The organism is Pseudomonas sp. C321 (assembly GCF_055407105.1).
On sequence record NZ_JBUZRB010000001.1, the window covers coordinates 173014 to 228646 of the forward strand.

Below are 55633 nucleotides of genomic sequence, written 5' to 3' on the forward strand. Positions count from 1 at the left end.
TTGCACCATGGTGGCAGTTCGTCCGGGCGCGCGCCCAGTGGTCATCGCCCTGGCGCCCTGAGCGAAACCGCATTGCGCATGCGCTATGAGCTGCGTCGCAGTCGCTATCGCCTGTACCGCAAACACCGTTCGACAGGAGAGGTGCTGGTTCTGAAGCTGCTGACCGATACGGTCATGTTGCTGGCCAGCGTTCGAGCCTTGCTGGTCGGTTTACTGCGACCTGGACGGCGCGACGAGGCCTTGGCGCTGCTGCGGGCCAACGTGCGTGTCATCTCGATCAATCCGTTTCGCATCGAGGTGCCATTGCATGGCGTCTGAACCCTTGGCCCCATTGGAAATACATGAGCGCGTGCAGGCCCCCGGGGTGGTTTTGGCCGTTGTCCTGGGTTTGGCGGTATCGCTGCTGACGGTGTATATGCCGCTCGCCGGCATCGGCGCCGCGCTGGCAATCGGCGCCAGCCTGCTTTTGAGCAAGCAACCCAAGTTGCTGTTGCTGGCATTCGTGATCAGCCTGGCGATTCCGATCCAGAAAACCCTCGGTGGCATTCCGCTGAATGCTGCCGATGCCATCATCGTGGTCTGGTGCGTACTCTGGCTATTCATGCTGCAACGCCAGGATGGCCCGCGACTGGGGCGTATCCAGGTGCCTTTTCTGATCTGGGCGATCCTGCCTTTCGTGGTCGCGGTGTTTCTCGCCCAGCTGGGTTCGACCAACCCAGGGTCGAGCATCAAGCAATCACTGCGCGTCGTTGAATGGTTTGTGGTGCTGCCGGTGTTGCTGATGGTGTTTCGTCCGGCCGAGCACTTCTGGCGTTTCATCGCCGTGACCCTGATTTGCGTATCGAGCTTTTTTGCCATTGATGGGCTGGTGGAGGCCGCCACTAATGGCCACACCATCACCGGCATGCTTGGTATTCCGGTGCCTGGGCCCACTGGAGATGAACCGCAGATTCGCCATACCTACGACGTGTCGGGCCGTGCCGGCAGCTCATTCGGTGGCGCTCAGGGCCTGGCCATGTACCTGGTGATGATGATGAACATTGCCATTGCCCATTTGTTTTGCTCGCGCACGACTTATCTGCGCTGGCTGTCGTTGATCGGCATCGGTATCAGTATTGCCGGATTGATCGCCGCCGATTCGCGCGGCGGTCTGCTCGGGGGGGTGGGATCGTTGCTGGCGATCGGCCTGGTGCTGCGCCCAGGCCTGTGGAAACCGCTGTTGCTGATCGCCATTGTCGCGTTGGTTGCCTTGCCGCTCGGACTGGGGCTGTGGCCCAGCTGGGATGGCACGATCACCGGCCTGATTCCCGGCCGTGCGGACGCGGTGATCGATCGCTTGATCATCTGGAGCGTGGCCCTCGATGTCTGGTTCGACAACCCACTGTTCGGGGTTGGCCTGGGTAATTTCCGCGACGAGTTCTTCACCCGCGGCGTGACGCTGAATGTCGAGCTGGGCTATCAGTCGCTGCACGCCCACAACACTTACGTGGAAATCCTCGTCGACACAGGGTTGATCGGACTGCTCAGTTATCTGTCGTTCATTGTCGTTGTGTTGCGTCAGTTGCTGCGTCGCTGGCGGCGCGGCGGGCAGGAGTCGGCGGATATATTTGCCCTCGCCGCAGTCGGCACCCTGACGGCCTACTGCATGTTCGCCATGGTCGACATGCTACTGCTGCAAAACATGCATTTCACCCTGGTGTTGCTGTTAACGCTTGGCCTGACCGATTCGTCGTCACCTGCCCTGGGCCTGACCGCGCGCAATGTCGCTGAGGTGAAAGCATGAGAGTCCTTTTACTGGTGCAAGAGTTATCCATCGGCGGGCTACCCAACTATGCCCTGGACCTGGCCCGGGCGTTGATTGCTTGCGGTGACCAGGTTGTGCTGGCGCATCAAGGCGTGTCGGTGCCGGCGCATTTGGATAGTCAGGGGGTCGAGATCATCTCGCTGGCGGGTGCCGGGTCTGCGTTTGCGGCAGTGGAGCAACTACGGGCCTGGAGCCCGGATGTGATCCATGTGCATCTGTGCAGCGATGTCGCCTTGCTCGAAGCATTGGTCTCAAGCGGGCTGGCGTTGGTGCGCTCCTTTCATGACTACACCTCCATGTGCCTGCGCCGCGGTCGGCGGCGTTTTGCGGGGGACCGTTGCGCGCGTGCGCTCGGTTGGTCGTGTGCATTGTACGGCTGCGTGATAGGCCCACCGGCGGCCGGTGGGCGTGTTCCACGGCTGATGGACCTGCCAGGCAAGCTCCACGAACGTACGCTTTATCAGGGGTTCGATGCCGCGGTTGTGGGCAGTCAGCATATGCGACGAGTCTTGCTCAGCAATGGCTTTGCTGCCGAGCGTTTGTCCGTGGTGCCGTATTTCAGCCGCTTCGATCACATCGCGCAAGACGAGCCGGCCTATGGCAAGGCCCCGGGGCTGGCAACCGGAGATCGCCCGGTGCGGTTGCTGTTTACCGGCCAAGCGGTCAAGGGCAAGGGGCTCGAGGTGCTGATTCGTGCACTCGCGCGGGTGCACGGCAATTGGCGGTTGACGGCGATCTCCAGTGGTCCGCGGTTGTTGCCGGCCAAGGTGTTGGCCGATCGCCATGGCCTGAGCGAGAGAATCGAGTTCATCGAGTGGCTGACACCGCAAAAGCTGGCTACGTACTACCAGGATGCCGATCTGTTCGTTTTACCTTCCGTGTGGGACGACCCTGGTCCCTTGGTGGGTATTGAGGCCATGTCGTTCGAGACACCGGTACTGGCGTTCCCGGTAGGGGGCATTCCCGACTACGTCCAGGACGGTGAAACCGGGCTGCTGGCAGCACAGGTCAGTGCCAGGGCGCTTGCGGCAGGACTGCAGCGAGCCCTGGACAACCCGAGCGACTTGACCCGGCTCGGGCGTGCGGCACGCGCTCATGTTGTTTGTGCGCATAGCCGCGATGGCCATATCGACACACTGCGTCGCCTTTACCTGAGTTGCAGCAAGCGTGTCGCTGCGCAATCAGAGCAATTGATCACATTGCAGGAGCTTGGTTGATGAAGACATTCTTCAAAAGACGGGTGCGTCCATGAACGCCGTACTGCGGCAGTTTGCCGGCTTTTACAGCAAAGCCATCGCACGCTGGGAGGTGCAGCGTGGCGAGTTGCTCAGCGTTCAACGCCTACGCGGCTTCGCGGTACTGATGGTACTGGTCTATCACGCAGAAGACATTGCCCGCAAGCTGCCGGCGCTGGCGGACTTTCACAGTACCTATGCCTTGCGCTTCGGCTACTCGGCACCAGATCTGTTCTTCGTCATCAGTGGTTTCATCATGACCTACGTGACGGTCAATAGCCGGTTTCAGCCAAAACGCTGGTTGCTCGGCCGGTTTTTCCGAATCGTGCCGATGTATTTTCTCTTCACCAGCCTGGTCATGCTGCTCTGGTTGTACAACCCGCAGATGACCATGGGCTCGGGCAGCCATGACTGGGCGAGTGTTATCCAATCCTTGTTGATGCTGCCCCAGGCCGACCTCCCATTACTGTTCATTGGCTGGACGCTCGAGCATGAACTAGTGTTCTACACGATAGTGTTCCTGGTGGCATGTTTCCTGAAGATGGACGCGTTGTTCTGGGTGATGCTCGCACTTTCGGTGCTCGCGCTGGGTAAATGGACACTGATTCACTACACAGGGATCGAGCTTTGGGACTATCACCTGTTCTCCCTCTACATCATTCAATTCACCCTCGGTGTCTGGGTCTTTCGCATTCGCGAACGGGCCAGCAGCTGGGGCGTCATGCTGCCTGCAGTGGTCGGGTGTGCGCTGCTGCTGATCGGCGGGATGTTCGCCGAGTCGGGGCTGATCAATCAAGAGCAACCCGTGCGGGTCCTGGCCTTCGGCGGAGCCTACGCGGCGTTCCTGCTGGCGGGATTGAACTGGGAGCTGAAGAACCGCAGCGCCGGCATCGTGCCGCAACGACGCGACGCGATGGTGCTGATTGGTGACGCGTCCTATGCGATCTACCTGACCCACCCATTCGTACTGGCCAGCTACGGCAAGTTGTTCCTGATGGTCAGCGTTTCACCGCTCGCCAGTGTCGGCCTGGCGGTGTTGGCGGGTATCTCGACGATCGTAGTGGGATATGCGGTGCACGTCTTGCTGGAAAAACCTGTGATCGAGATAGGCAAGCGATTAACCCGAGCCTTTGCCTGAGCACTGAAGGAAGGACCTATTCATGAATGCAATCAGTCGTCCAATTGTGTTGATGCCGGAGATCGTAGATGCCCGGCTGACGCTCCCCATGCAGGATTTGATGGCCCGAGTGTTACGTGATGCGCAGTCGAACACCTTGACCCAATTGATGATCGTTGGTGTCACCCGCAAGGTCGGTGCGTCCTTTATCACCCAGCAGGCGGCCAGCCAGCTGTCGATGGCGTTCGGCAGTGTGCTGGTGATTGAGGTCAGCGCCACTGCAGATGAAGCGGAAATGCTCGCAGGTGATATCGGTCGGTTGCGTGTGCCGGATCATTCGGCGGTGCAGATAAATCTGTCGACCAGCAGTTGCCTGAAACTTTTCGGTCTGGGAGGGAGCACCTCTCATGGCTCGTTGAGTGAGCGCCTGCATGAACATTTCGATCTAGTGCTGTGGGACATGCCATCGCCGACTTTCGCGCCCGTCGCGATCGTCGCCGCCAAGAGCATGAACGGCATCATCCTGGTTGCGCAGGCCAACAAAACCCGGCACCAGTCAGCCAGTTATGTCAGTCAGCGTCTTCAGGAAAGCGGTGGCAAGGTACTTGGGGTTGTGCTCAACCGTACGCTCAATTTCATTCCCAGTTGGCTTTATCGCTGGCTTTGAGCAGGCAGGCACGGCATCCGCTATTCACCAGGGGAGTAATAAAAATAAATGGCGATCATGGAATGGTTGGGGACAGGCAAAAGGGTGCTCGCATCGCTGTTGGTGCTGGGTGGGTTGTTAACCGGCTGCTCGACGATTGAAACGCAACAAATGCCAAGTGCCGACGGCTTGCCGCTATTGGGCGCTGACGGGATCGTGCCAGGGTTGCAGTACCGGATTCGTCCGGGGGACGACCTGGATATCAAGTTTTACGTTGCCAAGGACTACAACGAGCAGGTGCCGGTTCGTCCGGATGGCTATATCACCATGCAGCGGGTCGATGACATCAAGGCCGCTGGGCTGACGCCCAATGAGCTGCGCGAAGAGATCAGACGTCGCTATCTGGGCCTCGTCAACGATCCCAGCGTCTCGGTGATCGTCAAATCTTTCAAGGGCTTTCGCGCCTACATCGGTGGCGAAGTGGCGGTACCGCAGGTGGTACCCATGGACGGTGGCATCACGGTCATGCAAGCCATTTATCGTGCCGGTGGTTTCCGCCCGACCGCGCACCCACAATCGATCGTACTCATTCGCAAGATGCCGGACGGGCGCCCAGTGCCTTATCACCTGGACCTGAGTGACCAGGCGATCGCGCAGGGCAAATCCGACCTGGGCGTGGCGCTCAGTCCTTACGACGTGATCTACGTGCCGCGTTCGCCGATCGCCAATGCCAACCTGTGGGTCCAGCAATACGTCACCGACCTGGTGCTGTTCAAAGGCATACAGTTTGGTTTCTCGGTCAATCGCAACTACAACAAGGGCGATTCTTCCGATGGCTCCTTCTGATCGAAGCGGGTGGCGTCAGTGCCTGGTGCTGATAGTGCTGTTGGGCGCAATGCTGGCGCAGTTGGCCCAGGCAGCCGCACCCGTGCTGGGGATCAACGCGATGTGGGGCAGTGGTGACCCGGAGCAACTGCGCGAGCGCTTCAAGAAAGCCAAAAGCCTGGGCGTCACCCACGTGCGGATCGACTGGGAGTGGCGCCTGGCAGAGCCGCAGCGCGGCACGTATCAGTGGGACAAGCTCGACAACCTGGTACGGGTAGCTTCCGAGGAAGGCATTGAGTTATTGCCCATCGTTCACTACGCCCCGGCCTGGGCTCTGGTTGACAAGACCAAGGCTGGGGATGTTTTCGAGTTGGCGCCGAGCGAGGACGCCTACCAGGACTTCGGTCGTTTCGTCAGTGCCTGTATCGAGCGCTACGGCCCACAGGGCAATGCCCCACAAGGGTTGAAGCCCATCGGCTATTGGCAGATATGGAACGAGCCCAACGTCAAACAGTTCTGGGGGCCCAAACCCGACGCCGAAGCGTTTGTGGCGATGATGCAGGTGGTCAATAAGGAAACCGAACGGCTGCGTGAGCGGGTCAAGATTGTCCATGCCGGTATCTCGCGAGCCGACATCGAGTACCTGTGGGAGCTCTGGGATAACGACAAGGATTACGGCAGGACCTTCGACATCCTTGCCGTGCATCCCTATGTCTTCGACATGACGGAAGGTGTTCGCGAGCCGGATGCCATGGACAAGAACGAGCCGAAAACTGCGGCACTGGGCTTTATCGGCAGCACCGACGATCCGGCCTTTCTCGGCAAGGTATTCAACCTGCAGTTGTTCATGAATCTCAAGGGCGCAAAGGACAAGCCGATCTGGATCACCGAAACAGGCTACGTGGTGGCCGATCATAAACTCGGCGTCACTGAAGCCGAGCAGGCCAGGCGGATGGTCGCGACCCTGGATTACATCAACCATCACCTCACTCAAGCACCCTTCGGCGAGGGCAATCAAGCGTTGCCGGCCAATGTTCAGCGGGTGTACTGGTTCTCCCTGGAAGACTACCCGTCACCCGATGGGCTGGGCAATTTCGGACTGTTCCGTGCCGACGGCAGCGAACGTCCAGCCGCTGAAATCTTTCGTCATTTGAAACAATAAGAGGCTGTGGCCATGACCATACGGGACGTGCTCAATATTCTGTTCAAACGGCGTTATGTAGTGCTCGGGTTTTTCCTGGCAGCACTGGTCGGCGGCTTTGCCGGGCTGAAACTGTTTCCGGCGACTTATGAGTCGACCGCGCGTCTGCTGGTACGCATTGGTCAGGAAGATCTCTATGTGCCGACACTGAGCAGCACCCAGTTCCGCGCCCCTATGATGTCTGTGGTGCGTGAGGAGCAGCTTCACTCCGAAGCGGGCATCCTCACCAGCGAGAACCTCTCTGAACAGGTTGTCGATGAGGTCACGCCGCAAAAACTGTTCCCTGGCATTGATGTCGAGCATCCCTGGTATACGCCCAAGGGTGTGGTCCAGGGCCTGACCCAGATGTACAGCGCGATTGAAGGCTACTTCTTTCCACAGTCGGCCGACCGCAGCCTGCGTAGCCGGGCAGTGAGCCGGATGCAGAAGGATCTCTCGGCGGAGCCGGTGAAAAGCTCCAATATCATCGAAGTGTCCTTGCGCAACAAGTCGGCAGAGGCGGCTGCGCTTGGGGTCAACACCTTGGTCAAACGCTATCTGGTGGAGCGGGTTCGCATCTACCAGCGTGAGAAAACCAGCTTTATTTCCAGCCAGCTGGATGAACTGGAGTCGCAGATCAAGACGACCGAGCGTGGCCTAAGCAGCTTGCGCAGCGAAAGGCAGGTGGTCGATGTCGATTTGCAGCGCAACATGCAAATAGACAAACTCAAGGATGCACGCAAGAACATCGATACCACCCAAGTGATGATCGACCAGACCGAGCGCCAGAACGAGGTGCTGCGCCAGCAATTGAACAATGTACCGCGCACCACCGAACTCACTGGGGCGCAGAGCTCGAACAGTTTTGCCCTGAGCGAGTTGAGCAAGCAACTCACCGACCTCAAGCGCACGGAAGCCGAGACCATTTCCCGGCTCTCGGAAAACGATCCGAAAGTTGTCCCACTGCGTCAGGAAATTGCCGTGGTCGAGCAGCAAATCAGTTCGCAGAAGGGGCAGCGCTATGCCTCTTCCGAGCGCGGCATCAACCCCCTCAACGCTCGGCTACGCGATGACCTGATGCGCAATGAGTCCGCTCTGGCCGGTTACCGTCAGGCACTGGCGACCCTGACCCAGCAGGAGAAACTGGATATCGAGCGGCTCAACGAACTCAATGGGATCGAAGCGCAATTCAAAGAGATGGAGCAGAAGCTTGGCGTGTTGCGCGCCAGTCGCAAGTTGTACCTGGAACGGTTTGAGGAGACCCGCTTTCTCAGTCAGCAAGCCGAAGCCCAGATCGGTAACGTTTCTGTGGTCAATTGGGCCTCGGTGAACAATCGCCCGGTCAGCCCCAAGCTCTGGCTGGTACTGGTCGGTGTGCTAGTGGGTGGTCTGCTCGGTGGCATTGGCCTGGCTTTCGTTTTCGAAATCCTGGATGACAGCCTTAAGTCCGAGTCCGATGTGCAGCGATATCTCGGCTTGACGGTGATCGCCAAGGTGCCGCAACTGGGTTGACACGGTTGTGCACGAACGCCCCGTTGTTCCTCGAGTCACGGGGAGTTTTGCCCGCTTGGTGTTGATGACGCCGAGAACCGTTAACGGCTTCGCTCACAAAAAATGCCCCCACTCCTAGTTTAGATGTGGGGGCATTTTTTACATAAGTGGCGTTATTCGTAACGCGCGGGCTTACTTCTGCAGCCGCTTCGGCAGCAGCACCCCGCCAGAGTTGGTCGACTCGGCCGCCTTGCCCAAATGGTACTCGGCGTATTGGTCGTTACCGTCACGGCGGTCGAACAACCCCAGCAACTGCCAGCCCTCATGCAACAGCTCTTGGGCTTGCGCTTGCGTGGTCACCATCTTCAAAACCTTAGTGTCTTCAATCGCCATCGGTGCCGCTCCTTGTTGAGTGAGCGCCCAGTGTAGGCCCGGAGCCCAGTAGCGACTTCATATTGATATGAAGGCGGGCGCGCCGGGGCGCCTTTCTGTTCGTTACGCGCTTTATTGAAAGGCTTGTAATAGCTGATAGCAAAAAAAGCCTACCAACAGAAAACCGGCAGTTAACCCGGTGAGCACCGAGGGAATTAAAAAAACCCACCACACTCGCTGTGAACGGATCTGAAACTTCTTCGTTGATGCGAGGAACATTTGGAGAAGATTAGGCCCTCTCATGCTTTCAATCATCGCGTTTGTTCTGGCCATATGAATACTGCCCCAGATCATCTTGACGATTTCCCATGAGATAAAAAGCACGAGCGAAAGCAAACCGAGGAGGCCACAAAGCGCGTACAACTTTGGTGGCAGCTTCGGTGCCAACGTGGTCCAAAATCCAAAAAATCCCGCGTAACCCGCAACAAGAATGAGGTTCGTATAATTGGTAGCACCAGCCATCTGCTTCTCATTCAGTTGCATCAACAAATCAGCATCTTTATCTCTTTCGAGGTGAAGCTGAAATTGTTTCAACTCCTGAATCTCCTTCGCGTGCGCATTCACGACCTCGCTTGCCTGCTCGTTCCATTGCTGCTGATTCATTCTGCGCCGCTCCGTTGGAAAGTTGGTACAGCAAGATCTACTGGCGGCCTATTGCAGCCAATGCAAAGCGCAAATATGCACCGCCCCAGCCTGGTGTTAAACCACCCTCCGGTCCCATATTGGTCCCATATGGCCTTTTTTCAGACGCCAAAAACCACAAACCCCCGACTTTCTCTAGGAAAGTCAGGGGTTTGTGTTTACTTAATGTGGCGGTGAAGGAGAGATTCGAACTCTCGATACAATTTCTTGTATACACACTTTCCAGGCGTGCTCCTTAAGCCACTCGGACACTTCACCGTATCTCGTCAAACTCATTCAGTCTGTCGAGGCGCGCTAATGTAGTCGAAAGCTTTTCTGATGGCAAAGGTTTTTTTCAGAATTTTCATGCGCTTAGACGGTTATACCGTTCCAGGCGTATTAGGCGCCGTACTCACCAAGGCGATTGTGCCATTCTCAGGCACAGGCAACGCCTGCCTAGAGTCGCTGCTGCGCCCTGCCGAAGGCTGCTCGCGGGCGGGCATGGGGGAAAAGCCTGACTGGCCAGTCAGTCACAGCGCTTTACCAGGGCGAGCGCGGTGAGTAACGTCTGCTGCCTGCACTTCTATTACATGTATTACAAAGGAATCGCGTCATGAGTGAGTTGATTGCCTACCACCTCGAAGACGGTATCGCGACCCTGACCTTGAGCAACGGCAAGGTCAATGCCATTTCACCTGCAGTGGTCAGTGCCTTTAATGAAGCGCTGGATCAGGCCGAGAAAGATCGGGCAGTGGTGATCATCACGGGTCAGCCGGGGATTCTGTCGGGTGGTTACGATTTAAAAGTGATGACCGCCGGCCCCAAGGAGGCGGTCAGCCTGGTGACGTCGGGCTCGACCCTGGCTCGTCGCCTGTTGTCGCACCCTTTCCCGGTGATTGTCGCTTGCCCTGGGCACGCGGTGGCCAAGGGCGCGTTTCTGTTGTTGTCGGCGGATTATCGGATTGGTGTGGAAGGACCATTCAGCATTGGCCTGAATGAAGTGATGATCGGCATGACCATGCACCATGCCGGGATCGAGTTGGCGCGCGATCGTCTGCGCAAGTCGGCGTTTCATCGCTCGGTGATCAATGCCGAGATGTTCAACCCGCAAGACGCTTTGAGTGCCGGCTTCCTCGACAAGGTGGTGGCGCCCGAAGAACTGCAGGCGGCGGCGTTGGAAGCGGCGCGTCAGTTGAAGAAAATCAATATGAACGCCCATAAGCACACCAAGCTGAAAGTGCGCAAGGCGCTGCTGGAAGCGCTGGATAGCGCGATCATTCAAGATCAGGAGCACTTGGGTTAAGTCGACAACCCATGCATTACTAGAAGCCCGACCTTGAGTCGGGCTTTTTCTTACACTCGACTCTGAAAAGAGCCACAACCGCTCTAAACAGTGTCTGTCACCGAATGTTGAAACATGCGCTTAAACATCGCCCATCTCCTACCTCTACAGGGGTAATTGCCGAATACAGTGCACGTCCGTACACTGCGCCACCTTTTGTCCCAATGGGCCGTGTCGATGCTTTACTTTGTACGCATGTTATTGATGAGCCTGCATTTTATCGTTGCGGGCGTGCTGGGCGTGCTGCTGGGGATTTGCCGGCCGTTCAACCCGGACAATAGCCGTCTTTGTGCACGCCTTTATGCGTTGCCTGCGATGTGGATTTTGCGCTTGCGGGTCAAGGCCCAGGTTGACTCGCTGCGAGACAAACCCAACAGCTGCGTGATCATCGCCAACCATCAGTCCAACTATGATTTGTTCGTGTTCGGTAACGTGGTGCCCTACCGCACCGTGTGTATCGGCAAGAAGAGCTTGAAATGGGTGCCGCTGTTCGGGCAGTTGTTCTGGCTGGCGGGCAATGTGTTGATTGATCGGAGCAATGCCCTCAAGGCGCGGCGTTCGATGCTCACCACCACCCATACGTTGCAGCACGAAGACACCTCGATATGGGTGTTCCCGGAAGGTACGCGCAACCTCGGCGAAACCCTGCTGGCGTTCAAGAAAGGTGCGTTCCAGATGGCGATTGCCGCTGGCGTGCCCATTGTGCCGGTGTGCGTCAGTACCTATGTGAAGCAGATGAAGCTCAATCGCTGGGACAGTGGTGATGTGCTGATTCGTTCATTGCCGCCCATTCCTACGGCCGGACTGACGATAGATGACATGCCCCGGCTGATGGAGGAATGTCGGGCGCAGATGGTGGTGTGTATTGCAGCAATGGATCAACAGCTGCAAACAACCTGACCCCGCTGGCGCCCTGTTCAAGCTAAGCTGCCCGCAGCCATCCAAATAAAGAAGCGATCAGCACTATGGGTAGAGTTGTTGCCGCCGCCGTCTACAGCGCCGGGAAGAAAGTCACTAACATCACCCTCGACGAAGGCGCTGCCTGGGCCGCCAAGCCTGACCATTTTGTCTGGATTGGCCTCGAAGAGCCCAACGCTCAGGAGTTGGCCAATCTGCAACGCCAGTTCAACCTGCATGAACTGGCCATCGAAGATGCCCTGGAAAAACACAGCCGGCCCAAGCTGGAAACCTTCGGCGATGCGCTGTTTATCGTGACCTACTCGCCAGTTCGCCATGAAGGCAAGCTGGAGTTTATCGAAACCCATATCTTTGCCGGCAACGGGTACATCATCACTGCCCGCAATGGCCACTCGGCGTCCTACGGTTACGTGCGCCAACGCTGTGAGGCGCGTCCATTGTTGCTGGAGCACGGGGAAGACTTCGTACTCTACGCGCTGCTGGATTTTGTCACCGAGAACTACCAGCCAGTCAGCGAAGCAATTCATGCCGAAATCGATGAACTGGAGCGCAACGTGCTGTGCAATTCCCTGAGTGAGCGGGATGTCCAGCATCTCCACGGGCTGCGCCGCGATGTGCTGCGACTACGCCGCTATGTGGCGCCGATGGTGGAGATCAGTGAGGAACTGCAGAAGCTGAGCTTTCCGTTTATCGACAAGAACATGCGCCCGTATTTTCGCGATGTGCAGATTCACGTCACGCGGCAGATGGAAGACCTGGCGACCCTGCGGGATATCGCCAGCCAGACCATTGAGATCGGGGTGTTGCTGGAAGCGTCTCGCCAGAGCGTGGTGCAGCGCAAGTTTGCCGCCTGGGCGGCGATCCTGGCGTTCCCCACGGCGGTGGCCGGGATCTATGGGATGAACTTCCAGAACATGCCGGAGCTGCAATGGCATTACGGTTATTTTGGCGTGTTGGGGTTTATCGCGACGGGTTGCATCGGGTTGTGGGTAAGCTTCAAGCGTTCGGGGTGGTTGTAAGTCACCCCGCAGACTTATTGATCAGGCAACCTGCGGTTTGTGCGCAACAAACCGCATCATCCACTCCGCCACGGTGACGCCGTGGTGGTCATGCTCCAGGCTGGCCATACCTTTCTGATAGACCTGTTCGCCCAGGTGTAGCTGGCGGATATCCAACAGTGCCCGCGAGTAATCGTGGATAAACTCAGGATGGCCCTGGAAGCACAACACCTGGTCATTGATGTGATAGGCGGCAAACGGACAGAAATCACTGGACGCGATTACCGTGGCGTTTTCCGGTAGCGCCGTGACCTGATCCTGGTGGCTGATCAACAGTGTCAGTTCTTCCACCACCGGACTCATCCACGGAGCCTTGGCAGCCAGTTTGTAGTTGTGAATACCCACGCCCCAACCCTGGGTCGCCCGCTCGCTCTTGCCGCCCAGCAGCAGCGCCAGCAGTTGATGCCCGAAGCAGATACCCAGCAATTTGTCGCCACGTTCATAGCGCTTCAGCAGGTACGTCCTGAGGGTTTCGATCCACGGATCGGTGGCAAAAGAGTCGGCCTTGCTGCCCGTCACCAGGTACGCATCGAATACCTGATCATCGGCCGGATAATCGCCCTGCATTACGTTGTAGACGGTGAACTCAGCGGCAATCGGCTGCTGGGAGAACAGGCGCTGAAACATCTGCCCGTAACCTTGATATTGATCGACCAGTTCCGGACGCAGGATATCGGTTTCCAGAATGCAGACGCGTAGCGACATAAAAAATACCTGACACGGTGATGGGAATAATGCACACGCAAGAAGCCTGCCTTGAAATACCCCAGCAAGGCAAGCCCTAGCCTATGTCACTTTACCTCGCTGCAGTCAGAACGTCGCACCCTGCGCCGCTTTTTCCAGCAACAAGGCCGGCGGCGAAAACCGCTCGCCATATTGCTCGGCCAGGTAACGCGCCCGCGCAACAAAGTCGTTCAGGCCATATTGATTAATGAACTGCAATGCCCCGCCACTCCAGGCCGCAAAACCAATACCAAAAATCGAACCTACGTTGGCATCGGCAGTGGACATCAACACGCCCTCCTCCACACACCGCACTGTTTCGATGGCCTGGATAAACAGCAGTCGGTCCCGTACATCCTGGGGCGAAATCTGCTGGCTGGTTTTCTCAAAACGACTTTTCAGCTCCGGCCACAAATGCTTTTGCCCTCCGCTGGGGTATTCGTAGAAACCGCCGCCGGCTGCCTTGCCAGGCCGTTTGTATTCATTGAGCAACAGATCAATCACGGCGAACGCCGGATGCTGAGGCATTGCTTTACCTTCGGCCTGCAAGTCCTTGGCCGTCTGCTGACGGATATGGCTCATCAGACTGAGGGAAACTTCGTCGGAGATCGCGAGCGGGCCAATGGGCATGCCGGCCTTGCGCGCCTCAGTCTCGATCATCGGCGCGGCCACGCCTTCACCGAGCATGGTGATGCCTTCGTTGGTGAAGGTGCCAAATACACGTGAGGTAAAGAAGCCGCGACTGTCGTTGACCACGATCGGGGTTTTCTTGATCTGCAGTACGAAATCGAAACCTCGGGCCAGGGTTTCGTCGCTGGTATTGGCGCCCTTGATGATCTCCACCAGGGGCATTTTTTCCACCGGGCTGAAGAAGTGCAAACCGATGAACTTGCCCTGGTCCGGCACCGCTTTGGCCAAGCCACCGATGGGCAAGGTAGACGTATTTGAGGCGATCACCGCGTCGGCACCGACAACGCGTTGCGCGGCGGCCGAGACCTTGGCCTTGAGGTCTCGGTCTTCAAATACCGCTTCAATGACCAGGTCGCAGCCGGCAAGGTCGGCATCGAGCTCTGCAGGATGAATCCGCGCCAGCGTGCTTTCTCGCTGCTCGGCCGTCAGTTGCCCACGGCTGACCTTCTTGTCCAGCAGCGCTGCAGAATGAGCCTTGCCCTTCTCTGCTGCAGCCAGGGTGACGTCTTTAAGCACCACCTCGATCCCGGCACAAGCGCTGGCGTAGGCGATCCCCGCGCCCATCATCCCGGCGCCGAGTATGCCGACCTTGCGTGTGACGTATGGAGCGAAGCCTTGTGGTCGCGAACCGCCAGCGTTGATTTCATTGAGCTGGAACCAGAAGGTGCCGATCATGTTTTTCGCCACCTGGCCAGTGGTCAGCTCCGTGAAGTAACGGGTCTCGATCAACTGCGCGGTGTCGAAATCAACCTGGGCGCCCTCCACGGCGGCGCAGAGAATTTTCTCCGGAGCCGGGAAACAACCATTGGTTTTGCTGCGCAGAATCGATGGGGCGATGGCGAGCATTTGCGCGACTTTCGGGTTAGATGGCGTACCGCCGGGGATCTGGTAGCCGCTGACGTCCCAACGCTGTTTGGCCGTCGGGTTGGCGAGTATCCAGGCCCGAGACTTAGCCAGCAGCTCGTCGAGATCCGTCGCCAGCTCGTCGATCAATCCAGCTTGCAAGGCCTGTTGCGGCGTGACTTTTTTGCCCTCCAGCAAGTAGGGAAAAGCTTTCTCCAAGCCCAGCATGCGCACCATCCGCACCACTGCGCCACCGCCCGGCAGCAGGCCGAGGGTGACTTCCGGCAAGCCGATCTGCACCGACTTGTGGTCAAGCGCCACGCGGTGCTGGCACGCCAGACAAATTTCCCAGCCACCGCCAAGGGCCGCGCCGTTGATGGCCGCCACCACTGGTTTGCCAAGAGTCTCCAGGGTGCGCAGTTGCGCCTTCAACCCCAGGACCATGTCGTAGAAGGCCTTGGCGTGGGGCTTTTCAACCTTGATCAATTCATTGAGGTCGCCGCCGGCGAAGAAGGTCTTTTTCGCCGAGGTAATGATCACTCCGGCAATCGAATCCTTTTCCGCTTCCAGGCGCGCGACGGTGGCGGCCATGGCGTCGCGGTACACCGCATTCATGGTGTTGGCACTCTGGCCCGGCATGTCCATGGTCAGCACCACAATCTGGTCCTGGCCTTTTTCGTAACGAATGGCATCGGTCATGACAAATTCCTTAGGCTCAGAGGCGTTCGATAATGGTGGCGATACCCATGCCGCCGCCCACGCACAGGGTGGCCAGGCCATAACGCTGCTGGCGCACCTCCAGTTCGTCGAGCAGGGTGCCGAGGATCGCGCAACCCGTCGCGCCCAGAGGATGGCCCATGGCGATGGAGCCGCCGTTAACGTTGACCCGCGCGGCGTCGATGCCCATGTCCTTGATGAACTTGAGCACCACCGAGGCAAAGGCTTCGTTGACCTCAAAGAGGTCGATGTCTTCAACCCGCAAGCCGGCCTTGGCCAGGGCTTTGCGGGTGGCAGGCGCTGGGCCGGTGAGCATGATGGTCGGATCGGTGCTGGTCACCGCCGTGGCGACGATTCGCGCTCGTGGTTGTAGGCCCAATTCGCGCCCCTTGGCTTCGGAACCGATTAGCATCAACGCAGCACCGTCAACGATTCCGGAGCTGTTGCCCGGTGTGTGCACATGGTTGATGCGTTCCACATGGCTGTAGACCCGCAACGCGGTGGCGTCGAAACCCATCTGGCCCATCATTTCGAAACTGGGCTTGAGCTTGCCCAGGCCCTCCAGGGTGGAGTCGGCGCGGATGAACTCGTCCTGATCCAGCAGCACGATGCCGTTTTGGTCCTGCACCGCGATCAGCGATTTTTTGAATGACCCGTCCGAACGCGCCCTCGCCGCTTTCTGCTGGGAGTGCAAGGCAAAGCCGTCGACATCCTCGCGGCTGAAGCCTTCCAGGGTCGCTATCAGGTCAGCACCGATGCCTTGAGGCGTGAAGTGGCTGTGCAAGTTGGTTTGCGGGTCCAGCACCCAGGCGCCACCGTCGCTGCCCATGGGCACACGAGACATGGACTCAACGCCGCCGACCACCACCAGGTCTTCGAAACCGGAGCGCACTTTCATCGCCCCGAGGTTGACCGCTTCCAGGCCGGACGCACAAAAACGGTTGATCTGCACACCTGCGACGCTGACGTCCCAGTCAGCCACCAGCGCGGCGGTCTTGGCGATGTCCGCGCCCTGGTCCCCCACCGGAGTGACGCAGCCGAGGACGATGTCATCCACCTGCCGAGTGTCGAGGCCTGTGCGCTGCTGCAGCGCCGCCAGCAGCCCGGCCACCAGGTTCACCGGTTTGACGCTGTGTAAGGCGCCATCGGCCTTGCCTTTGCCCCGGGGCGTGCGTATCGCATCAAAGATCAAAGCTTGGGTCATGACGTCCTCGAACCGCTGTGCAATGAAGCTCTCAAAGACGAGAGCCGACCGTGCTCTTACCTTAGGCGCAGAAGCGCTGTATTCAATGACCGAAGCGCTCATTGACCTTGACGCGCATGCTCAGACGAACGGTAGGAGGCTAATGGAAACCCCTGATTAATCGTTTTAGCTGTCTAGCCAAGGGGCTGCCGCCGAGCTGGCAATATGCCTCATGCATTTTTTAGAGGATTTTCATATCGATTGATATTAAAGGGATCTAAGCCACGGACAACGAGGGCTCTAAGGTTGAATTTGTAGGAGCTTCAAGAGGTGGCTGCCGGGTTTTGCTGGGGCACCTGTAAAAAAAGCGACATGTTCGACCTTCATAGTGAAATGTACCGGCACGCATTTGACGCTCAGGAATAACAACAAAAGGCAGTCAGCCATGTTCAAACAATCGAAAGTACGTCAGGCGGGACTCATTCTTTTCGCCACCACTCTGATTCTGATTTTGCCCAATCTGACCAAGATCATTGGGTGACTGATTCATTCTCCACCTGTGCCAATACAGCACCAGGCATGCAGCCTTTGGCAGCACCTACCGGGAAATTGCGTACAGCTGTCCCGTCGTAGGGGCTGTCTTTTTGCGTACTGATTGTTTGTGGTTTTCCGGTATCGTTAGCCACGGTTTCGGCCTTGATAAGTCAGGCCGATTGACAGTGAGCTATCGCGGGCCAGCCCTTGAAATACATCATCGCCTTCTTGACCCTGCTGCTGGCCTTGCCTGCCTCTGCTGCGCAGTTGACCATCGAGTTGGATCACACCAGCAAAATCTGGCAAACCGCTGATTTGCTCAAACACCCGGCTGCGCAAACGGTACAGATTGTCGATGACGTTTCCTACAAGCGCACCATGACCTATCGCGCGGTTCCGCTGGCGGTTCTGCTACCGGGTATACGGCCTGAAAACCATCTGCAAGCGGTGGCCTTCGATGGCTTTGCCGCGGAGCTGACAGCGGCTCCCCTGCTTGAAAAAACCGGCAGCCGGGCCTGGCTGGCGGTGGAAGACCCGGCTCACCCGTGGCCGCCGCTGGCGACTGGCAAACCTGGCGCCGGACCGTTTTATCTGGTCTGGACTGACCCGCAAGCGGGCCATATCAGCCCCGAGCAATGGCCGTTTCAGATCGGCGGGATCAAACAGCTGAAGACGGTTGCCGAACGCTTCCCGGCGTTGTTGCCAGATCCCAAGCTGGCGGCGGATGACCCGATCAACCGAGGGTTTGCGCTGTTTCAGAAAAACTGCCTGGCCTGCCATCGGCTCAATGGTGCCGGCGATGCCCAGGTCGGGCCAGACCTGAATATCCCCTACAACCCGACCGAGTACTTCAGCGGTGATTTCCTCAAGCGCTACATTCGTGATCCACAGAGCATGAGGCATTGGCCCCAGGCGAAGATGCCGGCGTTTGCGGCCAGTGTGTTGCCAGACAGAGAGCTGGATTTACTGGTGGGGTATTTGAAGCATATGGCGGGGCGTAAGCAGCAGCCTTGAGGTGACTGGAAAGACCTAATCGCACGCATGTTAACGACAAGAACCGCCGCAGTTGTCGAGCCCCAGTGAGGCTACGTCGGCCGCACCACCGTCATCAGATCAGCCTCGCTAAAGCTCGACAGCTTCTACGAAAAATAGCGGAGCTGCACGATGTGTAAATACCTATGCTCATTGTAAGCAAGCCTGCGATAGCAGGCTAAACCCTACTGCTGCTGCACCGAAATCGCCGGCATTGGCGCCACAAACACCTTGGCATGCATCTGCTCATGGCCTCCGCCGCGCCGCATGCCGCGTACCGGGCAGGCATCCAGGTAGTCCAACCCCACCGCCAGCTTCAAATGCCGCTCCGGCCGGGCCAACTGGTTGGTCACGTCAAAGCTGTACCAGGCGCCATCCAGCCAGGCTTCGGCCCAGGCGTGACTGGCCAGGTGCTCGCTGTCTTCACTGTACAAATATCCCGACACATACCGCGCCGGAACCCTCAGGCTACGAGCGCAGGCCAGGAAAGCGTGGGTGTGGTCCTGGCAAACTCCCGCACGACCGGCGAAGGCCTGGGCGGCACAGGTGTCGACTTCGGTGGCGCCCGGCGAGTAGGTCATGTACTGGTTGAGGGCATGCATCAGGTCGATCAAAGCGCTGCGATCCCGACGCTTTTGGCACTGCTTTTCGGCAAAGCTGCGCAGCGCTTCGTCAGGTTCCGTCAAGCGGGTGCAACGCAGGAACGGAAACGCCGACTGGCTCTCATGCTCGGCCTCGCGTAACTCGTCGATATCCACCTGGCCACGGGCGCCGATGATGATGGCTTCGTGGGGCTCATCCAGGGTCAGTACATGCAGGATATTGCCGAACGGGTCCAATTGCGCCCGCACCGGGCGCGGCAGGTCCAGTTGCCAGCTGAGTACATGCTGACGCTCGCTGTCGTGGGGCGTCAGGCGCAGGTACTGGATGCTGGCGCGTACCTGGTCTTCGTAGTGGTAGGTAGTTTCGTGGCTGATGGAGAGTCTCATGCCGCCTCCAGGTAGGAACTGTGAATAGCGTTACCCAACTGGCGCACCAGCGGGATGAAGTCGGTCAGCCAGGCGTGCAGGCCTTCCTCCAGGATTTCGTCGATCGCAGTAAAGCGCAGGCGTGCGTCCATCTCGGCGGCCAAGCGCTGGGCCGGACGACCGTTGATACCCGGCAGGCTGGCGAGGACCTGATCGATCTCCTCGCTGCAAGCCCGTAGCGAACGCGGAACGTCGGCCCGCAACAGCAGCAACTCAGCCACCTGCCGGGCACCCGGCGCATCGCGGTAAATCTCGGTGTAGGCCTCGAACGACGACAAGGCCCGCAGCAGCGCACTCCACTGGTAGTAGGCGTGGGCGGTGCCATCGATGACGACTTCGGCCTGATCACCGGCCATTTCATAACGGGCGTCCAGCAAGCGCAGGGTGTTGTCAGCCCGTTCGATAAAGGTGCCCAGGCGAATAAAACGAAAAGCGTCGTTACGCATGATGGTGCCGTAGGTGGCACCGCGAAACAGGTGGGAACGCTCCTTGACCCACTCGCAGAAACGGCTCATGCCATAGCGGCTCAAGCCCTGCTGGGCAATACCGCGAATCTCCAGCCAGGTGGCGTTGATGTTTTCCCACATGTCAGCGGTGATTCGCCCACGCACGGCATGGGCGCTGGCCCGGGCGGCACCGAGGCAGCTGTAGATACTCGCCGGGTTCGCGGCATCCAGGGCAAAAAAGTGCAGCAGGCGCTCGGCATGCAGTTCGCCGTGGCGCTCGCGATAATCGTCCAGGGTGCCGGTGATCAACAGCGGCATCGCCAGTTCGTGCAGGCCATCGCCGCGCCCATCCTGGGGCATCAGCGACAGCGAATAACTGACATCAAGCATCCGCGCGAGGTTTTCCGCGCGCTCCAGATAGCGTGACATCCAATACAAATCCGAGGCAGTTCGACTCAACATGGCATCAATCCTCAACCACCCAGGTGTCTTTGGTGCCGCCGCCCTGGGACGAGTTGACTACCAGCGAGCCTTCACGCAGCGCCACACGGGTTAGGCCGCCAGGTACCACGCGGGTTTCCTTGCCAGACAGCACGAACGGACGCAGGTCGATATGCCGGGGCGCAATGCCGTTTTCGACAAAGGTCGGGCAGGTGGACAGGCACAAGGTCGGCTGGGCGATATAAGCGTGGGGTTTAGCCTTGATCCGCGCGCGGAAGGCTTCGATCTCTGCAGCGCTGGAGGTCGGGCCTACCAGCATGCCGTAGCCGCCGGAGCCTTGGGTTTCCTTGACTACCAGCTCAGGCAGGTTGGCCAGCACGTAGGACAATTCATCAGGTTTACGGCACTGGAAGGTCGGAACATTCTTCAGGATCGGCTCTTCATCCAAATAGAAACGGATCATGTCGGTAACAAAGGGGTACACCGACTTGTCATCCGCCACCCCAGTACCAATGGCGTTGGCCAGCACCACATTGCCCGAGCGGTAGGCCGCCAGCAGGCCCGGTACGCCGAGCATGGAGTCAGGGTTGAAAGCCAGGGGGTCGAGAAAGGCGTCGTCGAGACGGCGATAGATCACGTCCACGGCTTTCGGCCCGTCGGTGGTGCGCATGAAAACACGGTCATCGCGCACAAACAGATCGGCGCCTTCCACCAACTCGACGCCCATTTCCCGTGCCAGGAATGCATGTTCGAAGAACGCACTATTGAAGCGTCCCGGTGTGAGCACCACAACACTGGGGTTATCCAGCGGGCTGGAGCTTTTAAGGGTGTCGAGCAACAGGTTTGGATAATGATCTATCGGGGCAATACGCTGGGCGGCGAACAGTTCAGGGAACAGGCGCATCATCATCTTGCGGTCTTCGAGCATGTAGCTGACGCCGCTGGGGGTGCGCAGGTTGTCTTCGAGAACGTAGTAGGTGCCGTCGCCATCCCGTACCAGGTCGACCCCGGAGATGTGGGAATAGATATCACGGTGCAGGTCCAGGCCTTGCATCGCCAACTGATATTGCTCGTTGGCCAGAACTTGTTCGGCGGGAATAATCCCGGCCTTGATGATCCGTTGTTCGTGGTACAGGTCGGCGAGAAACATGTTCAGCGCCTTGACCCGCTGGATGCAGCCGCGCTCGACAATCCGCCATTCACTGGCAGGAATGCTGCGGGGAATGGTATCGAAGGGAATCAGGCGCTCGGTGCCCTGCTCGTCACCGTACAGGGTGAAGGTGATTCCGGCGCGGTGAAACAGCAGATCGGCTTCGCGCCGGCGCTGGGCCAGCAGCTCCGTCGGGGTTTCGGCCAACCAGCGGGCGAATTCGCGGTAATGAGGGCGAACCAGCCCTGCCCCGTCGTACATCTCATCATAATAAGTGCGGATCATGCCGAACTCCTTGTCACCCAGACGCAAGGGACCATCGCAAGACCCGTGCCAGCGGCATAAACACTTAAATATCAATCAGTTGGGTAGAGCTATTAGTCACGCCGCACCGTCCCGGTGCAGCAAATGATCCAGCGTCGCCCGCCGTGCCTCATTGCGAAGCGAGCTTTGCCTATCACCAGCATAGCCAGAGTTGATTTCACTGCCTGATAAACACTGGGGATAATCGCCCCCACACGCTGAACAGGACACGTCCTACAGCTTCACCCATTGCCTCGCCGGTAACTTGGTACCTCATGTACCGACCGGCTCCCCTTCATGCCCGGTCTTCCCTTTTGGCCACCCTGCCCGGGTGGCCTTTTTTTGTGCAGGATATTTCCGAGAATGGCTTGAGGGTTTTCCGGGAGCAGAAACAAAATCGGCCGACCCAAAGGTCAGCCGATACGCTGTGTTGTTCATAAGCTACATGGGCAACCCACGAACCTCCTGTTTCACGCCCCATCCTTCGATGATCCCGCCCAAGGGCTCGACCACCGCCTCAAAGTCTTGCTCAAAGTCTCCTATGCCGTCGTAGGTAGCGAACATTACTTTGCTCAGTTCCAGGTACCCGGCACCGTCATCCCGCACGCTGACCTGGGCATTGAGGGATTCCCCACGAAATCGACCCGCAGCCCTGCGCGCATGTTCCTCATCCGGGAAAATGGCGTAAAACTCGATGGGGTGGAAACGTGAAAAATCAAAGCCGCCCTCTTTCATGCGGCGCAACACGTTGGTGCTGATGTCTTCTTGATAAGCTGTGCTCATGAAACGTCCTCCTAAAACCGATGGATAGACTTTCCGTACTTCCCAAAACCCGCACTCGAATGGCGCGGGTGATACGGCAATGGTTTCACCGCTGGGAGATAAGCATGTAGCTGACAAGACCAGACCTTAGCGATTCATTCGCTGATCTCCCTTGCAGAGTAGCGCGAAGCTATCACCTCCACCAGAGGGTCGTGTGTGATGTACAGGGAATGTTCAGGCAACAGGGGTAATGCTGAGGATTTGAATACTGTTCTGGGTTTTCAGGCTTTTGACCGTTGGCTCGTTGGTGCGGCCTTCCAGGTCATTGAGATCCAGTTCAGCAGCCACCGGCAGCAATTTGGCACGGATCATCCGTGCAGCCTCTTCGGTACTGGGTTTCTGTTCGCAGTCGAACAGTTCCACGGATTGATCGCCATGATCATCAACGAAGGTAATTTGCCACTTTTGCATCAGTGCCTCCTCGATAAAACCCATGGATGGGTTTACAGACATCTGGACCTTGAGGGTTTGGCAATCGTTCCACTCAAGCAGGAGGCACCTGATCGGCCGCGCTTACTTTTCGGCGCTGTCTTTGAGGGCTTTCAAGGTGTTGAACGGCGCGTCCACCACGAACTTGTTGGCCAGCCACGACGGCACGCTGCCGCCTGGCTCGGTGTGGACCTGGTAGGTTACTTCGGTCTGGTCGGCGCCTTTAGGCACCAGCTTCCAGAAGCCTTCGACCTGGGCCACACGCACATAACCCTTCTCTACCGGGAGGTAGGTAGGCACTTCCAGCAGCTTGCGGGTCACGCTACCGTCTGCGTCCTTGGTGGTGGTGATCTGCAAGATCGAGTCACGGTCTGTCACCGGGAACGGTGCCTTGAACTGCGTGTAGGTCCAGCTCTTGTCGCCTTCCTGCTTGAGCAGTTTTTGCGACTTGCATTCATGAATCCACTTACAGGCCCCTACCGCGTCGTCCTGCAAAGCCTGCACCTTGGCCAATGGCGCCTTGATCACGGTCACACCACGATAAGCCTTGTACTTGGACCCGGCCACCTCACTCAAGGACACCTTGATACCGTCTTCATCCTTGGCAGTCTGCCAATCTTCGGCCTGGGCAGTGGCAGCAAACAAAACAGTAAAACCGCACAACACAGCCAGTCGTTTCAGCGAACCCATTGTTGTATTCCTTATTGTTGAAGTTGCGACATTGAAATGCCCACTAAGCCGCCGTCATCTGCTCCCACCAGCCAATCAGTCTGATTGCATCTTCCTGGCTGCTGCCACAGACCTCCAGATCCGCCTGAAACGCACTGCACACCGCAGGCCGCTCTGGCTGGCCGAACAATTGGCACAACTGTTCGACAGACAGATGCAGGCAGCGTTCGCCCGCAGGTTTGCCGTGGGGCATCCCCGGTAAAGGTGAGCTGATGGAGGGGGCAATGCAGCAAGCGCCACAGCCTTCACGGCATTTCATGACAAGCGGTCCTCGACGGCAAAGTGTTGATGGCCGGGCTAGAGTACGCCCTTAAACAGCCGTTTTAAAATGGTCCAACAGGGGTTTTTCGCACAAAACAAAAGTGACTGACCAGTCTGCGACAGAAGATCAGCGATTCGCGTCACCTTGGCGGGAATAGTTTATTGCTTGAACTCGAAATCCAGCGCCGCACCTTCCACGTCCCGGCGCTCTTCGTTACGCAGCTGTAGCATCATTTCATTGCTCAGCAGGCGGCCGTTGATCTGGAACGCGCTGTTGTCGACAGGTTTCTCACCAAACATCGGCGGGAGCAGCGGCACGCTTTTCGGCTGTGGCAAGGTGCCAAGGGGCTGCAGGCGCCTGACCATGTCCTGCGGCAAGCGCAAGTCCAGATGGGCTGGCGGCAGTTTAGTCTGGGCCACTTCGTGGGCCGACTTGGATTTGCTGGCGACCGGTGCACGTTTCTTCACGGCAGCAGCTTTTTTGGGCTGGACTGTTTTTTTCGCGGGCACAGGCTTTGGTTCGGCATTCGCTGCCACAACAGGCTCACTGACGGGAGCAGCCAGCACCGGCGCGGCGTTACACAGACTCAGCAGGCAGATCAACAACGCGGCAGGAAAAGTAGGATTCATATCGCCAACAGCTTTAACGGCAGAGGGCCATATGCTCGCTTGTTGAGTGCAGCATGACAAGCGTGGTGATTAACCTGTGGCCCTTTGCGCGGTTCAAAAACCGCTCGCCGCCTCCTGGCACAACTGGTTCGCCAGCATTCCCAGGGTCATCAATGCCCGTTCAGCCTCGCGATTCCACGGCGTACCGCAATTTAGGCGGATACAGTGGTTGAACTGTTCCGTATTACTGAAAATAAGCCCCGGTGCAATGCTGATGCCCTGTTGCAGCGCACGCACGTGCAGTTCCTGAGTATTGACCCGCCCAGGCAAACTGACCCACAGGATAAATCCGCCGCTCGGACGACTCATCTGCGTACCCTCGGGGAAATACTGCTGCACCGCCAGTTGAAAGGCACTGAGGTTCTTGCGGTATTCCTGACGAATGTAGCGCAGATGACGGTCGTAACCGCCGTTCTCCAGGTACGCCGCCGCGCCCATCTGGGTGACGCTGCACGCCGAATGGGTGCTGAACATTTGCAACCGTTGGATTTCCTGCTGGTACTTGCCGGCGATCATCCAGCCGATGCGTATGCCGGGGGACAGGGTCTTGGAGAAACTGGAACAGTAGATCACTCGGTCCAGGCGATCGTAGGCTTTGAGGGCCTTGGTGCGGCCCAGCTCAAACATCAACTCGCCATAGATATCGTCTTCGACAACCTGGATATCGAAGTCCGAGGCCAGGCGCAGCAACTGCTTCTGCCGCTCTTCCGGCATGGTACCGCCCAAGGGATTGCTCAGGCGCGTGGTCAGCACCAAGGCCTTGATCGACCATTGGTTGGCCGCCAGTTGCAGAGCTTCCAGGCTCATGCCGGTGGCCGGGTCGCTAGGGATCTCGATGACCTTGAGCCCCAGCAAGTCCGCCAGTTGCAGCAAGCCGTAATAGGTCGGCGACTCGGTGGCAATCAGGTCGCCGGGCCGCGTCAGCACCCGCAGGGACATCTGCAGGGCATCAACGCAGCCGTGGGTGATCACCACCTCGGAAGGATCGACCACTACGCCGGCATCACGCATACGGATCGCCACTTGTCGGCGCAACGGTTCAAAACCGGGGCTGAACATGTAGCTGAAGGCCCGCGGGCTCTGAAAGCGTGTGACCTTAGCCAGTTGCTGGTGCAGCGCCCGTACTGGCAGGTAATCGACACTTGGCACGGCCGCGCCCAACGGGAACACGCCTTCGCGACGGGACTCCACCAGCACTTGCTGGATGATGCTGCTACGGGTGACTAACCCAGGACGCTCAACCCGAGCGATGTCCGGCGTTGGCGCAGTGAGGGCCGGGGTCTGGTGCACGTAATACCCGGATTGCGGCCGTGCACGGATCAAGCCCTGGTCTTCCAGGTTGGCGTAGGCCTGCAACACGGTGGCATGGCTGACGTTGAGCTGGGAGCTCATCTTGCGTACCGACGGCACGCGCTCACCCGGTTGATAGACACCACGTCGGATATCCTCAGCAAGTTGCTGAGCGATACGTTGGTAAAGCAGGAGGTTGGTCATGACGCAGCACTCAATTTCACGGGTATTTTATTTTTGTGTGAAACATACCGGCACAGTTTAGAAGTGTACGGGGACAGTTGCGAGAATAGTCGAGCGCAGGCGCCAGTGATAGAAAAAACTGTATGGGTTGCGAACTGAATCTCAGGCATGAAAAGCCCGATCAGGGATCGGGTTTCAAGTTGCCCATCAAAACTGTAGGAGCGAGCTCGCGCCTACAACGGATCTTCAACTACGGGCAGCGCCGAGTTGGCCTTTTTCATCGGAGAAGACGATTTCAACGCGACGGTTCTGCGCACGGCCACGCTCCGAGGCGTTCACTTCGACCGGATACTGGTCGCCATAGCCTTCCACCTGGACCCGTTTTTCATCGACCCCCAGGTCTACCAGCACATCGGCCACCGCCTGGGCACGATCCCGGGACAGCTTGAGGTTTTCATGCTCGCCACCGGTACTGTCGGTGTAGCCCTCGATCCGCACCACGCGCTTGGGATTGAGTTGCAGGAACTGGACGATTTTCAGCACGGTGCGGTTCGCCGAGTTTTTCAGTTCCGCTTCACCGGTGTCGAACAGCACATCACCGAGGGTCATCACCAGCCCGCGATCGGTCTGGGTGGTGGCCAGGCTGACGATCTGCTCCTCCAGCCACTTGCCCTGCTGCTGCACGCTGAGCAGCTTGGCCTCGCGCAAGGCCAGTTGCAGGCGCTGGCGCTCCAGTTCGAGCTTGGCACCACGCTCTTCGTTGAGTACCTGCTCGGTATGTTCCCGGGCAATCGCGCTGTAGCGCTGGCTCAGGTAAGCGTAATGCACCACGTCGGCACCGCTGCCCCAATAGGTGGACAAACGGTCAGCACGGGCCAGAGACTCACCGGCACGAATCACGTCCTTGGGGGCGATGCGCAGCACGTTGGTGTCTTCCTTGACCTTCTGGAAGTCATTACCGGCCTGTTGCAGGACAACCTCACTGCTGGGATGGCTGGCACACCCACCCAGCGCCGCGCTGCCCAGCAGCAGCACACAGCAACCACGAATCATCGGGTTCATTGGGCGTCTCCCAGCTGTTTGCGCAGGCGGGTGATGCGCGTGTTGAGCACATCCAACTCCTCCTGGCTCTTCTGGGTCAGCACCTGCGCTTCTGCCAGACGGGCGTCCAACTCGGCCTGTTCAGCCTGCATGCGGGCATCCTTGAAGGATTCATCAGCCATTTCGGCCTTCGCCTGGGCGAACTTGCCCTCGGCCAGTTTCAACTCAGGCACGTCATCGGCGACGGCACCTACGGCAGTGGCTTGTTCCAGGGCTTGCTGGGTCAGACGCATTTGTTCATTCGGCGCAGGATCTGCGGCACATCCCGCCAGGGCTACAACGGCGAGGGCCGCGAAAAGAGGTCGAATATTCACTAAAAATCCCTACTTTGTTGGGGTTCCGACGGGTTGCCGCAATTGCGCCTTCCAGCGCTCAAGATTGCGCTGCAGAGCGGCCTCCGTCAGACCGGACGCGGGCAATTCTGTCATCTTTTTGGCGAGCTGTCCGCGTAACCACGGATCATTGCAGGCCGAGTTGTGGGAAATGGCGAGGAACAGACCGGGCTGATCGATGGGCGGTTCCCAGGCAACCAGGTCTTTGCTCATGCCCAGGGTCTGGGCCATGGCCATGCCGGAGTAGCGCCCCGCGATCACGTAGTCGACCTCTCCCAGCAGCAGTTTCTGAAAGGCCGGGGTCAGGGTTGGCGTGCGCTGCAGGGTCAATTGTTCACCGGCGAAGGTTTCAAAGTCGCGGGTCAGTCGCGCCTTTTCCGAGACCGCACCCTTGCGGCCGAGCAGGTCCGTCGCCTGGTTGTAGGCCTGGGGCGAACCCGCGCGAGTCCAGACCAGATAGTCGGTTTGCGCCAGCGCCGGGTGGATGTAGTCCAGGCTTTCCAGCTCGCTGACGGTCAACGGCGCATCGGCAAGGATATCCATACGCCCGCTGCGCACTTCATCCAGCGCCGCAGAGCGCTTGCCGCCATACAGCAGGTCGATTTTCACGCCCAGGTCCTTGGCCACTTGCTGCAGCACGTCGGCGGTAGCGCCGATCAAGTGCGTAGGGTCCTGGGGGTCACGCCACAGGTAGGGCGGCGCATCCGGGCTGCCGGTTACCACCAGGCGATCGCATTTGCCGGCGGCAAGGGACAGGGTCGGCACCAGCGACAGGCCCAGCAGTACAGTCCAGCGACGCAGTTCCATGGCATGGTTCTCCGATCAAAAAATCGCGCTCATAAAAAAACCCGGTCAAAAGACCGGGCTCTTTATAAGTGAAGCAGCTGGATTAGACCAGCTTCGAAAGCTCTGGTACGGCTTCGAACAAATCCGCCACCAGGCCGTAATCAGCCACCTGGAAGATCGGTGCTTCTTCGTCCTTGTTGATCGCGACGATCACTTTGGAGTCCTTCATACCGGCCAGGTGCTGGATCGCGCCGGAGATACCGACGGCAATGTACAGCTGTGGCGCAACGATCTTGCCGGTCTGGCCGACCTGCATATCGTTGGGTACGAAGCCTGCATCGACGGCAGCGCGGGAAGCGCCGACCGCAGCGCCCAGCTTGTCGGCCAGGGCGTACAGGTGCTTGAAGTTGTCACCGTTCTGCATGCCGCGACCGCCGGAAACGACGATCTTGGCAGCGGTCAGTTCCGGACGATCCGACTTGGCCAGCTCTTCGCCAACGAAGCTGGAAGTGCCAGCATCGTGGACAGCAGCAACAGCTTCAATCGCAGCCGAACCACCTTCGCCAGCAACCGGATCAAAACCGGTGGCACGCACAGTGATGACTTTTACCGATGCAGTGGACTGCACGGTGGCAATGGCGCTACCGGCATAGATCGGACGCTTGAAGGTGTCGGCGCTTTCAACCGAAATGATCTCGGAGATCTGGTCAACGTCCAGCTGCGCAGCAACACGCGGCAGGATGTTTTTGCCGTTGGAAGTAGCTGCCGCGAGAATGTGGCTGTAGCCAGTTCCCAGCTCTGCTACCAGCGGCGCAACGTTTTCCGACAGTTGGTGAGCGTAGGCAGCGTTGTCAGCTACCAGCACTTTGCTCACACCCGCGATTTTTGCAGCGGCTTCAGCGACGGCACCGACGTTCTGGCCAGCGACCAGCACGTGGATATCACCACCGATTTTCGCAGCGGCAGCCACGGTGTTCAGCGTGGCCGGAGCCAGTACTTTGCTGTCGTGTTCAGCGATTACCAAGATAGTCATTTTTAGATTACCTTCGCTTCGTTTTTCAGTTTCTCGACCAGTTCAGCCACCGACTTGACCTTGATACCCGCGCTGCGTGCAGCCGGCGCTTCGACTTTCACGGTCTTGTAGGTGGAGGCGGTGGAAACGCCCAAAGCGTCCGGAGTCAGCACTTCGAGAGGCTTCTTCTTGGCTTTCATGATGTTTGGCAGGGACGCGTAGCGCGGCTCGTTCAAACGCAGGTCGGTGGTGATGATGGCCGGCAGTTTCAGGGAAACTGTCTGCGCGCCGCCGTCGACTTCGCGAGTCACGGCAACGCTGTCGCCGCTGACTTCGACTTTCGAGGCGAAGGTGCCCTGGCCGTAACCGGTCAGTGCAGCCAGCATCTGGCCAGTCTGGTTGTTGTCGCTGTCGATGGCCTGTTTGCCAAGGATCACCAGCTGTGGCTGTTCCTTGTCGACAACGGCTTTCAACAACTTGGCAACGGCCAGGGAGGTCAGCTCTTCAGCGGACTCAACGAGGATGGCACGATCGGCACCCAGCGCGAGGGCGGTACGCAACTGCTCTTGAGCAGTGGTCGGACCGATGGAGACGACGACGATTTCAGTCACAACACCTTTCTCTTTCAGGCGTATGGCTTCTTCCACTGCAATTTCGCAGAAAGGGTTCATCGACATCTTGACGTTAGCGAGGTCGACGCCGGAGCTGTCCGCTTTGACGCGAACCTTGACGTTGTAGTCGACCACTCGTTTGACAGCTACAAGAACCTTCATGGTTTCCTCGTTACTCTCCGGTGAAAAGAAAGCCGCCCGGACAAACCTGGCGGTAGATGCTCAACGGCGCACAAGGGCACCTCTAAAAACGTAGACCGTCATGACAGGTAACGTTGCACGTTGGCAATAATAAAGACCGTTCGTCAGGGGTGACCGGCAAGTCATTCATTGTCACTGCGTGTAAACTGCGCGCCGTCAGATACCTGCGCGTCACCTTGCATGGCCTTCGCCCTATTTTTGGAGGTGGCCTTGAAACCTGCGGTCCGCCTACGGGAAGCGCAAAACCGACCGTATATTGACCGGAACGCCTATTCCGGTCAATACGGCAAAATGGTCAGTTATAAGCCGCGCTTCTTTGATTTATGTGGGTTGCGGACGATTCAAACAAACGTTTGTATTGGACGCTGGAGGTGGTGTAGATATAATGCGCCGCTTAGAGAGAGCGGTGTGTGATCCATTGTTACCTTTGCGCCGAAGATCACGAAATATGGGCCCCGGAAAACGATGGATGGGACACCCAACCTCCACATTAGAAAAAAAACTGTAGAGCCTTGAGTAGGAGATAGCCTGTGGAACGCGAATACATGGAATTCGACGTGGTCATTGTCGGCGCTGGCCCGGCAGGCCTGTCTGCCGCCTGCCGTCTGAAGCAGAAGGCCGCCGAAGCCGGTAAGGAAATCAGCGTCTGCGTGGTCGAAAAAGGCTCCGAAGTCGGCGCTCACATCCTGTCCGGTGCCGTGTTTGAACCACGGGCGCTGAACGAATTGTTCCCGGACTGGAAAGAATTGGGCGCCCCGCTCAATACCCCGGTGGTGCGCGATGACATTTATGTCCTGCGCTCCAGCGAAACCGCTACCAAGGTCCCTGACTTCTTTGTGCCCAAGACCATGCACAACGAAGGCAACTACATTATTTCCCTGGGCAACCTGTGCCGCTGGCTGGCTCAGCAAGCCGAAAACCTGGGCGTGGAAATCTACCCAGGCTTCGCCGCCCAGGAAGCGCTGTTCGACGAGAATGGCGTGGTGCGCGGGATCATCACCGGCGACCTGGGTGTCGACCGCGAAGGCAACCCGAAAGAAGGCCTCTATACCCCAGGTATGGAACTGCGTGGCAAGTACACGCTGTTCGCCGAAGGCTGCCGCGGGCATATTGGCAAGCAACTGATCCAGCGCTTCAACCTGGACAGTGACGCCGACGCCCAGCACTACGGCATCGGCCTGAAGGAAATCTGGGAAATCGACCCGGCCAAACATCAGCCAGGCCTGGTGCTACACACCGCCGGCTGGCCGCTGGATATCATGAGCAATGAGAACACCGGTGGCTCATTCCTCTATCACCTGGAAAACAACCAGGTGGTCGTCGGCCTGATCGTCGATCTTTCCTACAGCAACACCTTCCTGTCGCCGTTCGACGAGTTCCAGCGCCTCAAGCATCACCCGGTGTTCAAGCAGTACCTGGAAGGCGGCAAGCGCATCAGTTACGGCGCTCGGGCCTTGTCCAAGGGTGGCATCAATTCGTTGCCGAAGATGGTGTTCAAGGGTGGCGCGCTGATCGGCTGCGACCTGGGCACCATGAACGTGGCCAAGATAAAGGGCAGCCACACCGCCATGAAGTCCGGCATGCTCGCGGCAGATGCAGTGGCAGAGCAACTGTTTGCAGGTTCCGAAGGTGCGGACGAGCTGATCGGTTACGTCGACAGCTTCAAGAAAAGCTGGCTCTTTGATGAACTGTTCGCCACCCGTAACTTCGGCCCGGCGATGCACAAGTTCGGCCCGATCATCGGCGCCGGCTTCAACTGGTTCGACCAGAACATTCTCGGTGGCAAAATACCGTTCACCCTGCACGACACCAAGCCGGACTACGCCTGCCTCAAGCTGGCCAAAGACAGCAAACAGATCGACTACCCGAAACCCGACGGCAAGCTGAGCTTCGACAAACTCAGCTCGGTATTCATCTCCGGTACCAACCACGAAGAAGAACAGCCGTGCCACTTGAAGTTGAAAGACCCAAGCATCCCGATCGGCACCAACCTGCCGCTCTATGATGAACCGGCCCAGCGTTACTGCCCGGCGGGCGTGTATGAAGTGATCACCCAGGAAGACGGCGAGAAGCGCTTCCAGATCAACGCTCAGAACTGCGTGCACTGCAAGACCTGTGACATCAAGGACCCTTCGCAGAACATCACCTGGGTCACGCCGGAAGGTGCTGGCGGGCCGACTTACCCGAATATGTAAGCCTGCTGCTTGAACATCAAGGCTCCCGAAATGGGGGCCTTTTTTGTGGCCTCATTGTTCGTAGCGGTCGAGGTTTATGCCGCCCGCTCGTCCCCAGGGCTGCGCTCGAAGTAGCGCTTATATTCCCGGCTGAACTGCGACGTACTCTGATACCCCACACTATGGGCGGCCTGCGCCACGCCCATGCCCTCCACCAACAGCAATTGCTGGGCCTTGAGCAAGCGCAGGCGCTTGAGGTACTGCACCGGCGACAACAGCGTGCAGCGCTTGAAATGTTCGTGAAACGTCGACGCGCTCATATGCGCGTAACCGGCCAGGGTCTCGATATTGAGCGGCTCGGCGTAATGGGCATGCAGGTGATTCAGCGAGGTCGCCACCCGGGCAAACTGCCCCTGTTGTTCTACCAGCGCCCGCAGCACATCGGCCTGGGGCCCGCGCAAGGCTGTGAACAACAATTCACGCACCCGCGCCGGCCCCATAATCCGGCTCTCCAGCGGATCGTGCAGGCACTGCAACAGCCGCTCGACGCAGCCACGCATGGCGTCATCGAGCACCACCGAACTCATCGACTCAAGTGTCTGCGCTGCTGCTGGCGGCCCAGGCCTGATGCCCATGGCCATCACTAACTCCCCCAGCACCACTCGGTCAATGCCGACGGTCACCCCCAACAACGGCGCATTGGGCAGGGCAAAGGTCTCGCACTCGAAGGGCACCGGCATCGCCTGGATCAGGTAATGCCCGGAGCCATACTCCAGGGTGCGCGGGCCCAGGTACGCGACTTTGCTGCCCTGGGCGACAATCATCAGGCTCGGCTCATAAATCTGCGGCCCTCGCGCCACGTCGCAACTGGCGCGCAATACCTGCACGCCCGGCAAGTTCGTGGGGCAGAAACCGTCGCGGGGGGTCAGGGGCTCAATCAGGGCAACCAGCGCGGCATTGGCGTCGAGGTGAAGGGTCAGCATAAAAGCAGTTCTCGGAAGTTCATGGACCTGTGCAGGGCTACAAACTGCAAGTGGCAAGAGAGCGCGCAGTTTATCGCTTGCAGCTTGTAACTTGCTGCTTTTAGCTGCTCCTCCGGAGCTTTAGGCATGAGACTCGGAGCAATCGCCATGGCCGTCCCAAGGCCCGGCGCGGAAAATGGGCCACCTCACTTGTCACTGTTTTTGCGAGGTTTCTCCATGTACACCGCCATCGGTTACGCCGCCCAGTCGGCCACCACTCCCCTCGCCCCGATGTCCTTCGAACGCCGCAGCCCACGCGCCGATGACGTGGCCATCGAAATCCTCTACTGCGGCGTCTGCCACTCAGACATCCACCAGGCGCGCAACGAATGGGGCATCGCCGTGTACCCGCTGATGCCGGGCCACGAGATCGTCGGCAAGGTTACCGCCGTCGGCGCCAGCGTCACCGCTCATAAAGTCGGCGACTTGGTGGGCGTTGGCTGCATGGTTGACTCGTGCCGCCATTGCGACGCCTGCAAATCGGACCTGGAGCAATACTGCCTCGAAGGCCCGACCATGACCTACGCCACCCCGGACCGCGTGGATGGCAGCAACACCATGGGCGGCTACTCCGACAGCATCGTGGTCAGCGAGCATTTTGTGGTGAAGATCCCTGCCAAGCTTGACCTGGCCAGCGCCGCGCCAATCCTCTGCGCCGGCATCACCACCTACTCGCCGCTCAAGCACTATGGCGTGAAGGCCGGTGACAAGGTCGGGATTCTCGGCATGGGCGGCCTGGGTCATATGGGCATCAAGTTCGCCAAGGCCATGGGCGCCGAAGTGACGCTGTTCACCCGCTCCGCCAGCAAGGCTGCAGAAGGCCGTCGCCAGGGCGCCGATCACGTGATCGTGTCCACCGATGCCGAACAAATGAAAGCTGCGGCCGGGCATTTCGATTTCCTGTTGGACACCATTCCGGTGCAACACGACCTCAACCCCTACCTCGATACTTTGCGCTTTGACGGCGTGCATATTCTGGTGGGACTGATCGAACCGGTAGAGCCGCCAGTCCACGCAGCCAAACTGGTGTTGGGCCGTAAGGTCCTGGCCGGCTCGTTGATCGGTGGCATTGCCGAAACCCAGGAAGTCCTGGATTTCTGCGCCGAGCACGGCATCACTTGCGACATCGAAATGCTCGACATCCGCCAGATCAACGAAGCCTACACCCGCATGATCGCCGGTGATGTGAAGTACCGCTTCGTCATCGACATGGCGACCTTGAAGGCCTGATCAGGCCTTCGCGCCCAACTCCGCGGACAGCCGAGCTGCAACCTGTTTCACCACGGGGATCAACTCGGCCATTTTTTCCAGCGGCATGTAGGGCACGGTACTGGCGATGCTGATGCCGGCGACAATTCGCCGGCTGGCATCGCGCACCGGTGCCGCGACGCAACGGATCGACGGTTCGTTGTCTTCCAGATCGAACGCATAACCGCCCACCACGTATTCCTGCATACGCTGCTCAAACTGCGCCCATGACTGTTCCGGGTGCTGCGGCCACTGCATATTCTTCCCACCCACTGGCAAGCTGACCTGATACAGGCGCTGCCACTCCTCCACACTGTCGTCCAGCAGCAAGGCCTTGCCGATTCCGGTGCGCGCCAGCGGCATGCGATGGCCAACCCGCGAGCGCATTTCCGGACCGTTGCGGCCGGGATTCTTGTGCAGGTAGAGCACGTCGTCAAATTCGCGGATCGCCAGGTGGATGGTGTCGCCGGTCAACGCCGACAACTCGTCCAGGTAGGGAATTGCCAGGGTTACCAAAGGCAGTTCTTCACGGGCCTGGAAACCCAGCTCGATCAGTTTCGGACCAAGCAGGTAGCCGACTTGCGGCACTACGCGCAGGTAGCGCTCTTCCACCAGGCAGCTGGCCAGGCGGTGGGTGGTGCTGCGGGTGGTGCCGATGCGCCGGGCGATTTCCTTGAGATCCCGCGCGCCAGCCGCCACCGCTTGCACCACGCCCAGGCCACGCAGCAGGGTCTGGGTGCCGGTGGGGGCAGCGTCTTTGACGGGAATATGGGCGTTTTCCTGCATATCGGGCCTATTGGGAAGTACGAAAACGGCGAACATTATGGGCGGTCACTATTAGTGTGGCGAGGGGGCTTGCCCACTCGCCACAAAAAGCGCTTTTGCCACAGTCTTAATCAACGCTGCTTCATCCGATCACGCCCTGGATATCACCGATAACCAGACGCGCCTGCTGAGCCTGGAAGCAGGCAACAATGGCCTCGCCAATACCTTGCGCGGCACCTGTGATCACCACCACTTTGTTCTTCAGCCGATCGCCGTAGATTGGCTCCAGCACCGCAGGTAACGACAACGGTTGTGCCTGCATCGCTTCACCTGTTTTATTTTTGGTAGTGAGTGCTGATGCAGGGGACTATAAACCCAGAACTTAAAATATCTCAATATATAAATTAACATCCCATATATTGACGAAGAATGTAAAAAACCGGCATCGATAGCCGGTTTTTTAACGACTCAGCCGTGGGCAAACTCGCGCAGTGAGTCCCCCTCCATGCGATAACGCACCCACTCCTCCTGAGGTTGGGCGCCGATGGATTTGTAGAACTGGATGGCCGGTTCGTTCCAGTCCAGCACGCTCCATTCGAAACGTCCGCAACCGTTATCACAAGCGATCTTGGCCAGATGGCGCAACAACTTCTTGCCCGCACCACCGCCGCGCTGCTCCGGGTTGATGTACAGGTCTTCCAGGTACAGGCAGTTGCTGCCCAGCCAGGTCGAGTAGCTGAAAAAGAACACGGCAAAACCAATTGGCAACCCGTCCCGCAGACAGATCAGGCCATGGGCGGTGGCGCCTTCGCTGAACAGGCTGCGTTCGATATCCACCACGCTGGCGATCACTTCGTGCCGGGCCTTTTCGTAGTCGGCAAGCTCCGTGATAAAGGCCAGTATCTGTGCGGCATCACTGGGCACGGCGGGGCGAATCTCGATGGTCATGGACAGGCCTTGTGAATGAAGAAAGAACACATACTAAGGCTGTTTTATGAAGGGTTGCAGTGCAATTTCATTCACGACTAACCTTGTATGGCAACGCATAGCCCACAATAGGAAACCCGATGCCCTTCACGCCATTGTCCGACCTCGCCGCCACCCTGCTGCCCCACGCCTTGGAACCGTCGGAAGATGGCGCCCACGACCTGTCGCATTTGCAGCGGGTGTGGCACAACGCGCGGTCGATCCAGGCCGAGGAAGGCGGCGACCTCGAAGTGCTGCTGGCGGCCGTGTTGCTGCACGACTGTGTGGCCGTGGAAAAGAACTCGCCGCTGCGCTCCAAGGCGTCGGCGCTGGCGGCGACCAAGGCTGGGAGAATCCTGCAAAACCTCGGCTGGCAGCCTGCGTGCATCGCTGCCGTGACCCATGCCATCGAGACCCACAGCTTTTCGGCGGGGTTAACGCCTGAGTCCCTGGAAGCCAAAATCGTCCAGGACGCCGATCGCCTCGATTCCCTCGGCATGATTGGCGTCGCCCGCACGTTCTACACCGCCGGGCGCATGGGCAGCGGGCTGTATGACCCGGCTGACCCGACTGCACGCCACCGCGAGTATGACGACAAACGCTTTTGCCTCGATCACTTCCAGACCAAGCTGCTGCACTTGGCCGATGGTTTTCAAACCGCCACGGGACAACGCTTGGCACAGCTTCGTCATGCCCGGTTAAAAGGGTTTATGCAGTCGTTTATTGAGGAGATTGGCGAACAATAGGCACACAAATTCTTACAAGCAACGGAGCACCGTTCGTCGCTGCCAAGGCACCAATGGCAACCGGGGGCTGACCAATATCAGGTAAGGACTTTAATGATATGGAGGCTCCACATGAATACTTCCAAATTGACTGCCCTCGCTCTCACTGGCTTGCTGTCTGCCGTTTCCCTCAGCAGCTTTGCCGCATCAAACAACTCCTCCGGCCCGACAGACCCTATCGGCAACCCTCCAAGCCCGGCAACCCAAGAGTCCAAGGACTCCATGGGCACCGGCCTTGATACCAACGGTGGCGCAATTAACAACCAGGGCAACGACCCGCGCGCCCAAGGCAACGATGGCAACCGCCAAGGCCTGGGGACCGACGTGGAGAACGGCAAAATGGGGCCAGGCAAAAATGCCACCCCACACGGCGACGACTCCAACCTTCCCGGCGCCCCCAAGCAGCCCTGAGCCATAAGCAGACGAACACTACCCAACCACTCACCCTGAAGAGGTATGCATGAACGTCGATAAAAACCTTGAGAAAGAAGTCCTCACCCGCCTGCTGCACGCCCACCCCAGCGGCCTGGGCAAAGAAGTACTGGACAACTACCGAGGTGAAAAAGTGGTGGCCAGCGCCTTGGCCGCCCTTCAGGACCGTGGGTTGATCAAGGAAGGTCATGTGACCTGTAACGACGCCGGTGAACACGCGTTGAACCTGCCGATCAAGCTCACGGCGTCCGGCGTGGAGGCAGCTCGCAAGCTGGAAGGCGAAGTAAATCAGTAACCCACGTTGTCTGGCCTGGCCCTTCCTAAAGGGCCAGAGGCGTATCGCAATGCCTCGTGCAAGCAAAGCCAAATACACCGCCGAACAGCAGCCCAAGGCCGGTTGAATCTGATCGACTAACACTACAAAACGAACGTGCTTACCCGCGACTCTTTCCTGATAAAGTCATTTTTCAGCTTTGACGACCTCATAGTCCCGCAGTTTATTGGCAATAGTGGTATGGGAAACCCCCAACCGCTTCCCCAACTGCCGGCTACTGGGGTGCTCGGAATACAACCGTTCCAACACCGCCTTTTCAAACCGCCCGACAATCTCTTCCAGCCCGCCTTCCAGGGAAAAATCCCCCAGCGGCTGGCGCACGCCGTAGTCTGGCAGGCGGATATGTTCGGCCTTGACCGTCCCGCCGTCGCACAGCGAGACCGCCTGGAACAGCACGTTCTCCAACTGCCGCACATTGCCCGGCCAGTGGTAATGGCTGAGCCGATCCATGGCCGCTGGTGCCAGCTTGGGCAGCGGGCAACCAATTTGCCGGCTGGCCTGATCGAGGAAGTGCTCAACCAGCGGCGGCAAACCATCGAGGCATTCACGCAGCGGCGGGATATGCAGCGACAACACATTCAAGCGGTGGTAGAGGTCCTGGCGAAATTCGCCACGGGCACAGAGTTCCGACAAATCCACCTGGGTTGCGCAGATCACCCGCACATCCAGGTACACCTCTTCATCACTGCCTACCCGGCGAAAGCAGCCGTCCTGCAGGAAGCGCAGCAACTTGGCCTGCAGCCGCGCGCTCATTTCCCCGACACCATCGAGAAACAACGTGCCGCCCACCGTCAGTTCCAGCAACCCCAGTTTGCCCTCGGCCCGCGCGCCTTCGAACGCGCCGGGGCCGTAGCCAAACAGTTCGGTCTCGGCCATGGACTCCGGCAAGCCGGCGCAGTTGAGGGCCATCAGCGGTGACTGCCCGCGCGGGCTGGCCAGATGGCAGGCACGCGCCAACAGTTCCTTGCCGGTGCCGGTTTCGCCTTCTATTAATAGAGGGGCGTCCAGAGGGGCCATGCGCCGGGCCTCACGGACCACGGCGGCCATGACTTTCGAGCTTTGGAAAATGCTGTCAAAGCCCCGCAGTTCCTGCTTGCGCACGTTGTAGATACGCTCACCGACCCGGTCGGCGCGGTGCAGGGTCAGCACAGCGCCGGCCATGGCTTCGCTGTCATCGTGTTCCGAGGATTGCAGCGGAGCGATATCGGCGAGGAACACATCGCCCTTGACCTTGACCCGCAAGCCATTGATCCGCGATTTGCTGGAACGCACCAGTTCGGGCAAGTCGAAGTCTTCGGCATAGCGCGACAGCGCAATGCCCGGTACTTCGTCCACCCGCACCCCGAGCAACTGCGCTGCCGCCCGGTTGGCCGCAACGATGGCGCCGCCCATGTCGATGGACAGCACCGGAAATTCCAGCGCCCCCAGCAAGGCATTGAGCTCCATATGCCGACGTTCGCTGGGCATCAGCCCTACCCGCTTGACGCCAAATACCCCGGCAATCGCTTCAAACTGCGGGCGCAGTGCCTGGAACTGCATGTTCACCAGGTTCGGGCAGTACAGGTAAATGGCATTGCCGTGTTCGCCGCCGACCTCGCCCTTGGCGACGTTGACGCCGTACTCCACCAACAGGTTGAGGATGTCCCGCAGGATGCCGATACGGTTCTGGCAATGCACTTTGATACGCATGAAAAGGCCCGAATTATTGTTGAAGGGCTGATTGAACTGCGTCTTTTTGCCGCTGGGCGCAGATAGTCGTCAAGATTATGTGACAGCTAGCGACCTTATCAAACCGTAAAATCGCAATACACAGTGCTCAACGGCAAGACCGTAACGAATACTTTACGAATATCAGTATGTTTTCTTACACGCTGCAACGGATGACGGATGGATTCCTGACCCAGGCGGAGTATCAATAGGTTTATCGCAGGACATAACAAGAACGAATGCCTAGCAGGAGAGCCGTATGAAGCAGACGCAGTACGTGGCCCGCGAGCCCGACGCGCAAGGTTTTATCCAGTACCCGCCCGAAGAACATGCGGTGTGGAACACCCTGATCACTCGCCAACTGAAAGTGATCGAAGGCCGTGCCTGCCAGGAATACCTGGACGGCATCGACAAGCTCGGCCTGCCCCACGACCGCATTCCGCAACTGGCGGACATCAACAAGGTGCTGGGGGAAACCACCGGCTGGCAAGTCGCCCGCGTGCCGGCACTGATCCCCTTCCAGACGTTCTTCGAATTGCTCGCCAACAAGCAGTTTCCGGTGGCGACTTTTATTCGTACCCGTGAAGAACTGGACTACCTGCAAGAACCGGATATTTTCCACGAGATCTTCGGACACTGCCCACTGCTGACCAACCCCTGGTTCGCCGAATTTACCCACACCTACGGCAAGCTTGGCCTGGCTGCCACCAAGGAACAGCGGGTGTACCTGGCGCGCCTGTACTGGATGACCATCGAGTTTGGCATGGTGGACACGCCTGAAGGCCGGCGCATCTACGGCGGCGGCATCCTGTCCTCGCCGAAAGAAAGCGTTTACTGCCTGTCGGATGAACCCGAGCATCAAGCCTTCGACCCGCTGGAAGCCATGCGCACGCCCTATCGCATCGACATCCTGCAGCCGCTGTACTTCGTATTGCCCAACCTCAAGCGCCTGTTTGAAGTGGCGCAGGAAGACATCATGGGCATGGTCGAGCGCGGTATGCAGTTGGGCCTACATGCGCCCCTGTTCCCTCCAAAACCGGTCCAACCCAAGCACAAGGCGGCGTGACACGTGCCTTTTGCGGCCAGGTGAGTCTGTTCCCTGGCCCCGCGTTGCTTTAGGGTGACGCCACTGACGACCGTTTTCCAAACACTCGATTTCAGGAATCCCCACATGAACACGTTGAACCAAGCCCACTGCGAAGCCTGCCGCGCCGATGCCCCGCAAGTCAGCGACGAAGAACTGCCGGTACTGATCAAGCAGATCCCCGACTGGAACATCGAAGTACGCGACGGCGTGATGCAGCTGGAAAAGGTCTTCCTGTTCAAGAATTTCAAATTCGCCCTGGCCTTCACCAACGCCGTGGGCGTGATCTCCGAGGCCGAAGGTCACCACCCCGGCCTACTCACTGAATGGGGCAAAGTCACCGTGACCTGGTGGAGCCACTCCATCAAGGGCCTGCACCGCAACGACTTCATCATGGCCGCGCGCACTGACGAAGTGGCCAAGGATGCCGAGGGCCGTAAGTAATGCACTTCACTGCCATTGGCCGAGTGCCTGGGGACCCGATCCTCGGGTTGATGGAGTCCTATGCCAAGGACCCCAGCCCGCAAAAGTTCGACCTGGGCGTGGGCGTCTACAAGGATGCTCAGGGGCTGACGCCGATTCTGCGTTCAGTGAAGCTGGCCGAACAGCGCCTGGTGGACCAGCAAACCACCAAGACCTACATCGGCGGCCATGGCGATGCAGCGTTCGGCAAGCTGATCAATAAGTTGGTGCTGGGCGCCGACTCGCCGCTGCTGCGCGAACGCCGTGCCGGCGCGACCCAGACCCCAGGCGGCACCGGCGCGCTGCGCCTGAGCGCCGACTTTATCGCCCACAGCCTGCCCGGTCGCGGCGTGTGGCTGAGCAACCCGACCTGGCCGATCCACGAAACCATCTTCGCCAAGGCCGGGCTGAAGGTCAGCCACTACCCGTACGTGGGCAGTGACAACCGCCTGGATGTTGCGGCGATGTTGGCTACCTTGGCCAGCGTGCCCAAGGGCGACGTGGTGCTGTTGCACGCCTGCTGTCACAACCCCACCGGTTTCGACCTGTCCCAGGACGACTGGCGCCAGGTGCTGGAGATCGTCCGCGAGCGCGAGCTGCTGCCGCTGATCGACTTTGCCTACCAGGGGTTTGGTGATGGCCTGGAGCAAGACGCGTGGGCCGTGCGCTTGTTCGCTGCCGAGTTACCTGAGCTGCTGATCACCAGTTCCTGCTCAAAGAATTTCGGTTTGTACAGCGACCGTGTCGGCTCGCTGATTGTCTGCGCAGGCGATGCTGAAAAGCTGCTGGATGTGCGCAGCCAACTGGCATTTATTGCCCGCAACCTGTGGTCGACGCCGCCGGATCATGGTGCAGCCGTAGTCGCCACAATCCTGGGTGATGCCGAGCTGAAAGCGCTGTGGAGCGAGGAAGTCGAAGCCATGCGCCTGCGGATCGCGCAATTGCGCTCCGGGCTGGTGGAGGCCTTGGCGCCTCATGGGTTGTCAGAGCGTTTTGCCCATATCGGCGTGCAACGCGGGATGTTTTCCTATACCGGCTTGAGCGCCGATCAGGTGAAAGAACTGCGCGAGAGGCACAGCGTGTATATGGTCAATTCGGGACGGGCGAACGTTGCCGGAATTGATGAAACGCGCCTGACACTGTTGGCCGACGCGATTGCGGATGTGTGCCACTCCTGAGAGCGGCTCGATTTAGTGTGGCGGGCTGTGTGGCGAGCAGCCAAGCCCACATCTGTTTGCGTCCGGCCATAAAACTGTGATCTACCCCGCCACCATCTCCGCCTTGAGCTGCGCCTCTTTGGCCTGGGCATCGGCCAACCGATACAGCTCGATATGCCCATCCCAGTGCTCGATCAACGCCGTGCAAGACTCCACCCAATCCCCGCAGTTGAGGTAGTCCACCTCCCCTACCTTGCGGATCTCCGCGTGGTGGATATGCCCGCACACCACACCGTGCAACTCGCGCTTGGTCACTTCATGGGCGATGGCTTCTTCGAAGTCGCTGATAAAGCTGACAGCAGTTTTCACCTTGTGCTTGAGGTAGGCCGACAGCGACCAGTAGCCATAACCGTAGCGCGCCCGCCAGTGATTCAGCCAGCGATTGAGGGTCAGGGTGAATTCGTAGGCGGAGTCGCCAAGGAACGCCAGCCAACGGTGGTAACGGGTGATCACGTCAAACTGATCGCCATGGATCACCAGCAAGTGACGACCATCGGCGGTGACGTGCACCGCCTCGTCCACCAACTGGATATTGCCCAGGATCAGCTTGGAATAACGCCGCAGGAATTCATCATGGTTGCCCGTGACGTAGATCACCTCGGTACCGCGCTTGCTCATGGTCAGCAAGCGGCGGATCACGTTGGTATGGGCCTGGGGCCAATACATGCCGCCGCGTAGTTTCCAGCCGTCGATGATGTCGCCAACCAGGTACACCCGGTCGGCGTGGTAGCCCTTGAGAAACTGCGACAGGTGCTCGGCCTGGCAATCCCGAGTGCCCAGGTGCACGTCGGAAATCCACAGGGTACGGACCCGTTGCTTACGGCTGGGTTTGGCGAGCTCGGCGCTGGTCATGGGCATACCTCAACGGTGTTTTCGCGAGCTTGCTCCCTGGCGATTAATAGCCCATGACAGTCGTGCGTCAGTCTGATGACAGCGCTCATTGGGCACCCGGCCATGTAAACTGCCTGCCTGCCCAGGAGACTGCGATGAGACCGACACTCACGCTACGCCACTACACCCACGACCTGATTTCCCATAGCCACGACCATGCGCAACTGGTGTTCGCCCTGGCCGGCCGCCTGGATTTCGACGTGGAAGGTGTAGGTAGCGAGATCCGCCCGCAAGGGGTCATGGTCCTGCCATTCTCGGCCCATCACGCCTGCGGCAGTCCCCAAGGCAGTCATTGCCTGGTGCTCGATGTGCCCGACGAACAATGGCTGGTGCAGTCCCTTGGCGATCATGCCGACGCCAGTCGGCGCCTGCTGGACCAGCCGTCACGGGTGGCGCTGGATGCCCGGCAAGGCCAGTTGGTGCAGTGGCTGGCGAGCAGCCCGCTGGATGATCCGCTGATTGCCCAACAAGGCGCCGTCTTGTTGCTGGCCAGCCTCAATGGCCAGGCGCCAAGCGACAGCCGGCGGCTGCCTTATGCGGCGTTCAATGCCCATATCGACCAACATGCGGCACACCCGCTGCAAGTCGCCGACCTGGCGCGGATGGCCAATCTATCCGTCGCACGGCTGCATGCACGCTTTGTCACCGAGTGCGGGCAGACGCCCATGGACTACATCCGCAGCCGGCGCTTGCAGATGGCCCGTGGACTGTTGCGCGACAGTCACCTACCCATCGGCGAGATTGCCGCGCAGGTCGGCTATGGTTCACAAAGCGCCTTTTCGGCAGCGGTGTTGCGTGAGTTCGGTGAATCCCCCGGCGCCTTGCGACGCCGCTAGTCCTGCGACAAAACCTGCGAGTCCGACGACAGACGCCAAACGCTGTAACCCTCTAGACTGGCCGCCTGTCCGCTCACTGACCAAGGATCACAATGACTCCGCGCACTGCCCTCGGCGCCCTGCATATCGGCGCATTGATGTTTGGCCTCACCGGCGTCTTCGGCAAACTCGCCGCGGTCTCCCCGGCCATTATCGTGTTTGGCCGCGCCGCGTTCGCCGTGATCGCCCTGACAGTGTTCGCCCGTTTTGCCAGCAACACTCCCTGGCAGAAGCTGAAAACCGGCGATTTGCGGCGCCTGCTGCTCAGCGGCTTGTTGCTGGCCGGCCATTGGGTGAGCTTCTTTATTGCCGTGAAAGTGGCTGGTGTGGCGATTGCGACGCTGGGATTTGCCACCTTCCCGGCATTCACGGTGATCCTCGAAGGGCTGATCTTTCGCGAGCGAATCCGCGCCAATGAAATCGTTCTGGTGGTGTTGGTCAGCGTCGGCCTGGTGCTGGTCACGCCGGATTTCGATCTCGCCAGCCAAGCCACCAACGGCTTGATCTGGGCCGTCGGTTCCGGCTTGCTGTTCTCGCTGCTGTCGCTGAACAACCGCGCCAGTGGCCGCATCCCGCCGGTGCAGGCAGCCTTGTGCCAGAACGTCGTCGTGGCGCTGTGCCTATTGCCGGCGGCCGCCCCAGGCCTGACCGAAGTACGTGCCCTGGATTGGTTGTGGATTGGTCTGTTGGGGGTGTTCTGCACCGGCCTGGCCCACAGCCTGTTTGTCGCCAGCCTCGCGGTGCTCAAGGCGCGCACAGCGGCAGTGGTATTCGCCATGGAACCGGTGTACGGCATCACCATGGCCTGGCTGCTGTTTGGTGAAAACCCAACCCTGCGCATGCTGATGGGCGGCGCGCTGATCATCCTTGCCATCGTCGTCTCAGGCCTGATGAGTCGCCCCGAAAAGGCCAAACAGCCCGCTGCGCCGGCCTGATCTATACTTTTCCTATCCGCAACAGTCTGTCGTCGTTCACGGATACAGACTCCTCGACGACAGCCATGGTTCTTTGAAGTTGCTGCATGCGAGTGGTCACTCCATCAACGCTATGCAGGAGTTTCACCATGGACATGTTCATCAGCCTGATGATCCAAATCATCAGCGGCGCCGTCGGCGGCAATCTGGCCGGTTTGAGCAAGCAAGGCCTGGGCACCACGCTCAATACGGTTGTCGGCGGTGTCGGCGGCCTGGTACTGGGTCAGATACTCGCCGCGGTCACGGGAGATCCCGCTGCAGCACCCGGTGGTGCACTGGATATTGCAGCGGTCGGCAGCAACATTGTCGGCGGTGGTGTGGGCGGTTTGATCCTGACGTTTGTGGTCGGTTGGATCAAAAACAAGATGGCGACCAAATAGCCACCTATCGATACAGGCCACTGCCCGCCCATCAGTGACAGTGGCTTCTATTGAGTACGGTCGTTGTGCCCAAGATCCCGTTGCGGATCGATCTGGTCACGTACTCGCTGCTTAAGCACCTTGGCTTCCGGGAAGCCGCCGTCCGCCTTGCGCTCCCAGATTTGCACGCCGTCGCAGGTGATGCGAAACGCGCCACCGGTGGCCGGTTCCAGCGCCACTTTGCCCAGGTCATCGGCAAAGGTACTCAACAGTTCTTGAGCCAGCCACGCCGCGCGCAGCAGCCACTGACATTGCGTGCAATAGGTGATGACAATCTCGGGTTTGGGCGCGGACATGAAATGACTGGCTCCTGAGGTAATGGGATCGGCGGATCGGGTGGCTATAATACCGACCTTTATCGTCCAGCCCCGAGATTGATGATGCGCCGCCTGTTGTCCTGCCTGTTGCTGTGCCTGCTCCCCGTCCTTGGGCAAGCTGTTGAGACACCGCGCCCGAAGATCGGCCTGGTGCTTTCCGGTGGCGCCGCCCGTGGCCTGGCCCACATTGGCGTGCTCAAGGCTCTGGAAGAACAAGGCATCCACATTGATGCCATTGCCGGCACCAGCATGGGCGCGGTGATTGGCGGGCTATATGCCTCAGGCTACAAGATCGACGAGTTGGAAAAGCTGGCGCTGAACATCGACTGGAAGCTGGCACTCTCCGATGCACCACCTCGGGAGGACGTACCGTTCCGGCGCAAGCAGGATGATCGGGATTTCTTGGTCAAACAAAAACTCAGCTTTCGCGACGACGGCAGCCTCGGCCTGCCATTGGGTGTAATCCAGGGCCAGAACCTGGCGCTGCTACTGGAAAGCATGTTCGCCCACAGCAGCAACACTCGGGACTTCGACAAGCTGCCAATTCCGTTTCGGGCGGTCGCGACCGATATCACCAGCGGCGAAAAAGTGGTGTTTCGTAAAGGCCACCTGCCGCAAGTGATCCGCGCCAGCATGTCGATCCCCGCCGTGTTCGCCCCGGTGGAACTGGACGGCCGACTGCTGGTGGACGGCGGCATGACCGACAACATCCCGTTGGATGTGGCGCGGGAGATGGGCGTCGACATCGCCATTGTGGTGGACATCGGCACGCCGCTGCGCACCCGCAAGCAACTGGCGACGGTGGTGGATGTGCTCAACCAGTCCATCACCCTGATGACCCGGCGCAACTCCGAAGAACAACTCAAGGCCCTACATCCGCGCGATGTGTTGATCCAACCGTCGCTGGCCGCTTATGGCGTGACGGATTTCGGTCGAGCCAAGGACATGATCGACGCCGGCTACCGCGCCACCCGCGCCCTCGACGCACGCCTGTCGAGGCTGCGGCCCGCCGAGTCGGTCGACGCCGAGTTGGTGGCCGCACGCACACCTGGCCAGCGCAACCCAGTGATCACCGCGATCAAGGTGGAGAATGACTCGAAAGTCGGCGACGACGTCATCCGCTACTACATCCGCCAACCCATCGGCGAACGCCTGGACCTGGGCCGCCTGCAAGCGGACATGGGCACCTTGTACGGCCTGGACTACTTCGAGCAGGTGCAATATCGCGTCGTGAAAAAGGGCAAGGAGAATACCTTGGTGATCAGCGCGCGCGGTAAACGCAGCGGCACCGATTACCTGCGCCTGGGCCTCAACCTTTCCGATGACATGCGCGGCGACAGCGCCTTCAACCTCGGCGCCAGCTACCGAATCAACGGCATCAACCGCCTCGGCGCCGAATGGCTGACACGCGTGCAGATTGGTGATCGGCAGGAGTTGTACAGCGAGTTCTATCAGCCGATGGACACCGGTTCGCGCTACTTCGTCGCCCCCTATATCAGCGCCGAAGCGCAGAACGTCGAGCTGATTGAAGATAACAATCCGATCTCGGAGTACCGCCTGGAACGTTATGGTTTTGGCCTCAACGTCGGCCGGCAGATCGGCAACAGCGGCGAGATCCGCTTCGGTGTCGGCGAAGCCTGGGGAAAGGCCGATGTGCGCATTGGTGATCGCGACTTGCCGAGCGTCAGCTTCAGTGAGGGCTTCTATGAACTGAAGTACTCCTTCGACTCTCTGGACAACGTCTACTTCCCCCACACGGGCGAAGACATCGGCCTGGCCTTCCGTGAATTCGAACCGGGCCTGGGTTCCGACCAGAGCTATCGGCAGTGGGAGTTCAAGCTGGACAAGGCCATGAGCCACGGGCCGGACACACTGGTTCTGGGCGGTCGTTATGGGCGCACTCTGGATAACTCGGACGTGGTGATTTCCAGCTTCCTGCTGGGCGGTGCGCGGCAGCTGTCGGGCTTTCGCCAGGACGCGATTGCCGGGCAGAACATCAGCCTGATGCGGGCGGTCTATTATCGCCGCCTGACGCCGCGTTCGTACCTGCCGCTGGACTTCCCGCTGTACCTGGGCGCGTCCCTGGAACGGGGGCGCGCGTGGAACAACGACAATGAATTCGACAGCGGCTACATCAATGCCGCGAGTATTTTCCTCGGGTTTGATACGCCGCTGGGGCCGTTGAACTTCAGCTATGGATTTAACGATGACAATCAGAAGACGCTGTATCTGAATCTGGGGCAGACGTTCTGACTTTCTGTGGCGAGGGGCTCGCCACTGGGCTCAGGTTTTTTCCAGATTCGCCAGGATGTGCCCGTGAACCCGCATGCACACCCGCAAATCATCTTCGTCGACACCAGCAAACAGTTCATGACGCAGGGCAGTGGCGATGGTTTCGATCTGCTCAATCAAAGGGCGGGCGGTATCACACAGCACGATGCGTTTGGCCCGACGGTCTTCGAGTACCGCCTGGCGTTGTACCAGACCCTGGTTTTCCAGGCTGTCGAGCAAGCGAGCCAGGGTCGGCCCTTCAACCCCGACGCTTTGCGCCAGCTCGCGCTGGGTAGGTGCGTCTTCGAAACGGGCCAGGTGCAGCAGCACCAGCCAGCGCGCCTGGGACAGACCCAGGCCAGCCAGACGGCGATCCAGCTCGGCACGCCAACCTCGGGACATCTGCGCCAGCTGCATGCCAAAACGGTGTTGATCAGTTAACGGCATAAAAAACTCATGGATTAGACTAAAAACAAAGTATTGCTAATTATTAGTCAGCTAAGCATGACCCATGACAGTAGGCAAGGCTTGGTATGTACTGACTCCTTACAATGTCGCAATTGACACATTAAATCTCGAATTCCGACTGCAAAGCGGCCCTGACGCAGTACAAAACACCCTCGGGAACCCGCCCGGTAAACAGCGGTGATATCTCGGAAACGGGTGGCAACTCGCCTTCTCCGTCGAGGAAGGCGTCCTGAATTTCGCCGAGCAAATCTTCCGGCAAATCAAGGGCCTGCTCCAGGGACAGTTGCTGCTTGCCGATGGACTCAGCGAGCAGTGTGTAGACGTTTTTTTCCGAGCATTGCAACTGCCCAGCGATCTGGATCGGGGTCATGCCAGCGCGAGCCAGACTGATCAACTCATGACGAATATCGGCGATTTCTTTCGGCGCTTCGACCTGGCCGCCGAGGACCTCGAGGAACGCCTGGCCATAACGCTCCAGCTTGCGCGCGCCGACGCCACTGACCCTGGCCATTTCCGCCAGGGTGGTGGGTTGTTCGCGGAGCATTTCCAGCAAGGTGGAGTCGGGAAAGATAACGTAAGGCGGCACGCTGTGCTCCTGGGCCAGCTTGCGCCGCAAAGTACGCAGGGCTTCCCACTGCTCGCGCTCCTCGCCACGCACCAATTGGCTGGCCTGGCTGGTGCTGGTTTTCGCGGTGGTTTGTGGCTTGAGGTCGCGGCGCAGCTCCAGGCTGACTTCACCCTTGAGCAGCGGCCGGCAACTGTCGTTCAGACGCAAACCGCCGTAGCCTTCCAGGTCGATATCCACCAGGCCACGGGCGACCATCTGCCGGAACAGCGAGCGCCATTCGCCTTCGGCCCGCGCCTTGCCCACGCCGTACACCGACAGGTGCTGATGGCCAAAACTGCGGACCTTTTCGTTGTCCTTGCCCAGCAACACGTCCACCAGATGGCCGACGCCGTAACGCTGGCCGGTGCGGTAGATGGCCGACAACCCCTGGCGCGCAGGCTCGGTGGCATCCCAGGTCTGAACGCCGTCCACGCAGTTGTCACAGTGACCACAAGGCTTGGGCATGTCTTCGTCGAAATAGGCGAGTACGGTCTGACGGCGGCAGCGGGTTTCTTCGCACAGCGACAACATTGCGTCGAGTTTGTGCTGTTCCAGGCGCTTGTGGCGTTCATCGCCTTCGGAGTTCTGCAGCATCTGCTTGAGCATCACCACGTCTTGCAGGCCATAGACCATCCAGGCATCGGCCGGCAGACCATCACGGCCGGCGCGACCGGTTTCCTGGTAGTACGCCTCAAGGGACTTGGGCAAATCCATATGGGCGACGAAACGCACGTTGGATTTGTCGATACCCATGCCGAAAGCGATGGTGGCGACCATGATCAGGCCTTCCTCGTTGAGGAAGCGCTTCTGGTGGTAGGCGCGCAACTCATTGGGCAAGCCGGCGTGGTACGGCAGCGCGGGGTAACCCTGTTCACAGAGGAAAGCGGCCACTTCGTCGACTTTCTTGCGCGACAGGCAATAGACGATGCCTGCGTCGCTACGTCGCTCCGAGAGAAAGGCCAGCAACTGCTTGCGCGGCTGTTCCTTGGGCACAATGCGATAAAAGATGTTGGGCCGGTCGAAGCTGGAAAGGAAACGCTCGGCATCCTGCAAATGCAGGCGCTCGACGATTTCTTCACGGGTGCGCTTGTCGGCGGTGGCGGTCAGGGCGATGCGCGGGACGTTGGGAAACAGTTCCGCCAACTGCCCCAATTGCAGGTATTCGCGACGGAAATCGTGGCCCCATTGAGATACACAGTGGGCTTCGTCGATGGCGAACAGGGCGATTTCCAGGCTCTGCAAGAACGCCAGCATTCGCGGTTGGACCAGGCGTTCGGGGGCCAGGTAAAGCATCTTCACTTCGCCACGCTTGATGCGCACGGCAAGATCACGCTGCTGTTCGGCGCTCAATGTGGAATTCAATGCCGCAGCGGCAACGCCAAGTTCTTCAAGGGTCGCCACCTGATCGTCCATCAAGGCGATCAACGGCGACACCACCACGGCGAGCCCATCGCGCAGCAACGCTGGCACCTGGAAACACAAGGACTTGCCGCCGCCGGTAGGCATCAATACCAGAGCATCACCGCCATTGGCCACGCGCTCAATGATTGCACCCTGGCGGCCACGAAAACTGTCGTAGCCGAAGATGTCCTTGAGGACGCGTTGAGCCTGTTCAAGCATGAAAAACTCCAAATATCGCCGAAATCCCTCTGTACAGGCTGGCCGAAAAAGCGCGTCTCGACGGGAAATAATCCGTAAGCGAACTTTTCCCGCTGCGCCGTTTGGCCTGCAGGGGCATCACAAAACGCGGCAGTATACCCGAGCACCACCCGGCAAAGGGCGACGCTGACGAATAGCGACCCGATTGAAAACCTGGCAAATATGCACAGCGACTGGCCTGGGCGCTCAAGAAAGCCTAGAATTCAGCATCGTTTATTCCCAAGGTAACCCGTCAATGTCCTTCGCTGAGCAACTAACCCGCCTGCAAGCCTTCCTCGATGCCGACGAGCTGCATGACGAGGCGCTGGACTACGTGGCCGCCCACGGCTACCTGACCGCCCTGTCGATCTGCTCCGAAGTGGTTCCCGAACGTGAATGGATCGACGCGCTGTTCTCCGAAGAGCCTCACTACCGTGACGACGCCGAGCGCGCAGAAATCGAAGCCACCCTGCTGGCCCTCAAGGCCCACATCGGCCGTCAACTGGCTTCCGATGAGGAATTCGAGCTGCCATGCGACCTGGACCTGGGCGAAGAACCGGATGATTCCGATCTGCGCGGCTGGTGCATTGGCTTTATGGAAGGTGTGTTCCTGCGCGAAGCCGCCTGGTTCGAAACCGCCGAGGAAGAAGTCAGCGAAATGCTGCTGCCAATCATGGTCGGTTCCGGCTTGTTCGACGATCAGCCTGAGTTCGCTGACATCGCCACCGACGCCAACTTGATGGACGACATGGTCGTTCAAATCCCGGAAGCGCTGACCGCCCTGTACCTGCTGTGCAACGCACCTGACGAAAAACCGGCGATCCTCAAACCTCGCCACCACTGAGTCCGTTGCCCGTGGCCCCCATGGGCAACCGTTCCCTGCTCGTGCGTTACGTTCTGCTGGCCATCGGCTGGCTGAGCGTAGTGCTCGGGGTCATCGGGATTTTCCTGCCGGTCTTGCCGACCACCCCCTTTCTACTGCTGGCTGCCGCCTGCTTCGCCCGAAGTTCACCGCGTTTCTACCAATGGCTGGTGGAGCACCCGCGGCTGGGCCCGTGGGTTCGTGATTATTTGGATGGCAACGGCATTCCGCTCAAGGGCAAGGTATATGCCATTGGGGTGATGTGGCTGAGCATCGGGTTTTCCTGCTACCTGGTGCCACTGCCTTGGGCCCGCGGGTTCATGTTGACCAGTGCGGTGCTGGTGACCCTCTATATCCTGCAACAGAAAACCCTGCCCCGACGCTGATACTCAATTGACAAAGCTTGCACACGACCTTGGTCGACACTGACTAACCCCAGGCATCATGCGAGACTGTCCATCCTGGGCCTGGAATGCCCGGGTGTTCTTATGTCCGGAGTTCTCATGACGCTGTCCAGCGGGCTGATCGCCGCCGTTGCCCTGGCCTATATGGCCATTATGTTTGCCATTGCCTTCTATGGTGACCGCCGCCGCACGCCGCTGCCACCGCGGGTGCGTGCCTGGGTGTATAGCCTGTCGCTGGCCGTCTATTGCACCAGTTGGACCTTCTTCGGCGCGGTCGGCCAGGCGGCCGAACAGTTGTGGGCGTTTTTACCGATTTACCTGGGTCCGGTGCTGTTGCTGGTGTTGGCACCCTGGGTGCTGCAAAAGATGATATTGATCAGCAAGCAGGAGAACATCACCTCCATCGCCGACTTTATCGCCGCCCGCTATGGCAAGTCCCAGTCCCTGGCGGTGGTGGTGGCACTGATCTGCCTGGTGGGCGTGCTGCCGTACATTGCCCTGCAACTCAAAGGCATCGTGCTGGGAGTGAACCTGCTGATCGGTGCCGGCGCCGATGCCACCGGCACCCGGGCCCAGGACACCGCGCTGATCGTGTCGCTGGTGCTGGCGCTGTTCACTATTGTCTTCGGTACTCGCAACCTCGATGCCACGGAACACCACCGCGGCATGGTGCTGGCGATTGCCTTTGAATCCCTGGTCAAACTGTTCGCGTTCCTCGCTGTTGGCGCCTTCGTTACCTATGGCCTGTATGACGGTTTTGATGATTTGTTCAGCCAGGCAATGCTTGCGCCACGGCTAGAGGAGTACTGGAAAGAGACCATCAACTGGCCGTCGATGGTGGTCCAGACCGGCGTGGCAATGATGGCGATCATCTGCCTGCCCCGGCAGTTCCACGTCACCGTGGTGGAAAATATCGACCCTCAGGATTTGCGCCTGGCCAAGTGGGTGTTCCCCGCGTATCTGGTGCTGGCCGCGCTGTTCGTGGTGCCGATTGCCCTGGGTGGGAAAATGCTGCTGCCGGGTTCGGTACTGCCCGACTCCTATGTGATCAGCCTGCCCCTGGCCGAAGCCCATCCGGCCTTGGCGCTGCTGGCCTTTATCGGGGGGGCTTCGGCGGCGACCGGCATGGTGATCGTGGCCAGTGTCGCGCTGTCGACCATGGTCTCCAACGATATGCTGCTGCCATGGTTGCTGCGCCGTACCAACGCCGAACGCCCATTCGAAGCGTTCCGCCACTGGATGCTTTCGGTGCGCCGGGTCAGTATTGTCATCATTCTCCTGCTGGCGTACGTCAGCTACCGCCTGCTGGGCTCCACCGCAAGCCTGGCGACCATCGGCCAGATTGCCTTTGCCGCTGTCACCCAACTGGCGCCAGCGATGCTTGGTGCGCTGTATTGGAAACAGGCTAACCGCCGTGGGGTGTTTGCCGGATTGGCGGCAGGAACATTCCTGTGGTTCTACACCTTAGTACTGCCGATTGCGGCCCACAGCCTGGGTTGGTCACTGAGTATCTTCCCTGGCCTGAGCTGGCTGCATGGCAACCCGCTGGGACTGCCGATCACGCCACTGACCCAAGGCGTGGTGCTGTCCCTGGCCGGTAACTTCACGCTCTTTGCCTGGGTTTCTGTATTGTCGCGCACACGGGTCTCCGAACACTGGCAGGCAGGCCGATTTATCGGCCAGGAAACCAGTCAGCGCGCCAGTACGCGCTCCATGCTCTCGGTGCAGATCAACGACCTGCTCAGCCTGGCCGCCCGCTTCGTCGGTGAAGAACGGGCGCAACAGAGCTTTATCCGCTTCGCCTATCGCCAAGGCAAAGGCTTCAACCCTAACCAGAACGCTGACAACGACTGGATCGCCCACACCGAGCGGCTGCTGGCCGGTGTGCTGGGCGCCTCCTCGACCCGAGCGGTGGTGAAAGCAGCCATTGAAGGCCGGGAAATGCAGCTTGAAGACGTCGTACGAATCGCCGACGAAGCCTCGGAAGTGCTGCAGTTCAACCGGGCGCTGTTGCAGGGCGCCATTGAAAACATCACCCAAGGCATCAGCGTGGTCGACCAGTCCCTCAAGCTGGTGGCCTGGAACCGTCGTTATCTGGAACTGTTCAATTACCCGGACGGACTGATCAGCGTCGGCCGGCCAATTGCCGACATTATTCGCTACAACGCCGAGCGCGGCCTGTGCGGTCCGGGGGAAGCCGAGGTGCATGTCGCCCGGCGCCTGCATTGGATGCGCCAAGGCCGCGCCCATACCTCGGAGCGTCTGTTCCCCAATGGCCGGGTGATCGAGCTGATTGGCAACCCGATGCCCGGCGGCGGCTTTGTCATGAGCTTCACCGACATCACCGCATTCCGCGAGGCCGAGCAAGCCTTGACCGAGGCCAACGAAGGCCTGGAGCAGCGCGTCACTGAACGCACCCATGAACTGTCGCAACTGAATGTCGCCCTGACCGATGCCAAAGGCGTCGCCGAATCGGCCAACCAGTCGAAAACAAGGTTCCTGGCGGCGGTCAGCCACGACCTGATGCAACCGCTCAACGCGGCACGGTTGTTCTCCGCCGCCCTCTCCCATCAGAACGACGGATTGTCGGGGGAAACCCGGCAACTGGTGCAGCATCTGGACAGTTCGCTTCGCTCGGCCGAAGACCTGATCAGCGACCTGCTGGACATCTCGCGCCTGGAAAACGGCAAGATCAATCCTCAGCGCCACCCCTTTGCCCTCAACGAGCTGTTTGACGCCTTGGGCGCCGAGTTCAAGGCATTGGCCCAGGAACAAGGCCTGGACTTCCGCGTGCGGGGCAGCCGCTTACGCGTCGACAGCGACATCAAGTTGCTGCGACGGGTTTTGCAGAATTTCCTGACCAACGCCTTCCGTTATGCCGATGGCCCGGTGCTGCTGGGGGTGCGGCGGCGCCGGGGAGAACTGTGCCTGGAGGTCTGGGACCGGGGTCCCGGTATCCCGCCAGACAAACAGAAAGTGATCTTCGAAGAGTTCAAGCGCCTGGACAGCCACCAGACCCGCGCCGAAAAGGGCCTGGGCCTTGGGCTGGCGATCGCCGACGGCTTGTGCCGGGTACTTGGCCACCGCTTGCGTGTGCGCTCATGGCCGGGCAAGGGCAGCGTATTCAGCGTCAGTGTGCCCCTGGCCCGGACGCAAACCAGCACACCGGTCCAGGCCGCACTGGAAAATGGCCAACCCATGAGTGGCGCCCAGGTGCTGTGCGTGGATAACGAAGACAGCATCCTCATCGGTATGCGCAGCTTGCTGACTCGCTGGGGTTGCCAGGTCTGGACCGCCCGCGACCAGGCGCAGTGCGTGGCGTTGCTGGCAGAGGGGATGCGACCGCAATTGGCCCTGGTGGATTACCACCTGGACCACGGCGAGACCGGTACTGAGTTGATGGGTTGGCTGCGAGCAGAGCTGGCGGCACCAATACCAGGCGTGGTGATCAGCGCCGATGGGCGCCCAGAAATGGTAGCCGAGGTGCATGCCGCGGGATTGGATTATTTGGCCAAACCGGTCAAGC

General features: G+C 59.3%; 54 protein-coding genes, 1 tRNA gene and 1 pseudogene (2 of these 56 running past the window's edge). 27 read left to right on the forward strand and 29 right to left on the reverse strand.

The window, feature by feature from the left end; genetic code table 11:
* The 8 genes in view from ACZRJ6_RS00725 to ACZRJ6_RS00760 are tightly spaced (at most 48 nt apart) and all read left to right on the forward strand, a layout consistent with a single transcriptional unit that may run on beyond the window.
* Nucleotides 1-318 carry the end of a glycosyltransferase family 2 protein gene (locus ACZRJ6_RS00725; protein ID WP_463969876.1) on the forward strand. Its footprint begins 642 nt before the window's first position, so only the last 318 of its 960 coding nucleotides appear in the window; the start codon falls outside the window, past its left edge; it ends in the stop codon at nucleotides 316-318.
* Nucleotides 308-1783: an O-antigen ligase family protein gene (locus ACZRJ6_RS00730; protein ID WP_463969875.1), complete on the forward strand. Its 1476-nt coding sequence runs from the start codon at nucleotides 308-310 to the stop codon at nucleotides 1781-1783. Before ACZRJ6_RS00725 ends, ACZRJ6_RS00730 begins: the two co-directional genes overlap by 11 nt.
* Complete coding sequence (locus tag ACZRJ6_RS00735) at nucleotides 1780-3021, forward strand: glycosyltransferase family 4 protein (RefSeq protein ID WP_463969874.1); 1242 nt, start codon at nucleotides 1780-1782, stop codon at nucleotides 3019-3021. The genes ACZRJ6_RS00730 and ACZRJ6_RS00735 overlap by 4 nt, the downstream gene beginning before the upstream one ends.
* 31 nt (nucleotides 3022-3052) lie before the next feature.
* Nucleotides 3053-4177: an acyltransferase family protein gene (locus ACZRJ6_RS00740; RefSeq protein ID WP_463969873.1), complete on the forward strand. Its 1125-nt coding sequence runs from the start codon at nucleotides 3053-3055 to the stop codon at nucleotides 4175-4177.
* Between the two features lie 22 nt (nucleotides 4178-4199).
* Complete coding sequence (locus ACZRJ6_RS00745; RefSeq protein WP_463969872.1) at nucleotides 4200-4823, forward strand: hypothetical protein; 624 nt, start codon at nucleotides 4200-4202, stop codon at nucleotides 4821-4823.
* A gap of 48 nt (nucleotides 4824-4871) precedes the next feature.
* Complete coding sequence (locus tag ACZRJ6_RS00750; RefSeq protein ID WP_149412067.1) at nucleotides 4872-5648, forward strand: polysaccharide biosynthesis/export family protein; 777 nt, start codon at nucleotides 4872-4874, stop codon at nucleotides 5646-5648.
* The gene (locus ACZRJ6_RS00755) at nucleotides 5635-6789 is read left to right on the forward strand and encodes a beta-galactosidase (RefSeq protein WP_463969871.1); all 1155 of its coding nucleotides are present in this window, start codon (nucleotides 5635-5637) and stop codon (nucleotides 6787-6789) included. The genes ACZRJ6_RS00750 and ACZRJ6_RS00755 overlap by 14 nt, the downstream gene beginning before the upstream one ends.
* 12 nt (nucleotides 6790-6801) lie before the next feature.
* Nucleotides 6802-8319, forward strand: a complete 1518-nt coding sequence (locus ACZRJ6_RS00760) for a GumC family protein (protein WP_463969870.1) — start codon at nucleotides 6802-6804, stop codon at nucleotides 8317-8319.
* A gap of 171 nt (nucleotides 8320-8490) precedes the next feature.
* Here the strand turns inward: ACZRJ6_RS00760 and ACZRJ6_RS00765 are convergent, their stop codons facing one another.
* The 3 genes from ACZRJ6_RS00765 to ACZRJ6_RS00775 all read right to left on the reverse strand — a co-directional run bounded on the left by ACZRJ6_RS00765 (nucleotide 8491) and on the right by ACZRJ6_RS00775 (nucleotide 9630).
* Complete coding sequence (locus ACZRJ6_RS00765; RefSeq protein ID WP_463969869.1) at nucleotides 8491-8691, reverse strand: hypothetical protein; 201 nt, start codon at nucleotides 8689-8691, stop codon at nucleotides 8491-8493.
* Between the two features lie 111 nt (nucleotides 8692-8802).
* Nucleotides 8803-9333 carry a hypothetical protein gene (locus tag ACZRJ6_RS00770; RefSeq protein WP_463969868.1) on the reverse strand — a complete coding sequence of 177 codons (531 nt, stop codon included), beginning with the start codon at nucleotides 9331-9333 and terminating at the stop codon, nucleotides 8803-8805.
* Nucleotides 9334-9540: 207 nt separating this feature from the next.
* Nucleotides 9541-9630, reverse strand: a tRNA-Ser gene (locus ACZRJ6_RS00775).
* 334 nt (nucleotides 9631-9964) lie between these two features.
* On the opposite strand from ACZRJ6_RS00775, the gene ACZRJ6_RS00780 reads away from it, so the two are divergent.
* The 3 genes from ACZRJ6_RS00780 to ACZRJ6_RS00790 all read left to right on the forward strand — a co-directional run bounded on the left by ACZRJ6_RS00780 (nucleotide 9965) and on the right by ACZRJ6_RS00790 (nucleotide 12630).
* Nucleotides 9965-10654, forward strand: coding sequence for a crotonase/enoyl-CoA hydratase family protein (locus tag ACZRJ6_RS00780; RefSeq protein ID WP_463969867.1), 690 nt, complete (start codon nucleotides 9965-9967; stop codon nucleotides 10652-10654).
* Nucleotides 10655-10870: 216 nt separating this feature from the next.
* A complete protein-coding gene (locus tag ACZRJ6_RS00785; RefSeq protein ID WP_463969866.1) occupies nucleotides 10871-11593 on the forward strand; it encodes a 1-acylglycerol-3-phosphate O-acyltransferase in 723 nt (240 codons plus the stop codon).
* A 65-nt stretch (nucleotides 11594-11658) separates the two neighbouring features.
* A complete protein-coding gene (locus ACZRJ6_RS00790; protein WP_463969865.1) occupies nucleotides 11659-12630 on the forward strand; it encodes a magnesium and cobalt transport protein CorA in 972 nt (323 codons plus the stop codon).
* A 21-nt stretch (nucleotides 12631-12651) separates the two neighbouring features.
* Here ACZRJ6_RS00790 and ACZRJ6_RS00795 read toward each other — a convergent pair whose 3' ends face one another.
* From ACZRJ6_RS00795 to ACZRJ6_RS00805, 3 genes are all read right to left on the reverse strand, one after another.
* Entirely contained in the window at nucleotides 12652-13374 is a 723-nt protein-coding gene (locus tag ACZRJ6_RS00795; RefSeq protein ID WP_350614470.1) for an amidotransferase, read from the reverse strand.
* Nucleotides 13375-13479: 105 nt separating this feature from the next.
* Nucleotides 13480-15624, reverse strand: a complete 2145-nt coding sequence (locus ACZRJ6_RS00800; protein ID WP_463969864.1) for a 3-hydroxyacyl-CoA dehydrogenase NAD-binding domain-containing protein — start codon at nucleotides 15622-15624, stop codon at nucleotides 13480-13482.
* Nucleotides 15625-15640: 16 nt separating this feature from the next.
* Nucleotides 15641-16846, reverse strand: coding sequence for an acetyl-CoA C-acetyltransferase (locus ACZRJ6_RS00805; RefSeq protein ID WP_149412076.1), 1206 nt, complete (start codon nucleotides 16844-16846; stop codon nucleotides 15641-15643).
* Nucleotides 16847-17566: 720 nt separating this feature from the next.
* Here ACZRJ6_RS00805 and ACZRJ6_RS00810 point away from each other — a divergent pair.
* Nucleotides 17567-18373 carry a c-type cytochrome gene (locus tag ACZRJ6_RS00810; RefSeq protein ID WP_463969863.1) on the forward strand — a complete coding sequence of 269 codons (807 nt, stop codon included), beginning with the start codon at nucleotides 17567-17569 and terminating at the stop codon, nucleotides 18371-18373.
* Between the two features lie 203 nt (nucleotides 18374-18576).
* Here the strand turns inward: ACZRJ6_RS00810 and ACZRJ6_RS00815 are convergent, their stop codons facing one another.
* From ACZRJ6_RS00815 to ACZRJ6_RS00880, 14 genes are all read right to left on the reverse strand, one after another.
* Nucleotides 18577-19380 (reverse strand): transglutaminase family protein, encoded by an 804-nt coding sequence (locus tag ACZRJ6_RS00815; protein WP_463969862.1) that lies wholly within the window; start codon nucleotides 19378-19380, stop codon nucleotides 18577-18579.
* Nucleotides 19377-20327, reverse strand: a complete 951-nt coding sequence (locus ACZRJ6_RS00820) for an alpha-E domain-containing protein (protein WP_463969861.1) — start codon at nucleotides 20325-20327, stop codon at nucleotides 19377-19379. The genes ACZRJ6_RS00815 and ACZRJ6_RS00820 overlap by 4 nt, the downstream gene beginning before the upstream one ends.
* Before the next feature lie 4 nt (nucleotides 20328-20331).
* On the reverse strand, nucleotides 20332-21741 hold the full coding sequence (locus ACZRJ6_RS00825) for a circularly permuted type 2 ATP-grasp protein (RefSeq protein ID WP_149412080.1): 1410 nt from the start codon (nucleotides 21739-21741) through the stop codon (nucleotides 20332-20334).
* 459 nt (nucleotides 21742-22200) lie between these two features.
* Entirely contained in the window at nucleotides 22201-22542 is a 342-nt protein-coding gene (locus ACZRJ6_RS00830) for a ribonuclease E inhibitor RraB (RefSeq protein WP_133101733.1), read from the reverse strand.
* 213 nt (nucleotides 22543-22755) lie between these two features.
* Nucleotides 22756-23016: a hypothetical protein gene (locus ACZRJ6_RS00835; RefSeq protein WP_133101894.1), complete on the reverse strand. Its 261-nt coding sequence runs from the start codon at nucleotides 23014-23016 to the stop codon at nucleotides 22756-22758.
* 78 nt (nucleotides 23017-23094) lie between these two features.
* Nucleotides 23095-23700 (reverse strand): START domain-containing protein, encoded by a 606-nt coding sequence (locus ACZRJ6_RS00840; protein WP_463969860.1) that lies wholly within the window; start codon nucleotides 23698-23700, stop codon nucleotides 23095-23097.
* Between the two features lie 43 nt (nucleotides 23701-23743).
* Nucleotides 23744-23998, reverse strand: a complete 255-nt coding sequence (locus ACZRJ6_RS00845) for a YkgJ family cysteine cluster protein (protein WP_133101735.1) — start codon at nucleotides 23996-23998, stop codon at nucleotides 23744-23746.
* Between the two features lie 161 nt (nucleotides 23999-24159).
* A complete protein-coding gene (locus tag ACZRJ6_RS00850) occupies nucleotides 24160-24630 on the reverse strand; it encodes a translation initiation factor 2 (RefSeq protein WP_463969859.1) in 471 nt (156 codons plus the stop codon).
* Nucleotides 24631-24723: 93 nt separating this feature from the next.
* Nucleotides 24724-26163, reverse strand: a complete 1440-nt coding sequence (locus ACZRJ6_RS00855; RefSeq protein WP_133101737.1) for an aminotransferase-like domain-containing protein — start codon at nucleotides 26161-26163, stop codon at nucleotides 24724-24726.
* Between the two features lie 225 nt (nucleotides 26164-26388).
* A complete protein-coding gene (locus tag ACZRJ6_RS00860; protein WP_463969858.1) occupies nucleotides 26389-27204 on the reverse strand; it encodes an OmpA family protein in 816 nt (271 codons plus the stop codon).
* Nucleotides 27201-27557, reverse strand: coding sequence for a DUF4398 domain-containing protein (locus ACZRJ6_RS00865; RefSeq protein ID WP_463969857.1), 357 nt, complete (start codon nucleotides 27555-27557; stop codon nucleotides 27201-27203). Before ACZRJ6_RS00865 ends, ACZRJ6_RS00860 begins: the two co-directional genes overlap by 4 nt.
* Nucleotides 27558-27566: 9 nt before the next feature.
* A complete protein-coding gene (locus ACZRJ6_RS00870) occupies nucleotides 27567-28382 on the reverse strand; it encodes a substrate-binding periplasmic protein (protein ID WP_463969856.1) in 816 nt (271 codons plus the stop codon).
* 82 nt (nucleotides 28383-28464) lie between these two features.
* The gene (locus tag ACZRJ6_RS00875; protein WP_463969855.1) at nucleotides 28465-29394 is read right to left on the reverse strand and encodes an electron transfer flavoprotein subunit alpha/FixB family protein; all 930 of its coding nucleotides are present in this window, start codon (nucleotides 29392-29394) and stop codon (nucleotides 28465-28467) included.
* A gap of 2 nt (nucleotides 29395-29396) precedes the next feature.
* Nucleotides 29397-30146, reverse strand: coding sequence for an electron transfer flavoprotein subunit beta/FixA family protein (locus ACZRJ6_RS00880; RefSeq protein ID WP_463969854.1), 750 nt, complete (start codon nucleotides 30144-30146; stop codon nucleotides 29397-29399).
* A gap of 569 nt (nucleotides 30147-30715) precedes the next feature.
* On the opposite strand from ACZRJ6_RS00880, the gene ACZRJ6_RS00885 reads away from it, so the two are divergent.
* Nucleotides 30716-32380, forward strand: a complete 1665-nt coding sequence (locus ACZRJ6_RS00885; RefSeq protein WP_463969853.1) for an electron transfer flavoprotein-ubiquinone oxidoreductase — start codon at nucleotides 30716-30718, stop codon at nucleotides 32378-32380.
* 74 nt (nucleotides 32381-32454) lie between these two features.
* On the opposite strand, the gene ACZRJ6_RS00890 is transcribed toward ACZRJ6_RS00885, so the two are convergent.
* Complete coding sequence (locus ACZRJ6_RS00890) at nucleotides 32455-33342, reverse strand: AraC family transcriptional regulator (protein WP_463969852.1); 888 nt, start codon at nucleotides 33340-33342, stop codon at nucleotides 32455-32457.
* Nucleotides 33343-33558: 216 nt separating this feature from the next.
* Between ACZRJ6_RS00890 and ACZRJ6_RS00895 the strand changes: the two genes are divergently transcribed.
* Entirely contained in the window at nucleotides 33559-34611 is a 1053-nt protein-coding gene (locus ACZRJ6_RS00895; protein WP_149412087.1) for an NAD(P)-dependent alcohol dehydrogenase, read from the forward strand.
* Here the strand turns inward: ACZRJ6_RS00895 and ACZRJ6_RS00900 are convergent, their stop codons facing one another.
* From ACZRJ6_RS00900 to ACZRJ6_RS00910, 3 genes and pseudogenes are all read right to left on the reverse strand, one after another.
* The gene (locus ACZRJ6_RS00900) at nucleotides 34612-35415 is read right to left on the reverse strand and encodes an IclR family transcriptional regulator domain-containing protein (protein ID WP_133101895.1); all 804 of its coding nucleotides are present in this window, start codon (nucleotides 35413-35415) and stop codon (nucleotides 34612-34614) included. It abuts the gene before it with no gap.
* Nucleotides 35416-35551: 136 nt separating this feature from the next.
* Nucleotides 35552-35716, reverse strand: a pseudogene (locus ACZRJ6_RS00905) (SDR family oxidoreductase); the annotation flags it as partial.
* A gap of 146 nt (nucleotides 35717-35862) precedes the next feature.
* Nucleotides 35863-36342 (reverse strand): GNAT family N-acetyltransferase, encoded by a 480-nt coding sequence (locus tag ACZRJ6_RS00910; RefSeq protein WP_133101750.1) that lies wholly within the window; start codon nucleotides 36340-36342, stop codon nucleotides 35863-35865.
* A gap of 119 nt (nucleotides 36343-36461) precedes the next feature.
* Here ACZRJ6_RS00910 and ACZRJ6_RS00915 point away from each other — a divergent pair, with 119 nt between their 5' ends.
* The 3 genes from ACZRJ6_RS00915 to ACZRJ6_RS00925 all read left to right on the forward strand — a co-directional run bounded on the left by ACZRJ6_RS00915 (nucleotide 36462) and on the right by ACZRJ6_RS00925 (nucleotide 37872).
* Nucleotides 36462-37106 (forward strand): HD domain-containing protein, encoded by a 645-nt coding sequence (locus tag ACZRJ6_RS00915; RefSeq protein ID WP_463969851.1) that lies wholly within the window; start codon nucleotides 36462-36464, stop codon nucleotides 37104-37106.
* Between the two features lie 111 nt (nucleotides 37107-37217).
* Nucleotides 37218-37556 (forward strand): hypothetical protein, encoded by a 339-nt coding sequence (locus tag ACZRJ6_RS00920; RefSeq protein ID WP_463969850.1) that lies wholly within the window; start codon nucleotides 37218-37220, stop codon nucleotides 37554-37556.
* Between the two features lie 49 nt (nucleotides 37557-37605).
* On the forward strand, nucleotides 37606-37872 hold the full coding sequence (locus ACZRJ6_RS00925) for a hypothetical protein (RefSeq protein ID WP_149412094.1): 267 nt from the start codon (nucleotides 37606-37608) through the stop codon (nucleotides 37870-37872).
* Between the two features lie 165 nt (nucleotides 37873-38037).
* Here the strand turns inward: ACZRJ6_RS00925 and ACZRJ6_RS00930 are convergent, their stop codons facing one another.
* On the reverse strand, nucleotides 38038-39600 hold the full coding sequence (locus ACZRJ6_RS00930) for a sigma-54-dependent transcriptional regulator (RefSeq protein WP_463969849.1): 1563 nt from the start codon (nucleotides 39598-39600) through the stop codon (nucleotides 38038-38040).
* Between the two features lie 277 nt (nucleotides 39601-39877).
* Here ACZRJ6_RS00930 and phhA point away from each other — a divergent pair, with 277 nt between their 5' ends.
* The 3 genes from phhA (at nucleotide 39878) to ACZRJ6_RS00945 (ending at nucleotide 42342) form a co-directional block, all read left to right on the forward strand.
* Nucleotides 39878-40684, forward strand: coding sequence for a phenylalanine 4-monooxygenase (gene phhA / locus ACZRJ6_RS00935; protein ID WP_463969848.1), 807 nt, complete (start codon nucleotides 39878-39880; stop codon nucleotides 40682-40684).
* Nucleotides 40685-40789: 105 nt separating this feature from the next.
* Nucleotides 40790-41146, forward strand: a complete 357-nt coding sequence (locus ACZRJ6_RS00940; protein ID WP_463969847.1) for a 4a-hydroxytetrahydrobiopterin dehydratase — start codon at nucleotides 40790-40792, stop codon at nucleotides 41144-41146.
* Nucleotides 41146-42342: an amino acid aminotransferase gene (locus tag ACZRJ6_RS00945; protein WP_463969846.1), complete on the forward strand. Its 1197-nt coding sequence runs from the start codon at nucleotides 41146-41148 to the stop codon at nucleotides 42340-42342. The genes ACZRJ6_RS00940 and ACZRJ6_RS00945 overlap by 1 nt, the downstream gene beginning before the upstream one ends.
* A gap of 81 nt (nucleotides 42343-42423) precedes the next feature.
* Here the strand turns inward: ACZRJ6_RS00945 and ACZRJ6_RS00950 are convergent, their stop codons facing one another.
* Nucleotides 42424-43233, reverse strand: coding sequence for a UDP-2,3-diacylglucosamine diphosphatase (locus tag ACZRJ6_RS00950; RefSeq protein ID WP_149412099.1), 810 nt, complete (start codon nucleotides 43231-43233; stop codon nucleotides 42424-42426).
* A gap of 134 nt (nucleotides 43234-43367) precedes the next feature.
* On the opposite strand from ACZRJ6_RS00950, the gene ACZRJ6_RS00955 reads away from it, so the two are divergent.
* The 3 genes from ACZRJ6_RS00955 to ACZRJ6_RS00965 all read left to right on the forward strand — a co-directional run bounded on the left by ACZRJ6_RS00955 (nucleotide 43368) and on the right by ACZRJ6_RS00965 (nucleotide 45501).
* A complete protein-coding gene (locus ACZRJ6_RS00955) occupies nucleotides 43368-44108 on the forward strand; it encodes a helix-turn-helix transcriptional regulator (protein ID WP_463969845.1) in 741 nt (246 codons plus the stop codon).
* 92 nt (nucleotides 44109-44200) lie between these two features.
* Complete coding sequence (locus ACZRJ6_RS00960) at nucleotides 44201-45082, forward strand: DMT family transporter (protein WP_463969844.1); 882 nt, start codon at nucleotides 44201-44203, stop codon at nucleotides 45080-45082.
* Nucleotides 45083-45210: 128 nt separating this feature from the next.
* Nucleotides 45211-45501 carry a hypothetical protein gene (locus ACZRJ6_RS00965; RefSeq protein WP_463969843.1) on the forward strand — a complete coding sequence of 97 codons (291 nt, stop codon included), beginning with the start codon at nucleotides 45211-45213 and terminating at the stop codon, nucleotides 45499-45501.
* A gap of 47 nt (nucleotides 45502-45548) precedes the next feature.
* Here ACZRJ6_RS00965 and ACZRJ6_RS00970 read toward each other — a convergent pair whose 3' ends face one another.
* Nucleotides 45549-45836 carry an Rdx family protein gene (locus tag ACZRJ6_RS00970; RefSeq protein WP_149412102.1) on the reverse strand — a complete coding sequence of 96 codons (288 nt, stop codon included), beginning with the start codon at nucleotides 45834-45836 and terminating at the stop codon, nucleotides 45549-45551.
* Nucleotides 45837-45920: 84 nt separating this feature from the next.
* Here ACZRJ6_RS00970 and ACZRJ6_RS00975 point away from each other — a divergent pair, with 84 nt between their 5' ends.
* Nucleotides 45921-48110: a patatin-like phospholipase family protein gene (locus ACZRJ6_RS00975; RefSeq protein WP_463969842.1), complete on the forward strand. Its 2190-nt coding sequence runs from the start codon at nucleotides 45921-45923 to the stop codon at nucleotides 48108-48110.
* Nucleotides 48111-48140: 30 nt separating this feature from the next.
* Here ACZRJ6_RS00975 and ACZRJ6_RS00980 read toward each other — a convergent pair whose 3' ends face one another.
* Nucleotides 48141-48575: a MarR family transcriptional regulator gene (locus ACZRJ6_RS00980; protein WP_463969841.1), complete on the reverse strand. Its 435-nt coding sequence runs from the start codon at nucleotides 48573-48575 to the stop codon at nucleotides 48141-48143.
* A gap of 121 nt (nucleotides 48576-48696) precedes the next feature.
* Nucleotides 48697-50823 carry a DNA helicase RecQ gene (gene recQ / locus ACZRJ6_RS00985; RefSeq protein WP_463969840.1) on the reverse strand — a complete coding sequence of 709 codons (2127 nt, stop codon included), beginning with the start codon at nucleotides 50821-50823 and terminating at the stop codon, nucleotides 48697-48699.
* 274 nt (nucleotides 50824-51097) lie between these two features.
* Between recQ and ACZRJ6_RS00990 the strand changes: the two genes are divergently transcribed.
* The 3 genes from ACZRJ6_RS00990 to ACZRJ6_RS01000 form a co-directional block, all read left to right on the forward strand.
* Complete coding sequence (locus ACZRJ6_RS00990) at nucleotides 51098-51685, forward strand: UPF0149 family protein (RefSeq protein ID WP_463969839.1); 588 nt, start codon at nucleotides 51098-51100, stop codon at nucleotides 51683-51685.
* 20 nt (nucleotides 51686-51705) lie between these two features.
* Complete coding sequence (locus ACZRJ6_RS00995; protein ID WP_463969838.1) at nucleotides 51706-52089, forward strand: YbaN family protein; 384 nt, start codon at nucleotides 51706-51708, stop codon at nucleotides 52087-52089.
* A 117-nt stretch (nucleotides 52090-52206) separates the two neighbouring features.
* Nucleotides 52207-55633 carry the 5' portion of a hybrid sensor histidine kinase/response regulator gene (locus tag ACZRJ6_RS01000; protein ID WP_463969837.1) on the forward strand. The gene runs 44 nt beyond the window's last position, so only the first 3427 of its 3471 coding nucleotides appear in the window; it begins with the start codon at nucleotides 52207-52209; the stop codon falls past the right edge of the window.

Excerpts from the sequence above, each read along its gene's own strand:
- ACZRJ6_RS00835 (WP_133101894.1), bottom strand. The coding sequence starts at position 23,016 with ATGGGTTTTATCGAGGAGGCACTGATGCAAAAGTGGCAAATTACCTTC.
- ACZRJ6_RS00915 (WP_463969851.1), top strand. The coding sequence starts at position 36,462 with ATGCCCTTCACGCCATTGTCCGACCTCGCCGCCACCCTGCTGCCCCAC.
- ACZRJ6_RS00900 (WP_133101895.1), bottom strand. The coding sequence starts at position 35,415 with ATGCAGGAAAACGCCCATATTCCCGTCAAAGACGCTGCCCCCACCGGC.
- ACZRJ6_RS00950 (WP_149412099.1), bottom strand. The coding sequence starts at position 43,233 with ATGACCAGCGCCGAGCTCGCCAAACCCAGCCGTAAGCAACGGGTCCGT.
- ACZRJ6_RS00795 (WP_350614470.1), bottom strand. The coding sequence starts at position 13,374 with ATGTCGCTACGCGTCTGCATTCTGGAAACCGATATCCTGCGTCCGGAA.
- ACZRJ6_RS00825 (WP_149412080.1), bottom strand. The coding sequence starts at position 21,741 with ATGATCCGCACTTATTATGATGAGATGTACGACGGGGCAGGGCTGGTT.
- ACZRJ6_RS00790 (WP_463969865.1), top strand. The coding sequence starts at position 11,659 with ATGGGTAGAGTTGTTGCCGCCGCCGTCTACAGCGCCGGGAAGAAAGTC.
- recQ (WP_463969840.1), bottom strand. The coding sequence starts at position 50,823 with ATGCTTGAACAGGCTCAACGCGTCCTCAAGGACATCTTCGGCTACGAC.
- ACZRJ6_RS00890 (WP_463969852.1), bottom strand. The coding sequence starts at position 33,342 with ATGCTGACCCTTCACCTCGACGCCAATGCCGCGCTGGTTGCCCTGATT.
- ACZRJ6_RS00930 (WP_463969849.1), bottom strand. The coding sequence starts at position 39,600 with ATGCGTATCAAAGTGCATTGCCAGAACCGTATCGGCATCCTGCGGGAC.
- ACZRJ6_RS00860 (WP_463969858.1), bottom strand. The coding sequence starts at position 27,204 with ATGAACCCGATGATTCGTGGTTGCTGTGTGCTGCTGCTGGGCAGCGCG.
- ACZRJ6_RS00960 (WP_463969844.1), top strand. The coding sequence starts at position 44,201 with ATGACTCCGCGCACTGCCCTCGGCGCCCTGCATATCGGCGCATTGATG.
- ACZRJ6_RS00970 (WP_149412102.1), bottom strand. The coding sequence starts at position 45,836 with ATGTCCGCGCCCAAACCCGAGATTGTCATCACCTATTGCACGCAATGT.
- ACZRJ6_RS00740 (WP_463969873.1), top strand. The coding sequence starts at position 3,053 with ATGAACGCCGTACTGCGGCAGTTTGCCGGCTTTTACAGCAAAGCCATC.
- ACZRJ6_RS00980 (WP_463969841.1), bottom strand. The coding sequence starts at position 48,575 with ATGCCGTTAACTGATCAACACCGTTTTGGCATGCAGCTGGCGCAGATG.
- ACZRJ6_RS00785 (WP_463969866.1), top strand. The coding sequence starts at position 10,871 with ATGCTTTACTTTGTACGCATGTTATTGATGAGCCTGCATTTTATCGTT.
- ACZRJ6_RS00735 (WP_463969874.1), top strand. The coding sequence starts at position 1,780 with ATGAGAGTCCTTTTACTGGTGCAAGAGTTATCCATCGGCGGGCTACCC.
- ACZRJ6_RS00895 (WP_149412087.1), top strand. The coding sequence starts at position 33,559 with ATGTACACCGCCATCGGTTACGCCGCCCAGTCGGCCACCACTCCCCTC.
- ACZRJ6_RS00780 (WP_463969867.1), top strand. The coding sequence starts at position 9,965 with ATGAGTGAGTTGATTGCCTACCACCTCGAAGACGGTATCGCGACCCTG.
- ACZRJ6_RS00845 (WP_133101735.1), bottom strand. The coding sequence starts at position 23,998 with ATGAAATGCCGTGAAGGCTGTGGCGCTTGCTGCATTGCCCCCTCCATC.
- ACZRJ6_RS00880 (WP_463969854.1), bottom strand. The coding sequence starts at position 30,146 with ATGAAGGTTCTTGTAGCTGTCAAACGAGTGGTCGACTACAACGTCAAG.
- ACZRJ6_RS00855 (WP_133101737.1), bottom strand. The coding sequence starts at position 26,163 with ATGACCAACCTCCTGCTTTACCAACGTATCGCTCAGCAACTTGCTGAG.
- ACZRJ6_RS00745 (WP_463969872.1), top strand. The coding sequence starts at position 4,200 with ATGAATGCAATCAGTCGTCCAATTGTGTTGATGCCGGAGATCGTAGAT.
- ACZRJ6_RS00945 (WP_463969846.1), top strand. The coding sequence starts at position 41,146 with ATGCACTTCACTGCCATTGGCCGAGTGCCTGGGGACCCGATCCTCGGG.
- ACZRJ6_RS00940 (WP_463969847.1), top strand. The coding sequence starts at position 40,790 with ATGAACACGTTGAACCAAGCCCACTGCGAAGCCTGCCGCGCCGATGCC.
- ACZRJ6_RS00910 (WP_133101750.1), bottom strand. The coding sequence starts at position 36,342 with ATGACCATCGAGATTCGCCCCGCCGTGCCCAGTGATGCCGCACAGATA.
- ACZRJ6_RS00830 (WP_133101733.1), bottom strand. The coding sequence starts at position 22,542 with ATGAGCACAGCTTATCAAGAAGACATCAGCACCAACGTGTTGCGCCGC.
- ACZRJ6_RS00850 (WP_463969859.1), bottom strand. The coding sequence starts at position 24,630 with ATGAATCCTACTTTTCCTGCCGCGTTGTTGATCTGCCTGCTGAGTCTG.
- ACZRJ6_RS00840 (WP_463969860.1), bottom strand. The coding sequence starts at position 23,700 with ATGGGTTCGCTGAAACGACTGGCTGTGTTGTGCGGTTTTACTGTTTTG.
- ACZRJ6_RS00750 (WP_149412067.1), top strand. The coding sequence starts at position 4,872 with ATGGCGATCATGGAATGGTTGGGGACAGGCAAAAGGGTGCTCGCATCG.
- ACZRJ6_RS00805 (WP_149412076.1), bottom strand. The coding sequence starts at position 16,846 with ATGACCCAAGCTTTGATCTTTGATGCGATACGCACGCCCCGGGGCAAA.
- ACZRJ6_RS00920 (WP_463969850.1), top strand. The coding sequence starts at position 37,218 with ATGAATACTTCCAAATTGACTGCCCTCGCTCTCACTGGCTTGCTGTCT.
- ACZRJ6_RS00955 (WP_463969845.1), top strand. The coding sequence starts at position 43,368 with ATGAGACCGACACTCACGCTACGCCACTACACCCACGACCTGATTTCC.
- ACZRJ6_RS00870 (WP_463969856.1), bottom strand. The coding sequence starts at position 28,382 with ATGGAACTGCGTCGCTGGACTGTACTGCTGGGCCTGTCGCTGGTGCCG.
- phhA (WP_463969848.1), top strand. The coding sequence starts at position 39,878 with ATGAAGCAGACGCAGTACGTGGCCCGCGAGCCCGACGCGCAAGGTTTT.
- ACZRJ6_RS00875 (WP_463969855.1), bottom strand. The coding sequence starts at position 29,394 with ATGACTATCTTGGTAATCGCTGAACACGACAGCAAAGTACTGGCTCCG.
- ACZRJ6_RS00755 (WP_463969871.1), top strand. The coding sequence starts at position 5,635 with ATGGCTCCTTCTGATCGAAGCGGGTGGCGTCAGTGCCTGGTGCTGATA.
- ACZRJ6_RS00965 (WP_463969843.1), top strand. The coding sequence starts at position 45,211 with ATGGACATGTTCATCAGCCTGATGATCCAAATCATCAGCGGCGCCGTC.
- ACZRJ6_RS00765 (WP_463969869.1), bottom strand. The coding sequence starts at position 8,691 with ATGGCGATTGAAGACACTAAGGTTTTGAAGATGGTGACCACGCAAGCG.
- ACZRJ6_RS00925 (WP_149412094.1), top strand. The coding sequence starts at position 37,606 with ATGAACGTCGATAAAAACCTTGAGAAAGAAGTCCTCACCCGCCTGCTG.
- ACZRJ6_RS00820 (WP_463969861.1), bottom strand. The coding sequence starts at position 20,327 with ATGTTGAGTCGAACTGCCTCGGATTTGTATTGGATGTCACGCTATCTG.
- ACZRJ6_RS00770 (WP_463969868.1), bottom strand. The coding sequence starts at position 9,333 with ATGAATCAGCAGCAATGGAACGAGCAGGCAAGCGAGGTCGTGAATGCG.
- ACZRJ6_RS00975 (WP_463969842.1), top strand. The coding sequence starts at position 45,921 with ATGCGCCGCCTGTTGTCCTGCCTGTTGCTGTGCCTGCTCCCCGTCCTT.
- ACZRJ6_RS00760 (WP_463969870.1), top strand. The coding sequence starts at position 6,802 with ATGACCATACGGGACGTGCTCAATATTCTGTTCAAACGGCGTTATGTA.
- ACZRJ6_RS00730 (WP_463969875.1), top strand. The coding sequence starts at position 308 with ATGGCGTCTGAACCCTTGGCCCCATTGGAAATACATGAGCGCGTGCAG.
- ACZRJ6_RS00990 (WP_463969839.1), top strand. The coding sequence starts at position 51,098 with ATGTCCTTCGCTGAGCAACTAACCCGCCTGCAAGCCTTCCTCGATGCC.
- ACZRJ6_RS00995 (WP_463969838.1), top strand. The coding sequence starts at position 51,706 with ATGGGCAACCGTTCCCTGCTCGTGCGTTACGTTCTGCTGGCCATCGGC.
- ACZRJ6_RS00815 (WP_463969862.1), bottom strand. The coding sequence starts at position 19,380 with ATGAGACTCTCCATCAGCCACGAAACTACCTACCACTACGAAGACCAG.
- ACZRJ6_RS00800 (WP_463969864.1), bottom strand. The coding sequence starts at position 15,624 with ATGACCGATGCCATTCGTTACGAAAAAGGCCAGGACCAGATTGTGGTG.